The following is a 57,671-nucleotide window of genomic DNA, read 5'->3' as shown; positions in this document are numbered from 1 at the left end:
TTCTAAATTCCCCGAAACAGCGACTGCTCTTGGAGTTACATTAGATGACCAAGATAATATTGTATTAACCGCCCCTTGCGGAATAGAAGATGTTCTCACGTTACAGGTGAAGCCAACACCTCATTTCCTCGAAACGAAAGAGCGCACTAATATGTATAAAAAAAGATTACAAAAAAAGAACTGGCAAAGTAAATGGCCTAACATTACAATCTTCCATCCTGAAATTTAAACATGAAGAAAAAAGGTGCTTCTCATTTTTATGAAGCACCTTTTTCTAATTCACTTCAAAAAATCAATTACCGTTTCTGCAAATTGATTCGCTGCTTCATAATGCGGTGTATGACCACATTCTTCAAAGACTATGACTTTACCATTTTGAGTATCTCTTTGAAATACTTCAATGTGTTTTTCACAAGTTACTACATCGTGTTTTCCTATGATTAGCAACATTGGATTCTCGACATCCTTTAATTTTAATAATAAAGATTGATACATTTCCCCTTCCTCTTTCAATCTTATAAAATGAATTGCGGAACGCTTATAAAACTCTTCCCATTCTCCCTCACTATATAAACTATAATCCGTTTCATCCTCAACGTAATTATATATTTCCATTCTGTTTTCTTCTAATTCATCACTTAATTTCGAATAAGCTTCTAGCAATTCCTCTGGACTAGTATTACTCTCTGCGATAGCTATACATTCTTTTCCCTGCTGTTCTTTCCCATACTCCATTAACAAAGTTCCTGTCTTTTTTAATAACGCTCTACTAGTTAATGCAAAATCAAAAGTTGGCCCTTCAAAAATAATTTTTTGAATAGATTGTGGGTACATTTCTGCATATAACAATGCTAGAAACCCACCAAAGGAATGTCCAATAACAGACCATTTTTCAATTTGTAACATCTTCCTTAGCTCTTCGCAGTCTTCGATAAGATCTTGCAATCCAAATGGCTCTTTCTGTCCAATTTCCTCTGAACGTCCTACCCCACGTTGATCAATGGCAATGAGTCGAAAAGAATCTTGTAATCTATGTGCTTGATGATAGGAAAAATCAAAACACATCTCTCCAGGACCTCCATGAAGATACAATACAGGATGCTTCTCTAGTGATCCATGCATCTCCACATACAACTTTTTCCCGCGTACTTTCACCATTTTACCTTGTAATAGCACCTCTTTTTCTTGTTTCATCTCTTTCTCCTCCTATTTTTTATATTTCGACACCATATACAAATAGGAGGACCACGAATCCGTACATGTTATATATCCGTAACATAATAGTACATTTTCTCATCCTCCATTTCAAATTTTTTATAGAAAAGCTTCATCCAATGCTTTTTTTACAGCTTCTCCCCTTCCTGATACTTGAAGTTTCATATAAATTGAAGAAGCGTAATTTCTTACAGTTCCTTCCGATAAGAATAGCTTTGCTGCAATTTCTTTATAGCGAAGCCCTTCTTTGAGACAACCTAATACGTCCATTTCACGAGGAGTCAATTCATAAGGAGGCTTTTTCGGCATTGGACTATATTCTTTAAATAAGCGAGTCGCCACGTCCTGAGATAGCATTGTCCCACCTAAATGTACTAATCGAATAGCCGCTACTAACTCTTCTGGTTGAACAGATTTAAGTACATATCCCTCTGCTCCCGCTTCAATCGCTTCTGAAACACTAGAAGTTTCTTCAAAAGTTGTAACCATAATTATTTTAGTATCTGGCCACCTATTTTTGATTTTCTTCATTGTTGTAATCCCATTCATCTTAGGCATTTGTATATCCATAAGAACAACATTTGGCTGCCTTTCTTCACATTGCTTTAAGGCTTGTGCCCCACTATTCGCAACCGATACGCGAAAACCGTATTTATCCAATAAAAGTTCTAAGCTATCTGAAATGATAGGCTGATCATCTACTACTAATATATGAATCTTATCTTGGGCAAATGATTCTTCTTTATGTAAGGTCGGAATCAAACAAGTCACAATTGTTCCTGTATCCTTAGTGGAATCAATACTCAAATTTCCATGATATTCACTTAGGCGTTCTCTCATTCCCGATAAACCAAAACCCTCCTGCATAACTTCCATGCCTATACCGTCATCTTGTATTTGAAGCATCACATAATTTTTATGATATTGTAAAAGAACTTGTATCGTTTCTGCTCCCCCATGTCTTGTTGCGTTTGTCATTGCCTCTTGTAAACACCGACAGAAAGCTCTCTTCAGTTTTTTAGCCATTGGATAATATTCTCCAACCGTACGGAAAACAACATGAACATTTGTATTACTTTTAAACTCTTCTATTAAGTTCAATAAAGACACATCTAGATTTGATTCCTCTTGAGGATCCATTTCATGAACCTGTCTTCGAATATTATCTAATGCAGATCGTGATATATCTAATATTTCTTGTAATTTTTCCTCTCCCTCCTTGGTTGCTAGATGTGGTCGTAATGTTTCCATACTCAATATAACCGAAGTAAATTTATATCCTATCGTATCATGTAATTCTCTTGCCATTCTATCCCTTTCCTCAAGCAAAGTTATTCTTTCTACTTGGGACGAATATTGTTCTAAAATTGCATTCTTATCTTTAATCAATTTCAGTTTTTTCTTAATAGCATCCATAGAATAAACAACTCTTTGTAGTAAATGACCTACGCCATATATAAAGAGAACATCAAATATACTTAGAAGCAGCTTATTTCGATCAAACCCGAAATTCAAGAAAACTCCCAATACACAGATAATTATCATTGCAGGTAATGCATAGAAATTTACTTTTCCACGACAAAAAAATGCAAGCGTTAAAATTGCAGGAGATAAAAACTGAGCCAAATGATATGTATATGCAAAATAAAGCGAAAGTCCACCTACTAAGATAATTTCTGTTACTACATATAATTCACTTTGTAATTTATATAATATGACAGGTATGACATAAGACAGAAATGTACTTATAAAAACAATCTCAAGTGGAAAGTTTGGATTATCTTGATATGTCAAAGTAACAATTGCAACAATCCAAGTGATCCGAATAAGTATCATTACCCATTCCTGCCAAAGTAACTTATTTTTTATGTCATTCAACTTTCATATACCCCCTATCAAGATGAATATTATACATATCCCCTATTTTTCCATTTTCATCATAGCAAGGTTATGACACTTTGTCACTGCCTTATATTACATTCTTTTTGCTATGTTAGTAGCCGAAACATGTCACTAATATTAAGGGAGTGAACAAAATATGTGTATTTTAAAAGTACAGAACTTAACTAAGAAAATTGGAAGGCGCACACTCGTTAATCAATTATCATTTGATGCTCGAAAAGGAGAAATTCTTGGTCTTCTAGGCCCAAATGGTGCTGGAAAATCCACTACAATTAAAATGATTGTTGGCTTAATCTCCAAAACCAGTGGAACAGTCACAATTAACAAAAAAGACACAAGCAAAGACTTTAAAGAAGCTATGAAACATATTGGAGTGATTGTTGAGAATCCTGATTTATACAAATTTTTATCTGGCTATGATAACCTACTTCACTTCTCTAGAATGACACCTAATATTCCAAAAGAACGTTTAGATGTGGTTGTTTCTTTAGTTGGGTTGGAAAAAAGTATTCATAATAAAGTTTCCACTTATTCTTTAGGAATGAAACAGCGGCTTGCTCTTGCAATTGCTTTGGTACACAAACCTGCCCTTCTCATTTTAGATGAACCTACAAATGGATTAGACCCTCAAGGAATTAGAGATTTAAGGTTTCATTTAAAACAACTAGCTACAGACGAAAATGTAGCAATTGTTGTTTCAAGCCATCTAATGGCCGAAATGGAAATGATGTGTGATCGCATCGTTATTATAGACAAAGGAGATTTAATTGGTATACATGATATAAAAGATATTACGAAAGAACAGATACAAGCTGTACGATTTGAAGTAGACCGAACAGACTTAGCAATCCCACTCTTACAAAAATCAGTAATAGGTGAAGAAATCATAACAAATCAAAATGTCATTACGATCAAAATAAGTAAAGAACATATACCTGAAATTTGCGATACATTAGCCAAAAATGGAGTGAATGTTTATGGTGTTCAAACCATTAAAACAACTTTAGAAGACAAATTTATTGAAATGACTGGAGATGGAGTGCACAATGATTAATCTAATAAAAAATGAAAATATGAAAATTTTCAAACGAAAAAGAACTTGGATTATGATAGGTGTTATGGTTGTATTTATTTTCATTCAATTCCTAAACGTAAAGCTTTCCAGCCAAGTTAATTATGGGGATGACTGGAAGACATCTCTTATTGAAGAAAATGCATTACTTCAAGTTGAAAAAGAATCTCTAAAATTACCTATTGAAAAAATAGAAAATGAAAAAAAACTTTTACTAAATAATTATTACATTGACAGTAATATAAAACCAACAAACAATGCATGGTTCTTTACGATTGGACAAAGTACAAATTTTTTAATAGCTATCTCCATTCTTACACTCATAATAGCTGGTGAAATTGTTGCAAGTGAATTTCAATCCGGTACAATTAAATTTTTATTAACACGAACCGCTACTCGCACACAAATATATTTTTCTAAATATATTTCTACTTTATTATTTGGATTTTTCTTAATCGTAATGACGTTCCTTCTTTCCATTCTATTTAGTGGCATTCTTTTAGGCTTTGATGGAATAAATGGTGAATACTTATTTGTCAAAGATCATGCCGTTCAAAAAACAAGCTTCCTTCAGGCACTAATTGGTAGCTTATTATTTAAGATTCCTTACTTAATTATTGTTGCAACTTTAGCATTTATGATTTCAGCGGCGTTTAAAAGCACTACATTCTCTATCGTATTTTCTCTTTTAGTAGCAATTGCAGGTTTTGTCATGAGTATCTCATTAAAAGGTTTCAGCTGGACAAAATATTTCATCTTCTCTCATACGGATTTATCAAGTTTCGTATATGAGAATCCCCCTGTAGAGGGCATGACTTTCAGTTTTTCTATACTATTTATCTTAATTCATATATTCATCATGCATGGAATTGCATATCCCATATTCGTAAAAAAAGATGTCGCTTAAATTTTTTATTAAAGACTGGAGGAAAATACATTGAAAAAAAGATGGATTAAATTCTGTATATTAATAACTCTTATACTTACTGGTTGTTCAAATTCCGAAAGTAAAACAAAAGAACAACAACTGGAGCTATCCGCTACTGATGTTAAAACGTTAACATTAGATAACCGTAACGGCAATATTGATATATCAACAAATCCTAAATCAGATAAAATAGAGGCTTCTATTACTGCAAAGGCTAAAGGTATCAGCATGGATAAATTAAAACTAGGTCTTTCAGCCAAAAATGGAATTGCAACTTTAAACACTTCTTTTGATGGACAATTTTTTAGCAATAGCGGAACTTGGGTTGATGTCAAACTATCATTACCTAAAAACATAAAAGTTGAATTTAAAAAAACTCATAGAGACGGCGATATCAAAGTCTCTAACCTCGATTCAGATATAAATATACTTAATGTCAACGGTAATATTGACATTTCCAACGTTAATGGAACTGTAAGTGTAACAAATAGAGATGGAAATGTAGATATTGTGCATACAAAGTCTGACATTAATCTTGATAATAACAACGGAAAAGTTGTTATTAAGGATATAAAAGGATCTATAAGAGCCAAAATTGGTGATGGTTCAGCCGCTATCAATAATATTGAAAAGAATGTTACCATCTTAGGTGCTAAAAGCGATAAAATAAAAGTAAATAATGTTAAAGGGAAAATAACTTTTAATAAATAAAATTGATTTACTTATACAGGATAAAAACCAACCGCATTTTTTAATAATTCGGTTGGTTTTTTCCTTAAATACACCTTAATAATTTCTGAATATTCAATTATTTAATTTCAAATAATCCCAATCACATTCAAAAAGACAATGACAATCGCAATCGGAGCGACAAATCGAAGCAAGAATACCCAGCAAGTGAACAATGCTTTCCCGTAATTACCGCCAACAAAAAATTCTGCTTCTAATACCTTTTTCTCCATTTTAAATGAGACGAAAATAATAATAAACAAAGCTCCAAGTGGCATTAAAATATTACTAGATAAAAAGTCTACCGCATCAAAAATATTTTTACCAAAGATTGTAATATCATTCCATACACCAAATGAAAGTGCAGATGGGATACCAACTAAGAAAATTAAAAATCCAATGATCCATGACAATTTCTTTCTTCTTTCCTGCTGTCCATTCGCTAGTGCTGAAACAACCGTTTCAAATAGTGAAAACGCAGATGTTAACGTTGCAAATGTGAATAGTGCAAGAAATACTGTTAAGAAAAAGCTACCAAATGGAATTTGACTAAAAACTGAAGGTAACACAATAAATAGTAACCCTGGTCCTTCTGTCGGTTCCATTCCTAGTGAAAATACTGCTGGGAAAATAGCTAGACCAGCGAATAAAGAAACAAATAAGTTTAGTCCAACAATTGTTACCGCTGAGCGTGGCAAACTTTCTTTTTTATTTAAATAAGAACTATACGTGACCATGATGGATATCCCAATGCTAATAGCAAAGAATGATTGCCCCATTGCAAACAAAATACTTTCTGATGTGATTTTTGAGAAATCAGGCTGTAAGAAGAATTTGACTCCTTTCATCGCATCATCAAGTGTTAAGGAGCGTACAATAAGAGCAACAAACAGAACGAACAATGCTGGTAACATATATTTACTCGCTTTTTCGATTCCATTTTGTACCCCTTTTGATACAACCCAAATCGTAATAAACATAAAAGCAAAATGGCCAACAATTGCCCAAACCGGATCCCCAATTGTTTCTGTAAATAGTGAACTATAATTTTGCTGCGGTGTAATCAGTTGTCCAGTTATCCCTCTGAATAAATAGATTAATACCCAGCCACCAACAACACTATAAAATGATAACAAAATAAAACAAGTTCCAACGCCAAGACGTCCAATCCAATGCCAGCCTGTATTTGGTGCGATACTTTTAAATGCTCCGATTGCTTGTTTTTGTGTACTGCGCCCTATCATAAATTCAGCTACCAATAACGGAAGACCTATTAATACCGTAAACAATATAAAGATTAAAAAGAATGCTCCTCCCCCGCTCTTTCCAGCAATATAAGGAAACTTCCATATTGCTCCAAGCCCAATTGCAGATCCTGCTGCAGCCATTATAAATCCTAATTTCGAAGTCCACTGCTCCGTCTGTTTCATCCTATTTTCCTCCTAATTACATCTTTTTATATTAATAAATAAATATTATTAACCAATCCAAATAAACCCTCCATTTCTTCCTATATATAATAAAAAAATGGCCCAGCATCTCTTTATATAAAGAGACGCTAAGCCATTTACTTAACGCGGTACCACCCTTATTGATTCCATTATGAATCCACCTTAGCAGTAATCGTTTGATTACAAACCTGTTATCGAAGGTTAACCGTTAAGATTTACTAAGAATTAGACTTCTGTTCCACCTTACTGCTCCTAGGCGAGTTCAGGATGTCATTTGACTATGTCACACCAACCCATAGCTCTCTGTACAAACACATGACCTTACTACTCCTATTCAACGCACTCTAATATTCTGAATATAATTTCTTTTGAAATTACTACGAATTATATCGGTTATATTTATGACTGTCAAGTAAGTTATTTATTTTTTTATCGAAAGAAAGAAACTTAACTGTACAAATTTCTATCACTAAAAAAGAATCTTCGCAACAAGCGCGAAGATTCTTTTTCTTTATGGCACGAGACGCGTACAATCTCTCGGAAATGCACTCGCTTCTCTCACATTTGATAGTTCTAAAAACTTATATACAAGCCTTTCTAACCCAATCCCAAAACCACCATGAGGCGGACATCCATATCGGAATGTATTAATATAAGACTCGAAGTTTTCTGGCTGTAACCCTTTTTCTTTAAAAGAAGCAAGTAACATACGATACTCATGAATTCGCTGCGCACCTGATGTAATCTCTAATCCTTTATATAATAAGTCAAAAGAATCCGTAACAGCTTGATTTTCTTTATTCGGCATCGTGTACATCGGTCTCGCTTCTTTCGGATAATGTGTGATAAAGACAAAATCACTACCGTATGTTTCCTTCACATATTTTCCAACTAGTTTTTCCCCTTCTGTATCTAAGTCGCTTGCTGGTGATTCTTTTCGGTACTTTGTTTTTAAAATGCTCTGCGCCTCTGCAAGTGTAATCTTTGGAATTTCTGTAATTATAGGAACCGTAACTTGCAAGAGCACTAATTCTTTTTCACATTTCTGTCCTACTTGTTCAAACATATAACGTAAAACATCTGCCTCTAATGCCATCACTTCATAAAAGTCTTCAATAAAACCCATCTCTACATCTAATGATATATATTCATTCAAATGACGAGAAGAGTTATGATGCTCAGCTCGATAAACAGGAGCAATTTCAAAAACAAGTTCAAAACCACCTGCTACCATCATCTGTTTATAAAACTGAGGAGATTGAGCTAAATATGCCTCTTTCTGAAAATAAGGGAGTTTAAAAACATTCGCTCCCCCTTCTGCTCCTTGAGAAACGATTTTCGGCGTAAATATACGTGTGAAATCGTTCTCTATTAAAAATTCACTAAATGCCTGTACGAGCGTAGATTGAATCGTAAAAATGGCTTGTATCCGTTCATGCCGAAGCGATATGACGCGCTCATTCAACATTTGATCTAAACCAACTTGCAGCTTTCTTTTATTCACTTCAAAAGGAAGTGGCTCAGCAGTATTTAACACTTTTACTTCTTCTACAAGCAGTTCCACACCTAATTCTGTTTTTGTGGTTTCCACAAGTTCGCCAATAATTTGAACAACACTTTCTACGTCTACTTTATATCCCGCTAATTCTTTTTCTAACACGCATTGAATAACACCTGTTCGGTCACGTAATAATAAAAAACTGATATTCCCCAAATGCCGAATTTTTTTCACCCAACCTTGTAGTAAAACCACCTTTTTACTACATGTTTTACATTCACGAACGAGTGACCGCTTCATTGATTGATCCATTATTGTTTCCTCCTATATTTTCATATTTATTTACATTATTGTTATCATCATCATCATCCACGGCCACTCACCTCCTTTCAAAGAATACAAAAATCCGCCCCTATAAATAGGGACGGATTTTTCCGCGGTACCACCCAAATTGTCATACTGACCATCTTAAACCTGATAACGGTAGGTACCGTTTGCTTTTACTAACCTTCACGTTCAAAGCAACGCTCACAGGTGTCTTTCCATCATGCGGTATCGCAATCTTTTCAGCAGTTGATCGCTCTCTGGAGACCCTTACATCATGTACTTTTCCTGTTCATCACTTTTTATATTTACAGAGTATTCTATTCCTTTAAAAGAGAAAATGCAAGGTGTTTTTTCATTATTTTCTGATTTTAATTTCAAATCCATTCTGAAACAATTTCTTCTAATGTCATTCCTCGCGAATCTTTCACTAAAACAACATCAGTTTGATTTGCCACTTCTTCAAGTTCTTTTGCATCATGACTTTCCCTCCCACTCAGAAAGAAACTATTTCATTACATAACAATTTGTTTTCCTAGGCATATTATTAGTAAATTTCTTCTGGAGGTCTATACATGAGAAAAATTATAAGTTTCTTACTCTTACTATTATGCATGATAATGACAAATCAAGCATACGCCTATTCCCCACAATCATTACCCATCTCACAGAATTCAAAACAATGGAAAGTACATATTGACGAAGTAAAGAAAACAGACAAAAACATGTTACAACCTAAAAAAGATGTTTTTCACACGTATCACTTCTCAGTACAAAACATTGGAAAAGATGAAGTATATAACGTACAAGTGGAAGTATTCCGAAATGAACCAAACACGGAAACAAAATATGAACTCTTTTCTTTAAAAGAAGCTCGATTAGCAAGTGGGAAAACAGGGTTTGAACATGCAAATTTTCCTGTTTCCGTAAAAACAAACGAGGTAGATGTCATGATTACATGGCAAGAACATCCTTTCCGTGCAATGCGAAATGGTCAAAAAGTTGAGGGAAGAAAGTTTAAAGAGCATTTTGTTTTTAAGGAATCTCAAAAATAAAATTCTTCTACAAGATTAGAAAAGTTTTCTTGCAATAATCATATCTGTATCTTCAAACTTATAAAACAAATATATTAAATGTAAAATTGCGTTGGTCTTTCTAAAAAATATGAGGAAAGAATGACGCTTTTTTGTATCATTCTTTTTCCCTTTAAAAACTCTAACTACCTTTCAACTTCCTAGTGTGGCTCCATTAAATGACCTTAATGCAGAATATTCAATTTAGCAAGCAGGAAAAACCTCAGTCAATCACTAATAACCAGTGTGGAATGAAAAATACTGATTAAAATTCACCTGATAAATGGAGGTTGAAAATTATGACTCATACCAACTATGCACTAACAACAGGAAAAACAGAACGAGCAATTATCATTGGGGGTGGTATTGGAGGGTTACTAACTGCAAGAGTACTTTCTACCTACTATAAAGAAGTGCTTATAGTCGATAAAGATACTTTTCCAGAAAGACCTGACAACCGTCCTGGTACTCCACAAACCTTCCATCCACATCGTTTTACCCAGCGTGGTAAATTAATTACAGAACGACTCTTTCCAGGCTATGAAAATGATTTAGCAGCACAAGGTGCACCCTCAGTACTAAATAAAACCATCCATAACATGAATCAATATGGCACGATAGAAATGCAATATCCACGGAATGATGTCAAATTCAGTAGAGCTTTGCTTGAATGGACACTTCGTAAACAAGTACAAAAAATTTCTAATATTAGTTTTCTCACAAATCATAACGTAATTGGTTTATTAATGACGATTGATCAAACAACTGTTACAGGAGTCCAAGTCTCAGAACGCGGAAAATCTGAACAAGTACGAACACTAAATGCTGATTTGATAGTTGATGCTAGTGGTCGTTCCTCTAAACTCGTAAATTGGCTTCAAGATCAGGGTTATGATGTGCCAGATTCAGATCGCTTGAAAGTCTCCCTTGGATATAGTACTCGCCGCTATAAGGTTCCCTCCCACCTACTACATCTCACAGAAAAATGGGACACAATCAATATTGCAGGGCAGCCAACTAAAGAAACTTTTACAGGCGTCTTTTCCTTTATTGAAAATAATATAGCCGAAGTGCTAATCTATCGTCCTGGTGGACATTATCCTCCTACAAATGCCGAAGAGTTTGAGCAGGCTATTTCCCAGCTCCCAAGTCCGATAATTGGCGAAATTTTGCACGAGTTTGAACCAATATCCTCTCCTCGGAGTTATCGTGTTCCAGAACTGTTTCGTCATCACTTTGAACAAATGGATCGATGGCCCTCTGGATTGTTAGTCTTGGGAGACGCATTCTGTATTTACGATCCAATTTTCGGTCAAGGAATGACCGTTGCTGCAATTGAAGTAGAAGTACTCGAGTCTTGCTTGCAAGAACAACAACATAACCCTATCCCTCATTTCGAACAAAGAGTTCTCAAAAAAATGCAAGATGTAATCGAACCAGCTTGGTGGCTCAATTGTGCTACTGATTTGCAGTGGAAAGGTGTCGAATATGTGAGTTCACAGCAATTGAAAGGGATTTCTTTTGGCCAAAAATATATGGATTTATTTCTTAAATATGCCACAACCGAGCGTGATTTCAAATTATACGGAATGTATTGGGCAGTAAACTCATTAGCAATCTCACCACATACTATATTTGACCCACAGCTAGTAACTACCATTCTCACTTCATCTACTGAAGGACAGCGCTTCCTTGATGAACTCTTGCTAGCCCATGACCAATCATTAGATGTAGTATTAAATCAAATTGTACCTACTTTCTCTCAGACAGCCTTTGCGTCAGTAAATCAATAAATCTGGAAAACTCCTAGATGACTGGATAGGTAATTTTTGATAGTAAATACAAATAATAAAGAAACCCTGGCATAATCGGTGTTATGCCAGGGTTTCTTTATTATTCATTCATATTCTTAATTTGTACTAATTCCTCTTGCCGCCCAAATCTGATCAATTTCCGCCGCGTGTTGTCCACCATATAGAAGAGCATCTGCTTGTTTAATCGCTTTTGCCCCATCACGGAATTTAGCATTTGGCGTTAATGACCAGTGCGATTGTAAAATGATTTTTGTGGCTACATCACGCCCAAAGGATTGTGCCATTTCATACTCTCCTTGGGACCAAATTTCTCCGTCTGCATGTACTTCATTTTGCACATCTCTTGGGTACACCTTATTATTATCTAATCGACGCAAACATGTTGGATTTGAACTTGAATAAGAAGTCGCATCCCATTCTCCTACACATGCTTTTCCATATCCTGTAGTTGATGTAGCATCTTCATAAGTTGCACCTAAGAAATCTCCAAATCCCTCTCCCATCGCCCCACCTTCTGGAGAACTACCAAAGCCCGGAACTTGATTATCTTGAATCGAATGCCCATATTCATGTGCGATGATTCCTGCATCTTCAGCATCATCTACTCCACCAGTTCCAAATGTTAAATCTTTTGTTGACGGGGAATAGAAAGAATTATCATCTCTCGTTCCGTTCACATTTACTTTAATAGAGCGATTGTTAATGTTCTTAAATCCTATTTGCTGGATATAACGTTGTAAAGTATCGATATGATAATATGCCATTACATCTTCAAAACTATCATTTGAACGTGTGTAATTAAATTGAAGAGTTGAAGATTTTGTTTTTGCCTTTGAAGAAATTGTGACATAATCTCCAACTAAAAAGCCTGTTCCATTTAAGCCTTTTAAAGTAACTGTTTTTAATTGATTATTTAATGCTGCTGAATCTGCATCATTATTATCCTTTAATCCAGTTACACTACCACTTGTTACGACAGGATTCGGCAAAAACACTTTCCCTGTTCCCTCCGCTTTACGATTTATATCTACCTTTTTTAGTAGTTTTCCATTTTCAGCGTCAATGAATGTTTCCCATGCACCAAATGGTTGATTGGAGTGAACTACAACTCGGTATACAGGAATGGCAACTCCCTCTTCAATGATATACCCGAATTCTTTCATTGTTGGAGCCCATAAATTTTGTTCACTTTCTCCACCAACATATACCTTTGATTTTTGCTCTGCATCTTTTTCACTAATTTTTTGCTTTATTTCTTTCACATTTTGAACAGGCTGATAATCAGAAACAGCAAGCACCCCTTGTCCTTTTCCATTAAGAGTCACGGTTATTTGTTTTGAAAATACAGGGGAACCATTTACTACTTGTTGAAATCTAACATATGAAGCTACCTGTGTATCAGTAGTTGAAATATACTGTAAGTCTGATAAATCTGTCTTTAATGAATATTGCGCGGCATTCGCTTTTAAATATTCGGCTGCTTTTTCCTGAGGAGAATACCTGTCTATCTTTACTTGTTTCTCTTCTACCGCTGAAACAACCGATACTGTACCTAACACTAACGGTATTGCTGTAGCAATTGCTACCATCCTTTTTTTGAACATTAGAATCACTCTCCACTCTCTTAATAAATTTTGAATGTACGAGTAATTCTATAAGATCAATTATATTACCTTTATCTTTTTTATATTAATACAGAAAGTAATATTTTCTCAATATTTGTTTATCAAAATGATAAATACTTTCGAAAGATATTATTCGCTATGGATATTAAGCAGAAATGTTTGTTTTTAATTAGACATTTACCAGTCGTAACTCATATGGTGGCAATAAAAAAACGGGCTATTTTCAACCTAACGATAGGTTGAAAAGTGTTTTGATGCATGCTATTCTGAATTTGATCTTACATGTTAGGAGGCTCAATTATGAGTAAAAGTGAGGAAACCCTTTCTGCAATAATCGAGGCAAGCTATCGTTTATTCGCAGAGCACGGAATCGCTAAGACCACATACACAATGATTGCCGAGGAAGTCGGAATCGCAAAACCATCTATTTATTATTACTTCAAATCTAAAGATGCGTTAATCGAAGGCTTATTTGATGAGCTATGTCAGGCAGTTCAATTTTCAACCTTCTTTAAGACTGATGAATTTACAAAAAACAATTTTATTGAAAAATGTATTGAAATTGGTGTAAACATAATCGATGAACAAGATAAAGATCCTTATTTTAACCGTGTCCTACAAGAATACTTGTTACTTGCATCTAGAAATAACAATTATAATGAACGGCTCCTTTCCATACAAAGAGAATATTTAAAGGGATTTGAAGCACTTCTTACTAAAGCAAATTCATTGCAACTTATTGAGGATGATAACCTGACAGCCAAAGCTCATATGCTCGCATTGGTGCTTGATAATATCGGGAATTTCATGATGTTTGATACAAACATGGATTATAAACAAATATGGATTGAAGCTGTGCATAGCATATTTAAAGGACGTGTTTCCCATGGAAATTAAAAGAAGAATTATTGGATTAGATTTTGCTAGAGCATGGGCTATGTTTGGAATGCTAATTGTTAATTTCATGGTTATAACCGGGGCTGAAGGTAATGGCCCTCCATGGTTAATAGCCTTTATGTCACTATTTGAGGGTCGCGCTTCTGCTCTATTTGTCATACTTGCAGGTATAGGAATCTCCCTTATGACTAAATCATCCGTTTCTAGTAGTAATCCAATTAAAATTATGGCTAGTCGAAAAATGATTTGGAAGCGATCGTTGTTCTTATTTGTATTAGGCTTATTGTTATACACAATCGACTGGACAGGTGATATATTACACTACTACGGCGTGTATCTCTTTATTGCAGCCTTCTTCATTACAATAAATAAAAAGATATTGCTTTGGTTATCGATACTCATTTTACTCATTGCACAATACCTCCAATTAACCTTTAATGCCTTTGAAGGCTGGGGAGGCCCCATTCCTTTTATAAACTATATAGATTTCTGGTCAGTAAAAGGATTCCTCCGTAATTTATTCTTTAACGGCTACCACCCTATTTTCCCATGGTTCTCGTTCTTCTTAGTTGGTATGCTGATTGGACGAATGGATCTTCATAATAATAAAATTAGAAAAAAACTATTAATAATCAGCCTAATCATTTCAACAACTGCTGAATTGTTGTCAAAAGTATTGACTCATTTTTTCATCCCCTATATCGGAAAAGAATCCTCTACCTTTTTATTTAATACAGGACCTATTTTACCAAACATTTTATACATCTTATCTGCCACCGGATCTGCTTTAATAATCTTGATCCTTTGCTTATTTATTACTGAGAGGTATGAAAAAAATTGGTTTATTGGGGCCATCGTTAAAACCGGACAATTAACTTTAACTCATTATGTAAGTCACGTCATTTTAGGCATCGGAACATTGATCCTTTTACACAGACTTGAAAATCAATCTTTATCTTTCGTATTAATATTTGCCATTTGTTTCTTCATTTTTAGTATATTATTTAGTATTTTATGGAGAAATAAATTTTCTAGAGGACCTATAGAGTGGGTTATGAGAAAAATCACTGGATAAGTTATTAATTTATCACTCTATTTTTCCATATATAGGGGAATACTGTATAACATTATGTAATAAATTACTGATAACACATACTATTTTACATGGCATAATCCAAAGTTGAGGTAATGTATTGGAGACTTACACTTTTAACTCGATACGTTTGTCCGTTAATAAGACCGAATGAGCTTCTAATACCTCTTAACAGAGCTCTGTCCGCATGTGTTAAACTTGGATGAAAAGCTCCTTGTCCACTTTCTAACTTTGAAAGATCAAATAAATTGTTGTATTTCTTTTAAATAATAATAGTTAATTCATGCTTGATTTGAATAAGCATCTCAATAGTAATGAGATGCTTTGTTTTTGTCTGAGGAAATCATCAGTTTCTTTATTCATAACGTTCCTAAAATCGCTTCTGTATGATTGACTGACAGATGTTCCATGATGTTAATTAATATTGTTTAACGTCATTTGGTCGATTACAATCCATCTTTTTCTTCTCAGCTTCTTCTATATTCCATTCATCTCCCCAAAAAAGTGTAACTGTATCTTCAGCTTGCAAATTTTGATAAGCGTCTACTCTCTCTGTAACCCCATTATCAATTATATTTAACTCATCATTTAAGTTAATTATTGAAGGTTCAAATTCCTTTTCTGAATCATTTCGTTTATTAGTAGTCATACAACATCTCTCCTGTATAATGAAATACTTACCATACACAACGATAGTATTTCTATTTTATGTAAGCTTATACCTTTACGAACACTTGATTACGTATCTGTATGAATTATTTAAGGGCGCAACATATTTGTACCAGAGCCACTAATCGTATAGTATACATGTACTTTCAGATAGATAAGCAATGTTTATGCGCACATAAAAAAGGAAGAGAATTTTTATAATTCTCTTCCTTTTTAAGTAGGGAAACTTTCATGTTCTTTAGTTATTCAGTTCATCGAAAAATGCTGTAGAATTTACCCTTTCTATTATAACAATATAAAATATAAATAAATTTGAAATATTACATATTGAAATGTATTTATATTGTTATAAGTACTTTCTATAATAATGGTATAAACATTTATCACATCTTACAAGAAAGAGGAGGAAATAATATGGAAATCGCAATGGCAGTTTTGAAATTTGTAGATGGAGTACTTCCATTAGTTCAAGAACTTTTAAAAGCATTTTTGTAAGTTTATCATTCAGCCATTATTTATAAGGATTATCATACTTTTGTTTTATAAGGTAAAATAGCATTTTTGTTTAAATTTATACACAGTTTATATACAATTCAGACACATTTAACATGATGAGTTTCTGAAAATTGGTGGTAATATTAACTTGTTGAAAACGACATGTTTCGACAAATACAAATAACCCTCTTTACCCCTGAATCCCTGCCCGACATTCCGCAGGGATTCTTGTAATTTTTTACGCTCCATTCTCAAGTTACTTTTATAAAAAATTCGAACTTTCCATCTATATCCTATTTTTCATTTAGCTAGCTGGACTCAGTTTAATACGAACCTTTTTCTCACCTAAAGAAATTTCATCCTCTTCTTGTGACAATGCTTTAAACGTAAATTGTTTTACTAATAAATTTTCTTCTAATAAATCTTTATGCTTTGTTAGAGTGTTTTGTAATTCATCCTCTGTATCCAAAATAACATCTACTCGTAAATTAACTGGTAAATTCAATTGTTTTCGATACTCTTGAACAGCTCGAATAAATTCTCGCGCCACTCCTTCTTGTAATAGTTCATCTGTCACATTCGTATCTAACATTACCGTATATTGTCCATTTGTAGTATTAGAAAACCCTACTTTGGGTACTTGTTCTACTAATACATCTTCAAGCGTTACAACAACTTCTTCCCCAGATACAAGCTTACACAATGCTTTTTCAGTCGAAACAAAGTTTTGTACTTCTTCTTGCGATAATTGTTTTAGCCATTGATTTACAGCGTTAACGTTCTTCCCGAACTTCGGTCCTGCAGTCTTAAAATCGAGCTTTAATTGGTACGATGTATACTGTGTTTCATCTAATTCTACATGAAATGCTTTTACGTTCAGTTCATCCATAACAATATCACGATAGGATTCCCAGTCCACTTTCTGCTCATGGTGCTCAAGTAATACAAGCTCTGCTAATGGTTGCTTCACTTTTAATCCATGCTGATTTCGGTTGCTACGTCCCAGCTCAACAACTTGTAAAACGGCATTCATTTCTTGCTCTAACTTGGTTTGAATAAGCGTTTCATCCGCTGTTGGATAATCTGTTAAATGAACACTATTTCCTTCTAAGTTAAGATGAATATCTTCCGCGACAAATGGAGTAAACGGAGCAAGTAATTTACTAAGCGTAACAAGCACTTCATGAAGCGTTTCATATGCACCTGCCTTTTCAGGATTCATGCCAGACTCCCAAAAACGATTGCGCGAACGTCTTACATACCAGTTACTAACCTCATCTACAAGAACCGCAATTTCACGCGCTGCATTTGTAAATTGATACTCGTCTAATGCATTTCTTACTTGTTTCACTGTACTATGAAGACGTGATAATACCCACTCATCTAATTTCGTCCGCTTGACCTCATACTTTTCTTTTGGATTGTATTTATCTAAGTTTGTATATAAAACATAGAAGCTATATACATTCACAAGTGTATCTACTAGTTTTGACTTCGCCTCTTGCACAGTTCTTTCAGAAAAACGCTTTGCATTCCAAGGTGCACTATCAACAAGAAGTGCCCATCTTAATGCATCTGCACCAAATTTCTCGACTAATTCTACTGGATCTAATGCATTCCCTTTACTTTTAGACATTTTCTGTCCTTGTTCATCTAACACATGCCCAAGAGATAATACACGTTTATATGGTACTTTTCCGGTATATAAAGCCGCTACTGCTAATAAACTATAAAACCAACCACGCGTTTGATCGACACCTTCAGCGATTACATCAGCTGGAAATTGTTCCTCAAAAAGCTCTTTATTTTCAAACGGATAATGATACTGTGCAAATGGCATCGAACCGCTATCAAACCAAACGTCGATTACTTCTGGCGTACGAGTCATCGAACTACCACATTTTTCACAGCATACCTTCACTTCATCTACATACGGTTTATGCAGTTCTAAATTTTCTGCTGTATGCCCTACGCTATGTTTTCTTAATTCATCGATGCTCTTCGGTGCAAATTGATGATCACAGTTTTTGCATTCCCATACGTTTAACGGTGTTCCCCAGTATCGTTTTCGGCTAATATTCCAGTCCACCATATTCTCTAAAAACTTTCCAAATCGCCCATGTTTCATATGATCTGGATACCATGTGACTGCATCATTATTCTTTAAGAATGTCTCTTTGATCTCAGTTGTCCGAATGAACCAGCTTTCTCCAGCATAATACAAGAGTGGTGAATCACAGCGCCAGCAATGCGGATAACTATGTTCATATTTTTCTTTAGAGTATAACAATCCTTCCTGCGCTAAGTAACGAACAATATCAACATCACATTCTTTCACAAACTTCCCTTGTAAAAATGGAACAGCTTCCGTATACTTACCTTGTTCATCCACAACATGAAGGAATGATAATCCTTGATTCTGTACAACTTTATAATCATCTTCTCCATACGCTGGTGCGATATGAACAAGCCCCGTACCACTATCTCCCGTAACAAAGTCTGCCGAAATAACACGATAGCCATTCGTAACTTCATCCATAGGAAATGGTGCTGCATATGAAGTACCTACTAATTCTTCTCCTTTATGGGTAGACAATACTTGATAATCTTCTTTTAATACATTGCTTGCCAGCTCTTTTGCAACAATATAAACCGAATCAGCTTGCTGTGCTTTCACATACTCCATATCTGGATGTACAGCAAGTGCTACATTGGCTGGAAGAGTCCATGGCGTTGTTGTCCATCCAAGAAAGTATTCATTTTGACTATGCAATACTTTAAACTTTACCGTTGCACTTAAATCTTTTACTGTTTTATATCCTTGCGCTACTTCATGTGAACTAAGTGATGTTTGACAACTTGGACAGTATGGCGAAACTCGATGTCCTTTATATAGCAGCCCTTTTTCATGAATAGTCCCAAGAATATGCCATACACTCTCGATATAAGGATTTTCCAAAGTTACGTACGGGGCTTCCATATCGACCCAATATCCAATGCTCTCAGTAAATTCACGCCACTGCTTCTCATACGTAAATACACTTTCTTTACATTTTTGAATAAATGGTTCAATTCCGTACTCTTCAATCTCATGTTTACCAGAAATACCAAGCTGTTTTTCAACTCCCAATTCTACCGGTAATCCGTGTGTATCCCATCCAGCTTTTCGAAGTACTTTATATCCAGTCATTGTTTTATATCTCGCTACTAAATCTTTAATCGTCCGTCCGAGCGCATGCCCCACGTGTGGCAGTCCATTTGCAGTTGGTGGCCCCTCATAAAAAACGAAAGATTGTGCACCTTCACGATTTCGAATGGATTGTTCAAAGATATTCTGCTTATTCCACTGCTTGCGAATTCGTGTTTCTCTCCCTACAGCTGATTCTTTTACATTTACCTTCTCCATTTACAATCACTCCTTTGAAAATTTGTAAAAGCACACAAAAAACCCGTCCCTATAAATAGGGACGGGTTTACCCGCGTTACCACCCTAATTCTATTAGCATCTTAACTAATAGCACTTAGCAACGTACTAACATACGCGTTCTTTGTAACGGTAGACATCCGTCCGAGCTTACTTTATTCAGCCACGGCTCCTCGGAGATGATTTTCAAATAAAGTCTGTACACCGGCTTTCAGCAAGGCGCCGGCTCTCTGGGGAACAGTACAATATTTTACTCTTTCTCGTCTTCAGATTTGTATACTTTTATTAAAAGTTATTTTATTCCATGAAACAGACAATTGTCAATCAATTCAAAAATATATTTTCATTTTCGTCCTAGTTCTCGAATTTTATACATCATGAACAGTTGCTATTACTTTATTGTTTCCCACACTTCCTCTAACTCTTCATCTTCTTCTGCAAGCTCTGCAAAAAATCCAGTTTCATCCTCATGAAGAACAGTTTCAAGTTCTGCTTTCGCCTCAGCATTTCGATTTAAAACAGCTAAATAGTATGCTCTGTTGTATCGAACTAATAAATCTGAAGAATCAAAAGATAGTATATGAGTTGTTAGTTCTTCTGCCCTTTCTGTTTTTCCAATCTGATGATAAGACGCTGCTAAAGCGAGAAACATTGCATGATCTTGCGGATGGTGCAGTACTCCCTCTTCCAGCATTGCAATAGACTCTTCAAATCTTTCTTCACTTTGATATATTTCCGCTAGAGCAAGGAATGCACGGCTCACAAAAGGCATTCTTTCGATTAATTGTAAACAGATCTTTTCTGCCTGTTTTTCTTCCCCTAACATGAACAAAACATTTGAATGTAACAAGAGCATGTCATAATCATTTGGCTCTTCTTTACTCATCTGCTTTATTATTTCAAGAGCATCTCTTAACATCTCTTCATTTTCATCACCATGTTCGATGAGAAGATTTACAAGTTGCCGTGCCGCGCTAGTATTCCAAATGTTTTCTAAAGATGTTTGTAATACATCTATCGCTTCTGTAATCATATTCCCATTTTCATAAAATATCGCTAAACGCTGCGCTGCCATACTATTTTTAGCATTAAATTTTAAGGAAATTTCAAATAAATCAATAACAATTGTAATAAGGGAAATTTCTTTCGCACGGTTTTTCATTCGATAAAATGCTCTTGTAAGGATTGATTTCTTTGGCTCTTCATTTTGTTGTTGCTTACTCAGTCTCTCAGCAAGTGCAGATGCAGCGTACATAAATGCAGTACTTCTTTCTTTTTTCTTAATTGGCAGCAAATGAAGGGAATCTCGTATTTGAGATAATTTCCGCCTTTGTTCCATCGCTTGAACATACACTTCAAATACACGTTCATTTTCAATATCTTGCTTTATTAAATTTGTAACAAATGTAATTGCTTCCGGATTTCGCTTTTTAACAAGTACTTTTGCATAATGATATCGTACTTCCACATGTTCTTCATCCATTTGCAAAGCTTCTTCCATTAGTTCTTGTTCTTTATCTACATCTTTCATGGCGCCATATACATATGCAAGAGCGTCTAAACGCCACATTTCATTCACTCTGCCAGCCAATTTCTCTAACTCAGATAGAAGCTCTTTATGAAGAGAATTTTCTACTGAAAGCTCTGCCAAATACTCCATATTTACAATCATCGGTTCTTGGATCATTGCCTGAAGCATATGATGTTGTTCTTTTAAACGGTTTTCTTCTTTTTCGTATATTTCCGCTAACTTCAAATGTACTCCTATAAAGTTTGCATCTATTTCTAAGCAAGATTCATATGCTCTTTTTGCGTCTTCCAATTCCCCTAATACCATAAGGGATTCACCAATACGAAAATACGGAAGAGTACTCGGTCTATGCTTTATTGCTTGATGGTATCGTTTCATTGCTTGATCGTATTGTCCAAGAGATTCATATAAAATACCAGCATAACAGCCATACTCGGTAATATCCGCTCTTTCTTTTTCTAGTTTTCTTAAAAATGCTATCCCACGTTGTACAAATGGTGTCCCTTCAACTCTATTTACATATTCCCCCAAAACATTCGCTGTATTATTTTTCAAACATCGGATGCCATTTTCTAACTTTGACAACGCTATCTTTAATTGTTCTTCATTAGCCCCTAATTCCATTTCAGCATCCCACAATACCATTCCTGCATTCATTAGAAACTCATCATTTTGTTCAAATTTCTTTTCCATGCTGAAAATATAATGCTTTGCATCATTATACTGTTCTTTTGCCATATAAATTTGAACTAAACCAAAATGAGAATAAATGTCTCCATCATTTCCTTCTAAAGAACGTTTATATATTTTTTCAGCTTCTTCAAATTCATCATTTTGAAAATACAAATCCCCTAATCGAGTATATAATGATGATGATTCTTCGCAATTTTCGATACCCTGCGATAAAATTGCTTCTGCACTCTTCTTATTTTCTAGATCTGATTCATATATTTCTGAGAGTTTTACATATGGATATGGTACCGTTTTGTCTAATTGAATGGCGATGCGAAGTCCTTTGATTGCTAAATGCAATTTCTCCATTTGATGCGCACATTTGGCTCTTTCATACCATATATGTGCTTCATACTTATATTCTTTCAATAAATCATTAAACACTTCATATGCTTCCTCATAACGCTCTAAATCCATTAAAACTAAACCATGATTCACAAGAATAAACCTATCAGGATGACGTTGCAATGCAATTTGCGACATTTGCAAGCCCTGTTCAGACTGATCTATATACATATATGATAATGCCAGAAAACTCCATGCGATTGGCTGATCCGCATCTAATTGTAACGATGAGCGGAAGCTAGAAATTGCTTCCTCATACTCTTCTTTCTCTAAAGAATAACGGCCATGTATAAAATGATACAATGCTTGATTATTCTTTTTCTCAACACTTCGCAAGACATCACTAGCCCGCTCCAGATCTTGAATACGGATAAAGCATTGTGCACTATGTAGCTTAACAAAATCTGAATCCGGATATCTTTCCATTAACCTTTCAGCACAAAAAAGAATAAACTCTTGATTCACTTCAACATCCATATGTTTGATTGTGTATAACCACGTGTATGGATTTTCATTTGTCTCTTGTAAAAATGATACGAGTTTTTCAATCCCTTTTTTATCCTGCTCTTCTAAATGATCCGTCAGAGAGAATAGCTTTCGGAAGTATACATCTTCCTCTTCTACTAAAAATGACAATTGTTCCTTTTTCTCCTTAGGAACAAATACGATAGATAAACCATCGGTGTAGCGATATCTTTCCTGTAACTTCTCATATTCAACAAAAAGCGGTTCCAAGAAATTAGGATCTTGAACAAAAAAAGATTGTAACTGATCATCATATCCAGAAAGAACTTGAACATGGGATGCATGTTCAATATCTATACTTAATAAAACAGGAATATTTTGATCGAGTAATGCTTTATAGTTCTTTTCGTTCCCCTTGAAATAACGACAAACATAGCCCAATTCTTCTAAATAAGTAACCGTATCTGAAAATTTTGATCCTGTTACATCAAATATATGATTTGCGACTTCATCTTGTGTACGACTTTCTCCCAATAAGCGAAGCATCATCTCCAAGCTCGCTGGAACACAATAATTATCTTTTTGTACGATTGGTACTAATGGCAATCTTACTTTTTTCCCATTCGGGTATTTTTCTATATTATGATATAGTGACTCCTTCAAACATACTTCCGTTTTTAATAGAGCAAGTAACTCCTCGTTCTTATTCATTTTATACAACGCTTCTGCACGTAAATGTGTAAAATAAGCTTTATACGAATGGTACGGTAATATCTGATCGATCTTATCTATTACAGTTAACATTTCCTCATAACACTGTAAATCTAGTAAATGTTTCACCTTTTCGAAATAAAAATACGGTACTTGCGGAAACTGATCTATCGCATCATTAATCAATTGCAATGCTCGTTTCTGTTCACCTTTATATGCATATAGCTGTGATAATAAATAAACCGCTAGTTCTTCATTTTCCTTATGTTCCATCCCAGCTAAAAGTGAGTGCTCCGCTTTCTCCCATTCTCCTATTTGTATATAAAAATAGCCCCATTTATCAAAGACTGGACGTGTACTATAACTCTCAGCTTTTTTCATATATTGGAATGCTTCTTCATTTCGTTTCATTTCTAAAAGGCATCTTACTAATGTAAAGTAGGCTTTTGATAAAATATCAGAATCTATTTGTTCTGCCTTTATATCGTCCAAAGCGTCTTTTAATAACTTTTCAGCATCAAGTACTTTTCGGTCATCAATTAGCTCATCACAATATAAAGAGAGCGTTCTCATATTTGGAAATTTTTTATATGAATAGCGAATTAGGAAGGCACTATATTGATGCATAAGCCCTTCATCTGTAAGACGGATTAGCGTATCAAATTCCTCATGCCCTGAAATCAAAGAAAGCCATTCCTTCACATAGGAGAACGTATTGGTTTCTTTTATATGTGCAATTTCGTTATTTACATCCTGTAATCCATCTACAAATCGTTTCTCCTTCAAACACATCTCTAATCGCCTAAATTCTAACATGCATTCACCTCTAGTAATTATTTTTCTTGCGCATCAGTAAGCAGTATTCTTATCCGCTTGCTTAGATTCTACACAGCTTATATCATGTATTCAATTAAAATCTTATATAATCCTCGATAATAGAAAATATTATTTAAATTATAGTTTAAAAAGAATAAAAATAACTATTTTTTCATGTATTTTGTTTAATTTGGTGAAATAAAATTTATTTTATTAAGTTAATCACCACTTATAAATCAAAATTTTATACGGTGTTTGTACCCCATCTAAAATTCTTTACTTTCGCTGAATTTTGGGGTGGGTCTTATTTCCTGAAATAACGGGACATAACAATCCCCATCCTTTTATTGACAAAACAAATATTTCCACATATATTATAAATAAATACTAAACGTTTAGTATTCTATATTTTCTATTTGAACGGAGGATACATATGACACGTTTAATGGTGCTAGGTTTACTCATGCAATACGGTCCTATGTCTGGATACGAATTACAACAAGCTATGCAATCAGCACAAACAGACACTTGGGCAGGTGTTTTTCCCGCTTCGATTTATCATGCTTTAAAAAAAATGGATAAAGAAGGATTAGTAGAGCTTGATGCCGTTGAAAAAACGGGCAATCGTTCCAAAGCAATTTATAGTGTTACACCTGCTGGAAAAGATGAATTCTATACACTCATGCTTCAGTCATTCCAGCAATCTTCAGTCGTATTCCCAACAGAGTTATATACAGCACTTACTTTTTTCGATACAAATACTGTTTCTCTTGAACACATTTCATCCGCCTTACAAGATCAAAAAAAGAAAATTATAGAAATGTACGAGAATATGAAAGCTGGACAATCTATTAAAGAAAAAATGATAGACATTCCAGAGCATGTGAGCCTGATTTTTGAAAATATTTATGAACAATGTGAAATACAGCTACGTTTCATTGAAAAAATGGAAAAAATGTTATCTCGATTAGAAAATAAGAAGAACACGGAGGAAAAATGATGGAAGCTAGGTTAAAAATGTCTCGCGTGCAAAAAGCTTCGTTATGGGTTGTAGCAGTAGCTGTCTTTACGGATATGCTCATCTACGGAATGATTGTCCCAATCTTACCACGGTACGCAGAAACACTAGGTGCTTCCCAAACAGAGATTGGCTTTTTATTCGGTAGTTACGCTATTACTTTACTTCTTGCTACTCCCATTTTAGGAGTGGTTTCCGATAAGGTTGGAAGACGCCTCCCTATGATTCTAGGCTTATTTGGACTTGCAGCAGCGACTCTATTATTCGGACTTGCAAATAGTTTCTGGTTGCTCGTGCTCGCAAGAATGCTACAAGGTATATCTGCAGCAGCAACATGGACAGCTGGATTAGCACTTCTAGCAGATGTGTTCCCTCTGCAAGAACGCGGAAAGGCCATGGGTCTCGCTTTATCGGGACAAGCAGCTGGGATGCTCCTTGGTCCAACAATCGGCGGGGCACTTTATCAATGGGGAGGGTATCATCTTCCCTTTATTATCGCTGCCAGTATTGCACTCATTGATGGTATATTACGAATAACATTACTTCATAATGAACCAAAATCCAGCTCAAACCAACGAATTAGCTATCGATCTATCTTGAATATGCGTTCCCTATTTATTATGATCGGTATTATTATTCTAGGATCGGCCTTACCTAGCGCTTTAGAGCCAACTCTTCCACTCTACTTACAAGACACCTTACACCTTAGCCCTGGGACAATCGGACTCCTATTTGCCGTTCCAACTCTCGCATATGGATTTACTGCACCAATCATTGGCACACTTTCAACTAAAATTGGCAGAAAACAAACGATGGCAGTAGGCATAGCTTTGGCTGCTTTATGTTTCCCATTTACAGTGATTGTTTCTCATACCGCCCTGGAAATATTTGTACTTGCTATCCTTGGAATTAGTTTTAGCCTTTTACTAGCACCTGCTTTACCAGAACTTACATATCTCGCAGACAAAAACGGAGTTCATGCATATGGAATACTTTTTGCAATCTATAATACAGCCTACTCAATTGGTATGTTTTTCGGACCGATGCTTAGCGGAAGTTTATCAGATTTATTTGGATTTACAAATGCTTTCTACATATTTAGTGTTCTTCTTTTATGTTATCTGTGCTTGTTTTTGTGGAAAATGAAAAAATAACATTAGGTTATTACTATGAACAACATACGACCTCCAGCATATATCGTATGTTGGAAATCTTATCACGTTAATTTATTTTAATGGTTAATCACTTACTTATTACTAAAACACTTCATCTCTCATTCTCTAAATTATTTCCATCAACATAAAAAAATAAGAACCGGCACATCAAAAAACCCGTGAATTATTCACGGGTTTCCCCTTTCAAAAAGCTAATCGCAATTGTTCCAGCACCTGCATGAACAGCAAAAGATATAGGAAGTGGGTAAATTAAAAACTTCATTTCAGGAAATACTGCTCTGAAATCAGCAATCCATTCTTCTGCCCCTTCTTCATCATTCGCATGGAAAACATGGACTACTTTCGGCATTTCTTTTTCAAGTTCGCTTCGCATATATTCTTTACATTTTTGTATTTTACGAACTTTCTTCTCCAACACAAGTTCGCCATGTTTTACTTCTAGAATTAGGTTTACACTTAGTAGACTGCCTAGTATAAATTGTACACCTTTCACACGTCCACTTGCATATAGACCTTTCAAATCCTTTGGAAATACATAATAAGGACTACGTTCCACATGTTGTATTGTCTTTTGTATATCTTGTAAAGTCATACCCTTACGGTATAACGTTTGCGCTTTTGTTAAAATTTCATCCATTGGATAACTCGTTGTTTCACTATCTATTACAACTAGAGGAAATCCTGCCATTTCTGCTGCAAGTATCATATTTTGATAAGTGCCACTTACTTTCCCACTAATTGTGATTGCAAATCCCTCTTCATATTCTTCTTTACATTTAGAGAAGAGTGCAACCATATCTCCAAAATTAGGTTGTGACGTAGTTACAGTTATACCCTGTTTTAATGCATCGTAGACACGTTCACGAACACCTTCTTCACAGTCTTTGTAAGCCGTTCCATTAATAACAATTTCAATCGGTATAACAAAATTATCTGCACTTGTTGTAAAGTTTGCAGTTGTACTATCAGTAAACCAAGCAACACGCTTCATGTTGTTCCTCCCTTGTGCGCGTCCTTTTCTCGGACTTTTCTCACAATTCTATCTATTTTAGTTATAAAAAAGGACTATGCTTGTTATCATAACAAGACTATCTCTGTTTTTCCATAGGAAATGGGTGATTTAAGCGAGGTTTTCAAAATTAATATCGAATCTATTTTCATTCGTACACGATTTTGACATATTTTCTTTTAGAAAATACTATCAAACTAAAAAATAAGACTTCTAACATGTATACAGCGTTAGAAGTCCTAACTCATTTCTTTATTTACATTACTTGCTTTTCACTATGCCAAAAGTAATTTTCATACTTGGAGCATATACTAAAGAAGAATCTATAGTGAATGCTTTAGAAAATTGTAATTCTGCTTCGTACTGCACCATCGCTTCATTGTATATCAGCCCTCGATTTATTAAACGTTCAATGAATTCTTCTTTTTCAGCAGGAGTATTACCGATTCCCTCTTCCTTGAGTGATTGATACAATTGCTGTTTATCTCTTTGATCCTCATTAACATTAAGAAAATTAATCTTATCACTAACTCTACATTCAACATTTTCTACCCCTAGCTCACTTAGATATGTTGGTAATTTAATACCGATGTTTCCATCTTTACCATTTCGTTTTGCATCTTTTTCAAATAATTTTTGAAGAACACCAATCTGAACAATTTCTGATTGCTCTAGATTGTTAAGACTATACGAAGACATATTCGAAATCCAATGTGGTTCAAAGCATATGATATTACCTTCATCAACGACCGAGTCTATCATTTTTTGTAACATTGTCTTTGGATCGTTCATATGTAATAAAAAAGCATGACATACTGCTATATCATACTTACTTTCTAATTCAATTTCAGTAACATCTGCCTCAAGAAAGTCTGCTTCATATGGAAGAATGCGGAATAACTCTCTTGCTTTATTAATTAGTTTCTTCCCCTTATCAATTCCTGTATATCTAGACCCTATTGGTAACAGAGGTAATAGTTTCAGACCTAAATAACCATATCCACAACCATAGTCAACAATATGAACTGGTTTAGAGATTTTCCAAACTGAATTCACCAAAAAACTTAGATAATCATCGTTATAATATAGATCCCTTGTATTTCTCAAATACTCCAACTTATTATCCCAATCATACTCTTTCAATTGAGCTACCTCCTTCTGTTTATATTGAAATTGCTGATTTCGTTCCCTACTTTGAGCAAATGATAAAAATATTTTCTAGATATAAAAACACTTTTTCATGTCCATAAGTTCTTAATGTATCTAGACATCTGTTCAGCTCATTTAGACAAAATGTATTTGATAAATTGAAGCCAAATTAGATTTTTATAACATTTCCAATCAATTTAATATCTTCTCCATCAATAACTATCCCATCACCATCTTTACAAGCATAAATTGTCCTGTTTTTCAGCTTGGAATAATCCTTTAATAATTCTAAATATTTTTCACTTTGCTCCTCACTCCAATGAGGCATAAAATCAAAATCTACAAAACCTAAAGAGCTTCTATCCTCTAGTCCTATAATATCCTCGTCTACAAATTGAGCTGTATCAATACTTTTAGTAGATATTATACTACCTGCACTAACACCAATTAAAACCCCACCATTTTCCACATAAGATTTTAATGAATGTAATAAATTTCTTTTTCTTAGGGAATTTAAAAAGCGAAATGTATTTCCACCTGAAAGATGTATTGCATCATAATTAAATATGTTATTAACCTTTCTTTCATCGTATTCTTTATCTAAATCAAAATATTCTACTTTGCTAATTCCTAAATCTCTATAATATTTAACTACATTATTAAAATACTTTCCTGTTTCATCTGAAGATGATCGAAGATATGCTATTGAAGGGTTTTCTTTATTTAATAACCTTAAAAGCTCATAATCCAATTTTCTATCTTCTTGTATTTGATCGCTATATAATATCATTTTTCTCATTAAAATCCCCCATTTTCCATTTGGAAATTTCTTAATTTTCAGTTTCATGATCTTCTTTTTGACCTCTTTCACTTGTAAAGCTTAATACTAATTTTACAATATATCTCTATCTTTTTTGGATATATTGTAAATAATATAAAGTGAAGGCTAATAATCAGTGGAGGTTTCCTTCATTCCCTCCGATTATTAGCCTTCATCAATTTGGCTTTTACGGGTAGTTTATCTCCCACCTAACTTCTTATTTCTTCGGAGTTTTACTGTACGTAAATAGCTGTCCAGAGACAACTATCATCGTTACTATAAAAGCTTATATACTCCATAATAACGTACATAGTTCTTCCTTTTGAAACAATTATTATCGTTACTGAGATCCTATTCTAATGATTACATTTATTACTGTTACTCATATAGAATTTCTAATTCCACCTTGAGTATAAATGTACATCTATACATTTATACTCGTATTCATTTAAAGTTGTAACATTAAATATTTATCTTTTCTTCTCCACTTAAAAATTGTTAATTTAGATATACAGAAACAATATTTTAAAAATTCAACAGGTGTAAATGTAGCTTTGAAATAAACATTGATCAAAAACAACTCGAAAACCCTCATTTCACAATAAATAATAAGAAACCATTTTGAAGAAAGATGCTAGCTTTTTTATATAATTTTCGAAATCGGAAGTTGTTTATAAATGATCAGTTCTTATATTTTATAATAGTGCCGTTTGTATCTTTAAATTCTAAAACAGTCATAATGAGATCTAACGATTTTGGACCATCATCTAATTTATTAAGAAGGATCACGTACCATAAACTCCATCCTTTATCTTTGGTTCGTTTGGTAAGAATTTATCTAAATCTACAATATGTCCTGGGGTGGATTCATATGCTACCTTGCTAATAGATGGGTTCTTAAGATAACCAGAAATAACTTTTCCATTTGATATTCCCATAGTAGGTGATATACCAGAATCTTGTACTTCTAACTCACTTACATTTGTTCCTCCTGTCATCCCACTAACAGTCCATTTTCCATTTTTTATTTCTAAATCTGCTATTGAAATGTAATCACTAGGTGTAACAAAAAAGACTGTTTTTCCATCTATTTTTATAATACGCTCTAAAACAGAATATTTATTTGTTTCTGCATCACTTGTTGGTTTTAATCCGTGCTTTAATGCTTCTTGTGGTGTATCGTATCCTTTTGAAATCGAACAGCCACTAATGATAAGGGTTAAGGAACCTAATATAAGATATTTTCTAAGTTTTTTATGCAAAAATCATTCCTCCTATCACCTGTAAAAATATAGATTTATTACATTCTATCACTGTAGAGTTAGAATAAGTCGTACATTTTTTAATGAATATCGTATACATCTGAAGTTTACATAACACCACTTATCAGTAGTCAATAACGAAAATGAGAAAGCAGCAACGATATAGTTGCTGCTTTCTTCAATCAAAATATTAAGAATATATGCTTGTTAACTTATAAATTGATATTTAAATTCATATTATGCTTGGTATTTACTGGTTCGTTGCACGAAACCAACATCTCTAGCAAGATCTCGTAAGATATTTGGAGATAAAAAACTTTGAATCTCTTGAGCAAATAGTTGTAATTCATCAGATACAGAAATAGACATACAAAAACGCCATCCTTTCCAATGATTCTACAGAAAGAATAGCGTATTTTTTCATTTTAGGGGGTATTTTGTTTTATTGGCTTGATAGCGATGTGGTACAACCAACGTACTAACATAAAACCCACGTGTTGTTTTAGAATGAAGTTTGTTCAAATTAATGCAAATGACCTTGATAAAAGAACAAAAAGAAAGAGCGTGTTTTGAAAAAAGATTGATCAAAACTTGCTCTTAAAATATTCTAACAAATTATTTTTTTATAAATAAGTTTAATCATTTATTGTATTGCTTGTTCAACTATAATACCTGTTAATTGATTTACCTCTAGATAAACCAAGTAGTGACTTTATTTTATATTCACAATTGGTAATATTACACAACTAATCCTGTATCATTCAAACCTAAACATCTTCTTTAATAGTAGGAAAACCTTATGCTCTTATATCATATTCCCATTTATGAGTGCATTCTGTTAATATGTATCCTACTTTTCCTATTAAAAAGCCTAATTTCTCAATTTATTGTAGAGAAATTAGGCTTTTTTCATCACTCCATTAAAGCGCCCTATAGTTTAATGACTTGATTTACTGATTATATCTTCAATCACTCACTTTGAACTATATAGATATAGTTTTTGTTGCAACTGTTTGTTGAAATGCCTTATCATGCTCAACAATAACCATTGTGGGATTAAATTGTTGAATAAGCTCTTCAATCTGCATACGCGAATAAATATCAATAAAATTTAATGGTTCATCCCATATATATAAATGAGCTTTCTCACATAAACTTTTAGCGATAAGCAGCTTTTTCTTTTGTCCACCAGAATAATGAAATATATCTTTCTCAAATTGAATTCGGTCAAAATCCATCTTACGTAGGATGGATTTAAATAACGTCTCATCAATCTCGTGCTCTTCAATAAAGACCGATAACAATCCCTTCAAATGAGAAGTATCTTGTTGGACATAGGAAATGATGAGTCCTGAACCTAAATTAACTGAGCCTGTATGCTGTATTGGATGTCCTAGAATTAGTTTTAGGATACTACTTTTCCCGCTTCCATTCTTTCCATCAAGTACAATTCGATCCCCTTGTTCAACTATGAAGCTAATTGGTTCATTTACTATTTGGTCATCATACTTAACAGACACATCAGCCAAAACAACCAATTCATTTGACTGAAATTTCAATTGTTCTAATTTTAACGACTCAGTTTTCTCCACATTTTTTAGTAATTTTGACTTTTCTTCAATAGCTTTTTGTTGCCTTGATTCAAGGTTCTTCGCTCTCTTCATCATCTTGGCCGCTTTATGTCCTACAAAACCCTTATCTAACTTAGATCCTGAATTCCTTGTTCCATTTTTGGAAGCTTCCACTTGATGAGACCAACCTGCTGAACGCTTTGAAGACTGTTTTAATCTCCCTATGTCTTTTTGTAGACGCTCATTTGTAGCCTCTTCGTGTTCCTGCTGTCTATCAAAATTTAACTTCCAAGAAGAATAGTTACCACTTTGAACTTCAATATTTGCTCTATTTATAGATAAGATATGGTCAACGCATCCATCTAAAAAGATTCTGTCATGTGAAATCAAAATAAACCCTTTTTTCTTCCTTAGATAATCAGAGACCATCTTTCGTGCATCAGTGTCTAGATGATTTGTTGGCTCATCAATTAATAGAAATTGACCCTCATTCAAAAACAGTGCAGCAAGCAACACCTTTGTTTGTTCTCCATTTGATAATGTTTTAAATGGTCGATACATGGCCTCGGCATCAACATTTAAATAGGATATTTCACGCAGAAATTCCCAATCTTCTGCTTGGGGACAAATTTCTTCAAGGATTTCATGAGTGAATTTGTTCTTATCCGAAACTGGGTAAGGGAAATAATTAAATTCTACCGAAGAAGTGATCTTCCCACTATACTCATAATTACCTAATAATAAATTAAAGAATGTCGTTTTACCTCGTCCGTTTCTACCAATAAACCCTAGTTTCCAATCCGTATCTATTTGAAAGTTTACACCTTCAAAAATATTATCAAAGCTACCTGGGTATGAAAAAGTTAAGTCTTGAACTTTTATCATTGACATAATAATTCCTCCTTTATATATCAACACTTTTCATATAAAGTCGGAATATCCATCAATTTTTTAATTTCTCCATATAAGTTTGATGGATATTAACGACTTATATAGAGCATTACATGTGTAACAATAGTGTCTGAATTCCTCATTTTTCTCTCTCCTTTATTTGTTAGGTTACAGTTACGGATTAATAAATATCAACTTACCTATAAGAGAATAAAAAAATCCTCCCAATTTGTAATCGGAAGGATTAGTATCTCACTTATACTTAATAAGTTCTTATTAATCATTGGAATCATGACAAATAAAGTATGAACTGATTTATAAAAATGGATAGACTAACCCTATATTTTGTAGTTTGAAGTTATTAATTTCAAATTAAAATATAGATTAGTTAATCATTATTCATCCATCAGTCCTCTCATAATTCTATTTTTAGAGTAACATTCTTTTTTATGGAATGCAATATCACAATCATCTTTACCTCAAATTACTGCTAACTACTTCTTTAGAATCAACAATGTATATTCCTTCTTTCTTTATACTTTGTGGAGTGGAGTTAGTATAGTCATATGAACACAACTTAGTTAAGTCCTTACAATGGATTTCAAGGAGGAAGTGTCCGTATGGCAAACAAGAAATTTAATGAAGAATTTAAAAAGATGGTTGTTGAACTATATCATTCAGGCTGATCTGTGAAAGAACTAAGCAGCGAATATGGTGTATCAGAAGTACCGATTTATAAATGGATAAAAAAATATTCTCCTATCACAACGATTGATGAGGAAGAAATGACGCTAGAAGACCTGAAGCGAATGCAGAAAGAAATGCTTCGTCTGAAGGAGGAAAATGAGATTTTAAAAAAGGCTATGGCCATATTCGCGAAAAAATAAAAGATACAGACTTACATCAATTTATCGATTGTCTGTTTAGGGATAGTATTACCACTTCTAACATGATATCTTGCAATAGCACTATATATAAGTTCATCTTCATACATTGTAGGAAAAAAAGATACCATCTCCATCTCCTTCTTTCAAAGAATAATTTTAGTAAAGAAAAAACAAAATGAATAATTATTAAAAATAGTAAGAAAAATAAAAAATAACAAATCAGGTCAACGGTACGCCCGATTTGTCATTCTGCCAATATAGTAAGCTTTATTTTGTATTTATCATCTTCAGTAACACATTATTTGTAATTGACTACTACAGTAACGTTAATAATTGTCACTGCACAATAGCACGATAAAATTGTACTCATTTACATCTCTTCCGGAGCACCCATTCCAAGTAAACGCAATCCTTCTTTTAACACAATCGTTACTGCATAAACAAGTGCAAGTCTACTTTCCTTTTCTTTATCCTCTTCTAAAATACGAACATTTCCATAATATTTATTAAATGCTTGTGCTACATCTAACAAATACTTCGCAATATGTGACGGTTCATTTTTGAAGAAGGCTGTTTCAACGACTTGTGGAAATCTATTTAATAATTTTATCGTACTCCAACTATGATCATCGTTTAATTGAAACGCTTCTGTTTCAAATTCTGCATTTTCTTTTCGTAAAATGGAGCAAGCACGCGCATGTGTATATTGAACATATGGTCCTGTTTCCCCTTCGAACTTCAGCATTTTTTCTAAAGAGAATTCAATATTATGCATACGTTCATTTTTCAAATCATGGAAAATGACTGCCCCGACACCAACTTGCTTAGCAACTTCCTCTTTTTGCTTTAAGTCCGGATTTTTCTCTTCAATATTTTGCTCTGCAAGCGTAATCGCTTCTTCTAATACTTCCTCAAGTAATACGACTTTCCCCTTACGTGTGGACATTTTTTTACCATCTTTTAAAATGAGTCCAAATGGTACATGAGCCATACCATCTACCCAGTTATAACCAAGTTTCTTTAATACAGTGAAAAATTGTGTGAAGTGTAAGCTTTGTTCTGCGCCTACTACATACAACGCTTTATCAAATTCATATGTGTTTTGACGGTATAGTGCCGCTGTTAAATCGCGCGTTGCATAAAGTGTAGCTCCATCTGATTTTTTAATTAAACATGGCGGCATATCTTCTTTTTCTAAATTAACAACTTGTGCTCCATCCGATTCTTCTAATAACCCTTTTTCTTCTAAAATATCAACAAAATCGCCCATTTTATCATTATAGAAAGCCTCTCCTTGGAAGTTTGTAAATTCAACACCAAGAAGTTCATAAATACGAGAGAATTCTTTTAAAGATTCATGACGGAACCAATTCCATAAAAAAACTGCTTCTTCATCACCGTCTTCTAATTTCTTAAACCATGCACGACCTTCTTCTTCTAGCTCTGGATACTCTTTCACTTCTTCGTGGAAATGAACATATAATTTGAATAATTCGCGAATCGGATCTTCTTTTACAAGCTCTTCATTTCCCCATTTTTTATATGCGGTAATTAATTTTCCAAACTGCGTTCCCCAATCACCAATATAATTGATTCCTACAACCTCATATCCACACTTTTCAGCGATATGTTTTAAAGAATTCCCGATCATCGTTGAACGTAAATGTCCCATGGAGAACGGTTTCGCGATATTTGGTGAAGAGTAATCGATTACTACTGTTTTTTCTCGCCCAAAGTACCCCTGTCCATATTCTTCTTTTTCAACTAAAATCGCTTTTAATACATCATCACTTACTATGTGACGATTGAAAAATACGTTCACATATGGTCCAACTGCCTCCACTTTTGTAAAAAATGAATTGTTTAACTTCTCAGCAATTTCTTTCGCGATAATTGCGGGTGCTTTTTTATATTGCTTTGCAAGCATAAAACAAGGGAATGCCGCGTCTCCAAATTCATCTTGCTTCGGAGTTTCAATTAAACCTGTAATTTGTTCCAATGATAATTCTGATTTTAATATTTCAAATAAACTTTTTGCTAATTGAATTTTATATTCCATGTTACTCCCTCCTTATTTTTTTAAACACAAAAAACCCGTCTCTAAAAAAGAGACGGGTTATCACCCGTGGTACCACCCTTGTTGTTCCGAAGAACCACTTTCCCGTTTATAACGAGGACAGGGGGCCCCGGCTTACTCTACTATTCATTTCAAGCAGCGTCTCCGAAGTGCGCTTCATCCTCTTCTCCGTACTAGGCTCTCACCATCCCTAGCTCGCTTTCCTTCTGAAGAAGGACTACTCTCTTCATCTACGACATCATATATAATTGATTATTGCTTATTATACATCTTTTCAAATAATTAGCAAGGTTCAATTACACCAAAATGAAATTTCGCACTTTTTCGCTTATATACTAAGAAGTTATGTCGCTCAAATCGTGTACTACGGAAATGATCCTTTAAGACAACACGTTTTCTAGCAACACGCTTTGCTTCTGCAATTGTTTCATCTGTGACATCATTATACAAAGCAAAGTGTTTTAAGCCACGAATCCCATCTGATTCAATTACCGTTTCTTCAAACATTGGATCCAGATAAACAACATCATAACAGTTGTCTTCGCAGCGCTTTAAGAAATCAAAATGCTCAGTTTTCTTCACTCTAATTCTACGCATCGCTTCATCGATTTCTGAAATACCCGCACACCACTGCTTTAAACCTTTATTCATTATATAAGTCATGTAACGATTCCCCTCAAGCCCCGTTATAGCTCCTTCTTCTCCAACAACATAGCTTGCAACAATACTATCTGATGCCATACCGAGCGTACAATCTAACACCGTCATTCCTTTTTCTAATTTTGCAGCTTGTACAAATGGATCATGTTCTCCCCTCATTAATCTTTTCACACGAAACATTGCAGAATTAGGATGGAAAAAGAACGATTCTTCTGTACCTTTTGGATAAATTGCTAATCGTTTCTTTCCTACAACGAGTACATCTTGTTCAAACTGCTCATGTAGCTTATATACCGATATATCATTCCGTACTACAAAAGAGCATTGTAATTCTTCCGCTACCTCTTTTGCATATGCTGTCATTTCCTTATTCGTTCGTCCTGCTGTTGTTACAATCATCTTTTCACCTCAATATATAAAGAAAAAAGGGAGAATCACTCCCCCTTTTTAGCAATGCTTTTCAAAAGCTTGTTCTAAGTTATTAATAATCTCTTCCATTGTTGCTCCTTCAATTTCATGACGATGAATGAAGTGAACAACTTCGTTTCCTTTTAGTAACGCCATAGATGGTGAAGATGGAGGAATATCTCCGAAGTACTCACGCATTGTAGCTGTTGCGTCTTTATCTTGTCCTGCAAATACAGTTACAAGATGGTCAGGTTGTTTTTCAGAACGTACAACCGCTTGACCAGCTGATGGACGCGCTAAACCAGCTGCACATCCGCAAACAGAGTTTACGACAACTAATGTTGTACCTGTCGCATTTTCCATATATTCTTTTACAGTTTCTTCTGTAGTTAATTCTTCAAATCCAGCACGCACTAACTCTTGACGCATTGGAATTACCATTTGACGCATATATTCTTCGTATGCATTTGACATCTTGTAATCTCTCCTTCAACTTTCATTCCAAATTCATCATATCACGCTCTTATAATAGGTGCAAAAGAAAGATAGCGTTACCATCATTTTTTTGATGGAATTTCACAAACTCCTTCACGACAGTGACCAACTGGTACAAGTTTTCTTCTATTTGCAATATAATCATACACTTTATTTCCAAATCCAAGTAAAATAGATAACTTGATAAAAGGAACCAAAAACCAGTATGACGGCACAGCTTTTGCTAAAACATATACGCTACCAATCCCATCATACCATTTGTTATTTTTTAAAATGTAAAGTCTTTGCTCCATCTTCTCTTGTAACTCTGTAGAAAGTTGATACTCCTCTACAACATCTTTATCACGAAAAGAGGCAAACTTCATCGTATCTTTTTTATCAAGCTTCTTTGTACGCTCTGCGACTGCCGTGCACATCGGACACCTACTATCATAGAAAACGATCATATGATTATTCTCCTTTGCGAGACTCCGTCATTTGTTTCCAAACAGATCCTTTCGCTTCTTCTCCCCCTTCAATACGTTCTAATGCTAGACGAGCTTGCATTGCTACTTCGAACTCTGGATCATCTTGCGCTACGCGTAGTGCTGAAATTGCACTTTCATCACCAAGTTCAAATAAGAACATCGCCGCACGCCAACGCACCAATTTACTTGGATCTTTAAGTGCTTTAATCATAACAAACATCGCTGCTGGATCTCCTACATCTGATAAGCAATCACCCGCAGTGCGGCGTACACTTACAGAACGATCTAGTAAAGCTTTATACAGTAATGGTAATACTTCATCACCTTTTACCATACCTAAGTACGCTGTTGCTAAACGACGGATAGATACTTTCTCATCTTCTAGCGCTTTCTTCAATACAGGAATATCTTCTTCTGTTGGATCCATTTGCTCAAGCGCTGCATAACGGTTTTTCCAATCAGTATCCGCCATCATTTCTTCTGTTACTTTATATGGTTCACGCTTTGTAATCGTTACTTCTTTAGCACCCGCTTGATCTAATAATTCTTTTACAGTTTTTTCAACACGGTCTTCTGGATAAGCGGCGACAATTTCTTCCACAACTTCTTTTCCGATTTCTTCAAAATTCCCATAACGTGTACTTTGTTCTACCCATTTACGCTCTTTCACAACGTTAGGTGCAGACATTTGCACTTTCATAATTGCTTCTTTAAAACGGTCTGGTAAGCCCACTCGTTCTTCCGTTGTTCCATCTGTTAATTTCACCTGCATCGGAATCGTAAAGAACATTTGAATGAATACTTTCACTTCACCAAAATGTGAAAGTTGCTCTCTCTCATCTTCTTCAGTGACTTCTTCTCCAAACACAGCACGAACTTGTTGCAAAAGTACTTTCCAGTCATACTTCGCATTTCTCTCTACTGCTAGAAAGTCCGCAACATGATATACACCTTTAATACCTTCAATTTTTAAAATGTGTTGCACTTGCTCTGGTGCTTGTTCTGCATTTTCGTTTGTATAATTATTACGTGCTCCTGATGGTAACACTTCATTTAAGATAACTTTCATCGTATTTGGACTTGGCGTCGGTTCAATTGCTTTAATCTTCACGTAAATAAACTCTCCTTTATTGCTTGTTCTTAGCTGTATTGTAACATGTTCTATCGCTATACTCCTACTGAGACGCTTGCTTTTTCTAATCACAATTATAGTCTTAATAGAATTGGTGAATATCATGTAACAACTACCCCTATTGATATACCCCTTTTTAGTATCATGTTCCTTCTCTCTTCCGCTCAAAAAAGGTAGATTGATAATAACTTTAATCAGCCCCTACCTTCCTTGCTTTCGCTGAATCTTAGGATGAGGGTCTTACTGCCCGTTAATACGGGATAAATAAAAAAAGGTATTGCTTTGCAACACCTTTTTTCTACCACCATAAACTCATTTTATGATGCACTACAATTATTTTGTTAAAGATACTTCATCTTTTTCTTTCATGTCGCGCTCAAGTTTTGCAATTTTCATATCAAATGTATCACGTTCATGATCTTCATTCATGCGAAGCTCTAAATCACGAATGTGATCTTCAATTTCTTCAAATCGTAAGAACGGATTATTCTCATCCATTTTATGAAGAGCCGTATTCATACGACGGTTCACATGGGCCATATTTTCACGTGCCATCAATTCCATACGCTTTGCATTCATTTCTTTTAGCTTATTTTTCATTTCAGAAAGACGGCGTTCTAACTCATCAATTTGCTCCACTACACCTGCATACATCTCTTCTAAACGTGATACTTGCCCTTCATAGTATGCTACTTCTTCTACTGCACGTTCATGCAATTGCATTTCTCCTGCTTCTTGTGCAATGATCGCCTGCTTTGATCGCTTATTTACGAAATAACGAGCCTGCTCAAGTTCACGAGCAAAGTTAGATTTTAATGTTTTATGACGCTCGATTAATTTCTCAATTTTTGTTACTTCACGCTCGCTATCGCGTAAATATTGGTTTAACATAGCGATTGGATTTTTTCTTTCCTTCTCATCTAATACATTATGAAAATCTGCTAAAATTGCATCGCGTACACGTCCGAATAAAGATTGTTTCATTCTAATCTTCCTCTCTTCTACTTTATGATTTCAGTTATTTTATATTAGTTTTTCATTAACTTGTTCCACTCATCTTCAAAGTTGCTATATCGTTTAGAACTTTCTGAAGCAGAATCAACCACTACATCTTTTTCTTTTTTCCACTCACGGTATCCGTAGTATAGTACTACTACTGCTACAATACCGATCAATGCTGGGGAATGAGAAAGGGCGATTGACAAGCCGATTAAACCGAAAATACCCCAAGCTAACTTTCCAAAAAATGATTGTGCTCGCACAAATGATTTATAGCTCCAGTACGCAATCCCTGCTCCAATTGCGAATCCTACAATACCAGCAAGACTACCAAGAGCAATTAAAGCCAAAATACCGGCTGCGATAAACGTTAGAAATTGTTTCATCTTGTGCTTGCCTCCCTTCGATTTGATACTCTTATCTTAACTATTTTTTTAGTTTTCCATAACGAGCTTAAGAACCGTTTTCAAATCAGACTTAAGACCTATTCCAGATTAGACCCACATTACGATGTATATAAAACGAAGTGAAGAGCTAAAATTTTAATGCAATATTGTTTCTTCTTAGAATGCACTCTTTTTATATTTAATAAACCGTACCCTTCGACACCATATAAATAACAACAATACGGGCAGATGCCATTCGCCTCCTAACATCCTTTCCCCTTCTTTTAAAGTTTTTCCTAATTAGATTGAATATAAATCTTTAAAATTATTTGTTTAGATATCAAAATATAATTTCCGCTTACATACATTTATTTAATTCGCTAACATAACTGACGAACGTTCGTAAAATTTGAGGTGATTTTATTGAACAGTAATAAAATTAAGGGTGCAGCTCTAAAATATTTCACAATTCATGGTTATGAAGGAACACCCCTTTCTTTAATAGCTGAAAAAGCCGGCATGAAAAAGCAATCCATTTACACACATTTTAAAGGAAAAGATGACCTTTTTCTTCATGTGTTACGTGATACAAAAGAAACTGAACTAGCTTCAAAACTTCAATACTTAAGTAAAATTGATTCACAAAATCCTGAAAAAGATTTATACAGGCTACTACAATTGAAAGTCGATCTTTTTCAAAAAAATGAACAATTAAAGTTTTGGCTACGTATGTCATTTTTTCCGCCAGTACATCTTGCAAAAGCAATCGAAAAGTTATACTTTCTTTGAACAAAAACCCCTTGTCCATATTGGACAAGGGGTTTAGATTTTCTCTATTAGGAATCATCTCATATGCCCACTAATCTAAGATTTTGAAGCATCCCAAAAACGATATTTTTATCTCTCGACAGTTACTTATAGGAAGGGATTAGTGAAAAATAATAGTTATCTGGTAATTACACCAAGTTTTTGTTTATACCTCCTTTCTCTACCGTGAAGCTTCCTCTTTCTTCCGCTCCAAAAACGTAATTCTTTCAATCACAACTTCTGTTTTATACACTCTTTTCCCCTGTTCATTATCATAATTACTCGTATGAATACGACCTGTAATCCCAACAAGCGATCCCTTTTGACAATAATCTGATACATTCTCAGCCGATTTTCTCCAGACGACATATCTCCATAAATATGTACATAAACTTCATGTACATATTTATCCTTATCCAACACTCTAAAAACAAGTGGATTCTGAATTTTAGGAATTTACTGTTGTACAAAAAAAAGCGACAATATATTATAGATTTATACACATATCTTTCGACCAAATCCCTAAAGATAATGTACAAAATTATGTGATTGGGGGGACAGTAAAAAATGATTACTCTACAACTAAAAAATTATAAGTTTTTCTCTATTCCTGTTTGGCTAGAATGGAATACTTCAAGTAAAGGTGATATAACAAATAAGAAATTCTCAATTATTGGACTTAAAGAAACTTCAAATGACATACACATTGTACATCCATTAAGCGACTTTATACTAAGCAATTGGAAATATAATGCTTACAATACCCAAAGAAAACATTGTAATAATACGGTTTCTTTTCTAAATTACTTATTAACTAACAAGAAACAGTTAGGGATTAATAATCTAAAAGAATTAAAACTAGTACATGGAAATGATTTTCTTAATAATCTATCTCGTAATGAAAGAACAGTAGGTACTGTTAAAGATGTTGAAAGAACATTAACATTATTTTATATATGGCTTCAAAAAAAAGGATGCTTACCAATGGTAAATGAAACCCTTTTTATAAAAAAAGAGACTTATCAAGGAAAATATTATTTCCAATCCCCTTTTGAAGTCATCTATCCCACCAAAAAAGTCTCAAAGCAAGAACATATGTTACCAGCAAAATACATTCCTCTATTATTAGAAATTGCTACCCTAAAAACAAAGCCAATTGCATTAGGAGTCTATCTACAAATATTTGGTGGCTTAAGAAGAGGTGAGGTCGTCAATTTGAAACGTTCAAACTTAAAGAGAAAATTAAATACTGGAGATTTTCTACTCACTCTAAAAAATCAAAATTTCAGAAAGGATATTAAAGATCATTCTGGATCCAGTAGCGTAAAAAAGCCTAGAAATCAAGCCGTCCTACAAATATTTGATTGGGGAAAAGTTCTTTTGGCAGATCATATTAATTTATATAAAGATCATACTGACTCAGGTGCTCTTTTTATAAATAGGGATGGAAAAGCTATGTCAGGAAAAAGCTACAGTCAATATTTTAATAAACTAAAACATGATTTTATAAATTTCTTAAAAACATACGGTAACTCAGAAGAAAAAATTCTTGCGAATCATTTACTCCTTGCAGATTGGTCTACTCATATAGGACGGGGAACTTTCACTAATCTTATTGCCGAAAATACAGATAATCCTCTAGAAATAGCTTTTCATCGTGGTGATGATAATTTATTATCATCTTTAACATATATGGTTAAGACAGATAGAATGAGAAAAAAAATCGAAGATAAATTCGATAATATGCATGAAAATTATCTCCCCCGCCTTATTGATAGAAATAAATTTGATTAATACCATATTCCCTTCAAAAAAGAGGTGAACAAATGTCTACTGAAAATAATAGTGAACTCCAATACATAACTGTACTGGAATTTAGTAGGTCACTAGGAATTCACGAAACTACAGCTTATAAATATATTAAAAGAGGGCTTATTTCAAATATAAAAAACATTAAAGGACGTATACATATCCATATAGACGAGATAGAAAAAACAAAAGAAAAAGCTAACCTAAATCCTGTTGACGATAGAAACTCCTACCTAACAACGTATGAAGTATTTGAAGTTTTAAAAAAAGACGGTTTGTGTATACGAGGAACATCATGGATTCACAAAAAGGTTTCCACTGGATTAATAAAAAGATACATGAAATTCAAAAATAAACTTTATATTCATAAAGAAGAAATAAAAACACTAAAACTTTACTATTTCGAACATTATAATGCAAATATTCCGTCACAAAAAATTGAGGATTACTATACAATTAATGAACTTAGCCTAGAACTAGGAATATCCAAAAATCAAATTCACAAATACATATATGAAAATAAAATCAACACTTTTAAACTCCCTCATGCTAAAGGAAATATATTTTTTCTAAAGTCTCATCTGTCACTAATAAAAGAAAAGATTGGCTATATAGATAAATATAACCCTAAAGAATTTCTTTCCATCCAAGAACTAATAAGTCAACTTGAAAAACATAAAATTTATGTGACTGATAGATCAATCCGACAGCTAATATATACAAAGCGAATACTAAATTATGTAATGCATCTAAATAAATACTATTTTCATAAAAACGAACTCAGCCAGTTATTAAATTATTTTGCTGAAGAAGGATATTATGAACATATCCATACAGAAACACAGAAACAAGAAAAAAACAAACCTATGACAAATTTCTTAACTGTTAAACAAGCATCAGAAAAACTACAAGCTCCACCAATTTGGCTAAGAGGGCTGTTAAAAGACTACTTCCCTAATTCAAAAAAAGTGCCTGCATCTGGTGGATATCATTGGCTAATATCAAAAAATGATATAGAGAATTTCCAAAAAGAATACTACTATAATCATAATACAGGGAGGCTGCATTTAATAGACCACTACGATTTGGATACCTTACGCTCTATTTCAGGATTTACATTTGATAAACTACGTTTAGATATAAAAAAAGGACTACTGACAGGTGCTATACTAAAAAATAAAAAGTACTTTATCCCTATCCCAAATGCAAATAGGTATTTAGAAAGTCTACAATATGTATTAGATACTATTTATGATACACATACAGCTTTAGAAGACTTATTAGAACATTTTAATAACCATCCCCCTCCCAATGGTTTAATAAAAACATCGTCTTTTTATAAAAAATGGGTGGAAATCAAGATTAATTCCAGTAATGCAAGACCACCCTCCTTAAGAGGCAATATCTTAAAATTTATTAACTTATATGACAAAATGCTTTCTTATTTCCAAGGTGAAATATGGACTACTTCGAATGCTAAAATAGAGCTTTTTCTTTCCAATAGAACCTTATCTAATGAACTTAAAAAAATTTTCGTTCAGTTTTTGTCATATTGTGATACTCAAAATGGAATAAATAGAGAAAAAAAATACTTGTACTACTACACAAAAAAAGATGATACTTATTCAGAAAAAAATATGTACTCATTTGAAATTTATCACCAATATTATTCTCATGTTCAAAACATTGAAATACATATTACTAACGCTACTACATGTAGATACTACGCCAATATGTGGGCATACACAATAATTCTTCTCACCAATAATTGGAGAGGAATAGATATCGTTCATGAATTCCCTTCTATAGAACTGGATTTTATAAGAGCGGACAAGTTATCTTGGTTCAAAACCAATAAATTAACCATGGAAGAATCACAAAGTATTATTAATCAGCTTTATATTAAACTTCGAAATGCAGTAGCAAATAAAGTTTCTGTACTTTATAACTTCTATGTATCTCCAAACTTAATAGAGAGCTTAGCGCATTCACTTGTCATTTCTGAACTTCATAAAAGAAATATACAAAATTACACTGCCCTTCCAGAAAACTCTCGTATACTTGGTACTTTCTTTTTTGGCAAAAAAATTGTATCAGCCAAAGTATCTGGAAAGGATCAGCATTTAAACTTTTTTAATCCCTCTCCTCAATTAAAAGATTTTGACTGTTTGGTCATGAATAGAAGTACCATGACTTATCTTTTTTATTCAATCTTAGAAGATGATGGTGAAGATGCTGATTTAGCCCTAGAAATTACAAAAAACACCCGATCACACAAAAATTCAGATACAACTGCTATTTACATTCAAGCAAAAAATAAAGACGGCAGCATAAATAGAGTCTCGGTTAACTTGTTAAATCGTGGTATGTTTGGGTGGTTATACAACTATATTTTACTTAGATTAAAAGAAGATATACAAAATGGACAAACAATTGAAGAACGAACCGATACTATAAAAGAACTACGTAATTCTATTTCACCTATGGAACTAGAAAAATGGGCAATCCTTTTGCAAAATCTTTATACTAATAAAAACCGTGTTATAGATGAATTCAAGCATCTTCCAATTGAAGAACTGAAAACACTTGCAATAAAATTATTTACAAATCAAATGCCTTCAAAAGAAAAAACGGGCCAATGTCTTGTATACCCTAATTGTAAAAGAAAAAATCTAAAAACATGTTATTCTTGTGAGTATTTTATCCCTGAAAAAATGGTGTTAATTGAAGCAATTAGTGAACTTAAAAGATTAACAAGTTCATTAGAGAACACCAAATATGATGCTATTAGAAAAAGGGATTCGTTTTTTCTTCTCAATATTATTTTGTTAATTGACGAAGCAATTAAAGCTTTTGGTATTGATGTCGTCAATTCTTTTCTTCCTTTAAAAGAAAAAACAAAAATATTAGAGAAAGTTAAACAACGTTTACTTTTATAAAAAAAATACTATGTAAAGGATATATATAATGCAATTAAAAAAGATAATAAATATGGGAAACACGCCAATAGCCGTTACTGAATCTATAACTTATAACGATCTTAATGTATCCAAATTCGAAAATATATTTAACGATTTACTTATCAATGGATATATAATGGCAAAATCTTTTGATGATGATGAATGGCTTATTCCATGTAACATCCAAAATACACCTTTTAAGCTGCCGTTTCATAAATTGTTTTCACATAAAAAATTATGCACCATTATTAAATACTATCTTTTATTACGGCGTGCTTCAGGTATCTCACCTTCAACTATAGAAACCGAATTCAATATACTCAAGAAAATAATTTTAGCAACCGAGGGAGTAACCTCCACAGATCAATTCGAAAAATTACTTTCTAGTCTCAGCAAACCTTGGGCTTCAACATTAGCACTTGTATTTAAAGAATTCTTAGAATTTTCACGGTTGCCAGGACATGAAAAATACATAGAAATATGCGACTCATTCCCTTCACCTAAATGGAAAAATAGAGATCTACCCAATTTTTATCATGTCCTGCTTTTTGATGAAATCATTAATGATTTTAAATATAAGGTGGTCCTACCTAAATACCATAAATATTATCCTGTAATTTTATGGTGGACTATTACAAATATTATTCCCATGAGACCCAATGAATTTTTAAGAATGAAATATAATTGTCTACATGAAAAAAACGATGGTAAAACATGGATTATTATTCCGAGATCGAAACAAAAGTTCGATAGCCCCAAACAAGAAGAATATTTTCAACATATTCTTGTTACTGATGATATATCTAAGGCGATTAAAGATTTTCAATATGTGTTGGATACGTATAACATTCATACAGATAATCTATTTCCACAAGAATTTTATTGTCAGTTTTTTTCTAGAAGTATTAAGAAATCCACAAATAGAATTTTAAAACATCAATTTCAAACTTTACTAAATAACTTTTATACAGAAATTGTTGAACAGATGTATTCACAGCACTCTTTAGATAAGATTTCTCCAGGTGATACAAGGCATTTTGCAATCATTAATATGTTTTTACAAGGATTTAATGTTTTATCCATCGCCAGATTAGCTGGACAAACAACTATACAACATGCGTCAAACTATTATTCTCACGCCAAATTATTTGCTCAATCATATGTATACAGACTTACTCAAACTATAGTTGAGAAACAAGCTCAAAACAAAATGTCTGGTGGCTTTTTGGGAACTAAAAGAAAAATTTTTGATAATAGAATATTATATTCACCTAAAAACTCAGACCAGTACCAGAAAGTTGATTATGGCTACTGCACTGATAAAAATTTTCCTAATAATTGCGTTGAGGACTGTAGAATATGTGTTAATCATTACTTTTTCAATCCATCTATCGATGAATATGACAAGGCGATTAAGTGGTTAGAATCATACTCAAGGGATTTAGAAAATAGAATCAATAATCATCTTGAATATATTAAAGAATTTAGTTTATCGAAGTCACATGAACGAGTGAACTATCACGAGTCTCTTCTAACTAAACATTCTAGACAACTATTAAAGTATATGGACCACAAGGCTATTGTTGATGCAAAGTTTATAGAGGAGTGAAAGAACTGATGCTAAAAGGAAGACAAAAAAACTCAGGGCGACCTAGAATTTTTACTGATCAGGAATTAAAAGAACTTGCATTAGAAGTTAAAAACAGATTAGGGCACGTACATTTAACTTATTCCCTTCTTGAAAAAGAGACCGGCATTGGAAGAAACACCTGGAAGAGAAGATTAGAAAAAACTATAGCTGAATTAAATAAACCTATTTATCGAACAATTAGTGTAAACGATGATGATGAGGTATATTTTCCAAACATTGAACAAATTTTTGAAATTTATAAGGGGAATACCCCTAAAATTATTAATGCACTTCATGGATTTGAAACAATGTTTATTAAATTGTATGAAGAACTCCATACCTTAAAAAAAGATGAACAAAAAATTATCCATATAAAGCAAATTACTGCTGAAAAAGATTTACAAATTAAAAAGCTTAAAGTACAAGTTGAACATTATAAAAACCTTTACGATCAATTAACTATTTCTAGTTCCTTCCCTCACTTACAAGAAAAAACAGGACTCAAAGACAATCTTTTAGATTTCAACGCTAGCGTTGATAAAAACAGTAGTTTAACAAACTTTAAAACTCTATTCAAAACTTCTAAAGATTCAATAGAACCCTCAGAAAAAAGTGATTTAGAGGAACCTTTCAATAAACTACAAGAGATGTTTCCTGATTTTTTCAATGAAAAATAATAGAAAACATGTACCAAACAAAAAGAATCCATTTTTTAAAATGGATTCTTTTATAAAACACCAAAATAATTCTCTTGTGTGATAATCATCGTTTATATGACAAAACTCATGAAAGAAATTATTAAATAGCATAGTGATATTGTCTTTATTTTCATCCTTTAACTCTTCTGCAAGATACAATCCAAAAATAAATTCAGATCTAAAAAAGATAGAGGTTTCCTCTTCACCTAAATTATTCTTATAAAAGAGAACCATCGCTTGACCTTCACTTACTTCATTCTTAGTATGACCTGTCTCCAAGCCTTTTTCGGCCTGAAAGGCGTAGAGTTCTTTAACATATTCATTATTCACATCCGAGAATTTCTTTGCCACTTAGAACCATCGCCCCACGTAGGGACGGTAGATTTGAAATGCATCTTACTGGTACCCCCATGTCTTTCTCCTTTCTTAACTCGTGCTTTTTTTAGTTTAATGCAAGAACTTGTGTAAGTAAAATAGATAAAAATAATAAAATACTATTAAATATGGTAAAAACCAAAGCACTCTTTATCTTCATTTTTGTCCCATCTACTATCTCAACTCATCATCCAACGGTACAATAATTTCATCCAAGACTTTCCGCCAATCACGTTTCATTACCTGAGCATACTTGAATGGTTTTGCTTCTGGATGAACCGTCTTGTAGCCTTCATAGTCCTTGCTATCAATAATCCCACCAATATTCGGTATCGGATCTGTACCAATCATGTATTGAATGGCAGAAGAATGTAATTCATTTTCTGAGACAAACCATCCTTTGGCAAACTCCTTGATTGTCTTATCTCTTGCTTGCGTGAAGTAGTGTCTTTTGACCATAAAGATGTCTTCATTTTCATCCAATTCTTCGGCATCCATTGCATTTAAAATAGCATAATAGACTTCTTTTACACATTCGGTCTTATTCAATTTTTGTAAGGCTTTTTCAATTTCAGCCCGAATATCTTGGTTATTAGCAGAATACGTTCCCAACAAACGGTCAATATAAGTAGAATCGATATCATATAGTTTGATACTATTTTCCCCATAGAATTCAATACCTGAAAAGTCGGCCGTTGATTCTAAATCTTTCTCCTCTTTTTCTACTAGTGATCCTTTGATGGTATTGTACACACCCACTTGTTCTTCTAGAATATGTACTTGTTCTTGCAATGACTTCGAACTTTCCATATCGTCGTTGTAGTCATCATAGGTTACCAATGCTTCATAGGAATTATTTAGTTCTTGGAAAGCCTTCACGTAGTCAATTCTTGTTTCCATTGGGGTGTGTTCATCTAAGTCACCTGGTACAATCACAAACTCTTTGATTTTCTTGTAGGCTTTTTCGAATCGTTTCTTGGATTCTTCGTATGTTGGATATACTAAACCAGATTCTTCTTTGGCTTCTGAATATAGCTTAGTAGCATCTACAACATTCTTCTCCATCGTGTGTGGCTTACGGAAAGTAGCGATTAAACCTTTTGTTTTTTCTGGATAGGTACGATTGGTGCGAGAAAAAGCTTGAATCAAGTTCGCATAACTCAGGTTTCGATCCACAAATAGCGTTTGAATCGTTGGTGCATCAAATCCTGTCAATAAGCGATCCACAACAATGACCAGGTCAATTTGTTTCCCAAACTCTTTAAATTCTGCTTTCTTACGCGCTAATCGGTTGTTGATATCACCGTTATAGCGTTCGATGTCCGTTAAAGACCACGCCGTACCATAATAAGCATTGTATTCCTTTATAATTTCTTGCATTTCGGTTTGTTTATCTTTAGAATCCTCTGTATTTTCATCTAGTGAATAAGTGATTGCAATGCGTGGAAAATCCGGATCATCAATCGTTCTTCCAGCACGAATCGGATGATTGGTAAATTCTTTTTCTATCCAATTGCGATCTTTAGTCATTTCTTTAATCGCCTGATAATAGCGTTTTGCCATGTCAATGGAACTGGTTGTTAAGATTGCTGATTTTTGTGGTCGGCCATTTTTAAAATCAAACTTCATATAAGCATTATCTGGGCGGAAAATCTTACGCAATACTTTTTGAGTATGCTCATCACTTTCATAAACACTATTATCCAAGTATTCTTCTTTTTTCACACCATTCATTTCATCAATTAGTTGATTAATATGATCAGGATTATAAGTCGCGTACTTTTCTACTTGTCGTAATTGCTGATAGATTTGATTATTGAGTGACGTCGGTTCAATCGTATCTTCGTGTTCGACTTGGAAACCTAAGACCGATCCATCTTCTAAAGCATTTTTAATGGTATAGGTATGCAAGACTTCCCCATATTGATCGTGAGTCGTACGCGCCAATTGTCCTTTGGCTTGTTTTTTGTTTTCTTCGAAGATTGGTGTACCTGTAAAGCCAAACCACGTCGAGTTTGGAAAGAAGCCTTTGATTTCTTCCAGACCTTCTGCACTCAAAGCACGATGACATTCGTCAACGACAAAGACAATATGTTGACCTAAAAGTTTCTTGAAGCGATTAGTTCCTTTTTGTTCTTCTTGCTTTTTGGCATAGCGCAACGCGGCATCCAATTTTTGTCGTGTAGTGACAATCACTACATTTGAATTGGCATCTGCTAGTAATGTATTACTAAGTTCTTTGGCACTGCCTGTTCCTACAATCAAACTATTAGCTTTAGCATTTCCAGAAGAAAGACCGGTATTGAATTCTGAAGCAAACTTCGTAAATTCAGTTGTTGTCTGATTATCCAGATCTTTTCTATCTACTAGCATAATCGTACGATCTATTCCAGACTTTCGTGCTAATAGTTTGGTAGAGACAAAACTAGTTAAGGTCTTGCCAGAACCTGTTGCATGCCAGACATACCCTGATTGATGCTTGTTCGCAGCAGTAAATAGTGCTTCAATCGCATGGACTTGGTAAGGATGTAATACCATCAATGTCTTGTTATCTTGATCCTCACTGACAATTGTATAGTTGGCAATTAACCGATGAGCATCAGGTATATTCAAAACTTGTTTACAAAACTCATAGAGATTTTCAACTTTTCGATTGTCTTTGGTTCGCCAACTAAAGATAAATTTTCGATGCATGTCTTTTGGCATCGCATTGGCAAAGTAGCGAGTCGTCTGTTCGTTAGAAATAACAAATAACTGAAGAGTAGAAAAGATATTATTTCTAAACATCCCTTCTTCTGCATATTTCTTGACTTGATTATAGGCTTGGAATACGCCGTCTTTGGCACGAACCTGTTTCAATTCAATTTGAACAATCGGTAGCCCATTGATTAAAAGTGTCACGTCAAATCGACGATTACGACCATCTATGTTTGCTTTTTGTTTCGCAATCTGATTAACGACTTCGTATGTAGATATCCCACCACCAATGTCTTGGTTGGAATACAACACTAACGACATTGAACCTAGGGAAACATCTTCACGTTCAATCGTAATTCTAGAGATTCCATTTTCCCCTTTAAGCCATCTCGCAGCATCAAAAGGTGTCTGTGTTCTCAATAGTAATTCTGTTTTAATAGTGTCAAATTCTTTATCAGAAATTGGATGATCTCCAATTTCTGATAAGTTATTTTGCGTAATCTTTTGACGCAAGTTCTTCCACAAGTCTTCTTCAGATTTTAAATCTGGGCGATAACTCCACTGATTATGTCCTTCCCCTAGAACCTCAATCAGGCGACATTCCACTTCAGCTTCATCATTATGTGATATCTTTGTCATGTTTCTCCCTCTCTTCTTTTCACTTAGACAAACATCTTTTGCAGGAATGCTTTTTTCGTTTCTTTTAGGGCATCTAATTCACGCTGATGAAGTGTGATGAGGGTGTCCATATCATCAAAAAACACTCCAATAATAGATTGTTCATCGAAACTTGGAATAGATATCTTATAATTTGAGACATCTTTCTTAGTCAATTGTGGTTGGGCGCTTCCGAAGCTAATTAGATCAATCTGCTTTTTTCCTAGTGGAGATTTAAGAAATTGTGTTAAGAAACTTGGATTAACTTTTTCTTTTGAACGAAGTAGCAACATCCCAGAGTTAATTCGGGCATAAGGTATATGCTTCTGTACATCAGCATTATACCAAGCGATATGTCCCAATGAACCACGTGAAGTTACTACTATGTCATTCAGTTCTAACTTGCCATTCCCAAGTGAACTTGACTTTTCTTCTGTTATATATTGGTTAGATTCAAAAGAGAATCCATTCTTAGTTATGTTTGATGCACTAAGAAACAATGTGTGTCCTGCTTCTAATAGATCACCATTTGATGGGTAATTTTTACCTCGATCCCCATCCAACACGTTAACAGCTTCTGATAATTTACACTGTTCCCAATCACCAGTAAATCGTGGGAAACGAACTTCTGGTACGGACTCCCCTTCTTTTGGAAACATTTTTTGCAAGATGCCCTGTTTTGTTTGTTTGAGGGTGGTTAGTTCTTGCTGCTGAAGAACGATTGTATCGTCTAATTGTTTAAAAAAGTTTCCTATTTCCTTTTGTTCTTGATAAGAGGGTGATAGAAATTGATAATCTCTTATCTTACTTAATCCTAAGAACTTTTGAGTATTTCCTGCGTTCTCATTTCGTATATATTTTCCAAATATTGTTGACTTCAATAACTGTATTAGAAACTCATTTGTAACCTCACCACCATGTTTAATAAGGGCTACATTTTTAATTGCAAAATTTTCTCTATCAACTATAACTGGATTACCTATTGTACCAATCATCCCAAAAATAATGTCCCCAATATCAACTTTGGATCTTTTATTAATCGATTGATAATCTTCTTCAGAAATAAGTGAAACATTAGTCATGTCCAAACCATTTTCTGTTAAATTTTTTGAAGTAACTAATGGAAATCCTTCATTGTAATATTTTGGAGAATCATGTGTTCCATCACGAACATCTTTAATATCCGATAACTTACGCTTTTCCCAATCCCCAGTAAATCCTGCAAATCGAATTTCTGGTGTATGATTATTTTTCACGATTAAACACCTCTAATGCTCCTTTGATCCATTCAGCATCTTCTTCTCCAAATTGAAGTGAAGAAATCGTCTCAAATAGATTTTGTTCTAAGGCTGCTTTTTCTTTGCGAATCTCTTTGATTCCTGCACCAATTGAAGCCATATCCACTGGTTCCTCTTCTTCAAAGGTATCTACGTATCGAGGGATATTCAAATTGAAATCATTCTCTTTGATTTCATCAAAGGTAGCGACATGAGCATATTTCTCAACATCTTCTCGCTTCTTATATGTTTCAACAATCTTATCAATGTTTTCTTTAGAAAGTTTATTTTGATTCTTTTCTTTCGTAAACTCATTACTTGCATCAATAAATAACACATCTCGAATGGTACGATTCTTCTTCAAGATGATGACTGTTGTTGGAATTGATGTCCCAAAGAATAAGTTTGCTGGCATACCAATTACAGCATCAATACTGCCATCTTCTAGTAATTTCTTACGAATCACACCTTCTGCAGCTCCACGGAACAGTACCCCATGCGGTAAGGCGATTGCCATTGTTCCGGAATCTTTCAAATGATAGAACCCATGTAAAAGAAAAGCAAAGTCTGCTTTTGATTTTGGTGCTAACTTCCCGTAACGATTGAAACGAGAATCATCTAAGAACGTATCATCTGAAGACCATTTTGCAGAGTATGGTGGATTCATTAATACTGAATCAAACGTATAAGGTTCATTTGTTGGCCAATCCTTATTCAAGGTGTCCCCATTTCGCAATCGCATATCTCCTTTATCTACACCATGCAAGATCAAATTCATTTTTGCTAAGTTATAGGTTGTCGTATTCAACTCTTGTCCATGATATTTAACACTATCAGGATAGTTTAAGTAGTTTCTGACATTCAACATCAAAGAACCCGATCCCATGGTTGGATCAAACACGCTAAATAGTTTCTTGTCTTCTTGACCAATAGCAACAATTTGAGCCATCATGTCTGATACCATGTGAGGAGTATAGAATTCTCCAGCCTTTTTCCCAGCTTCTGAAGCGAATTGGCTAATAAGAAATTCGTAGGCATCGCCAATCACATCTCCATCATGACCGATTACATCTACATCATCCAACTTCTTCAAAACTTCGGTAATAGTTACATTACGTTGTTGATCATCGGCTCCTAATTTTTTCGATTGTAAATCGACATCATCAAACAACCCACTAAATTGATCATATTTTGTTGATAATTGAATAAAACCCTTATTCAAATCATTCAATTGAAATGTATTTTGTTTGGCTTGAATGGTTAGAATGTTGAAAAGATACTCTGGTTCAATATCGTATCCTAAGGTATCAATCAACGTTTCAATCAAATCTTTTTTTGTATCATCATCTGCTAATAGTTCCATGTACAACTCAGTTTGTTTATTTGGTGTGTTGTATTCTTCACATGACTCATCTGCTAATTCAACTACTTTTTCTAGTAACTTATCGGATAAGTATTTGTAGAAAATCAATCCTAGTAGATAGTTTTTGTATTCTGATGCGTCCATTTTGCTACGAAGATTGTCTGCAGCACTAAATAGTCGTTGGTTTAATTCTGCTCCCATTGTTAAGCTCCTTTATTTAATTAATTAATTAATCGTTCTTATTTTACCATTAAGTAATCGCAAAATATCTTAGAAAAACAAAAAAGTCGTATCTAATTTCTTAAGATACGACTTTTTTATTAAAAAACTGAATTTAAATAAAGTTTAAAATGAAAATGAATAAAAGCATACATAAAAGTATAAGATGTTGATATTGAGCTAAAGAGGCAGTTTATTTTTATAATAAATTTTTCCTAAAACACCTGAAAAAGAAGCATTTTGAAAAATTTTATCCAAAGTACTTCTTATTTTTTAATTGTTTTTTCACACTATATAATTGTAATATCGAAAATTGGTGAAATATAAAAAATTTTAATTAATAATTATTAAAACACAATAAAAGTAATTTAAGGAATATATGTATACATTCGTATACATATAAGATTAGGGGTAATTAAAATGGCCGAGACATTCCGACGTGGTAAAATTGAGGACTATATTTACAGGTTAAAATTAAGAAAAGATATTCTAATTAGGCAATTAACACAAAATGAATTAGCATGTGTAAGAGAAAATCTAATTGGACAAATACAATCAATAGACTTTATTTTAAATGAATTAATCAAAGAATTTAATATTAAAGTTTAATTGAATGGTATACAAATGTATACTTTTTAATTTTGCTAAAGAATTTTGGGCGAAATTAAAAAAAGCTCTAGTTCGCAATAAAATTTCATTTCGCCCAAAATAATGCTTGCCTATTTGAGCCACGATTATTGATTCACTATTATTTAGAGTTGATGATATAAATATTTATTGTGGATTAACGATATTACAATTAAACGATTTTACCAATGAATTTTTCAACAAGTATTACTCCATCATCAGGGGAACGAACCCTATATCTTTTTCCCTCTAATTCCGTAGTAACTTATCTAATTCCTACGATTTCAAAAGTATTAGAACAGATTCTGATAGAAGAACAAGTTTTGACGCCGGTTATGGGGGGACTTCTTCAACATTAGACATTTTTGATATTTTTATACAACCAGTATAACTTTATTTTAAATAGTACATCTTTATTATAAACGGTACGTTTTTATTTCAAATCTACATCAAAGCACTCTTGCTCCAATATCTATTTAAACTATTCTCAAGATGTTGATTCGAAATATGCGTATATTGTTGGGTGGTAGTAACGTATTCATGACCCGCAATAATTCTAACCACACTTATATCCATGCCATTCTCTATTAATTGTGTGATATAGGTATGTCTTAAATCATGGAAATTAAACTCGATGCCAACTTTCTTTTTCACCACATTAAAAACGGAATATATCCCTAAATACGTTAACGGTTTCCCTAAATTTTATTTTTGCTGTGATACAAATAAATTTCCATGTTCTGTATCAATTTTATTTCTATCTTCCATAATAAAATCATCTATTTCATCAAGTAATGACATCGGAATGTATAAATTTCTAGTCTTACCTTTTGACTTAATATTTTCTAACACTCCAAGTTCTTTAGATGAATCAGGATATGGAATGTCTTCTATTTACAGTTCTAAGACTTCTCCTATCCTTGCACCTGTTAGACACATGATTTTAAAGATTTGTTTATCTCTTCAAGTAGGTAAATGATCTAATATTATTTGCACATTTTCATTGGATACAAGATGAAAAGTAGTTTTGTTTTCCTTCACTTTAAAAATGGATTGCTTTGTTTTGTTATTGCTTTTCGTATGATGGAGTAAACTTTTAAACATATCAAATGGTCTATTAACATTCTTTTTTATAAAACCACAAATTACATTACTTTAAATATATTCACTTTATTATATATAGATTCATTTTATTATGTGCAATTATATATCATGATGGCATGTACTTTTTGTACATGTTATTAATTTTGTACAGCTACCTATTTCAGTTCAACGTTAATACTGCTAATAGATGGGATAAAAAATACAATTATGTACATTAGAGATCATGGAGATAT

42 protein-coding genes, 5 pseudogenes and 4 other annotated features (1 of these 51 running past the window's edge) are annotated in these 57,671 nt (G+C 33.7%); of the genes and pseudogenes, 18 read left to right on the top strand and 29 right to left on the bottom strand.

Annotated features, from left to right (window positions below; all coding sequences use genetic code 11):
- Nucleotides 1-229: the end of a nucleotidyltransferase family protein gene (locus tag C568_RS0116095; protein WP_018782126.1), read on the top strand. Its footprint begins 347 nt before the window's first position; 229 of the gene's 576 nt are visible here — the last part of the coding sequence; the start codon falls outside the window, past its left edge; the stop codon is at nt 227-229.
- Between the two features lie 50 nt (nt 230-279).
- Here C568_RS0116095 and C568_RS0116090 read toward each other — a convergent pair whose 3' ends face one another.
- Together C568_RS0116090 and C568_RS0116085 are read right to left on the bottom strand one after the other, a co-directional pair.
- Entirely contained in the window at nt 280-1,194 is a 915-nt protein-coding gene (locus C568_RS0116090) for an alpha/beta fold hydrolase (RefSeq protein ID WP_018782125.1), read from the bottom strand.
- A 120-nt stretch (nt 1,195-1,314) separates the two neighbouring features.
- Complete coding sequence (locus C568_RS0116085; protein WP_051091460.1) at nt 1,315-3,051, bottom strand: response regulator; 1,737 nt, start codon at nt 3,049-3,051, stop codon at nt 1,315-1,317.
- Between the two features lie 202 nt (nt 3,052-3,253).
- Between C568_RS0116085 and C568_RS0116080 the strand changes: the two genes are divergently transcribed.
- From C568_RS0116080 to C568_RS0116070, 3 genes are read left to right on the top strand one after another with little or no spacing between them, the layout of a single operon-like run.
- A complete protein-coding gene (locus C568_RS0116080; protein WP_018782123.1) occupies nt 3,254-4,171 on the top strand; it encodes an ABC transporter ATP-binding protein in 918 nt (305 codons plus the stop codon).
- Complete coding sequence (locus tag C568_RS0116075) at nt 4,164-5,096, top strand: ABC transporter permease (protein WP_018782122.1); 933 nt, start codon at nt 4,164-4,166, stop codon at nt 5,094-5,096. The genes C568_RS0116080 and C568_RS0116075 overlap by 8 nt, the downstream gene beginning before the upstream one ends.
- 30 nt (nt 5,097-5,126) lie before the next feature.
- Complete coding sequence (locus C568_RS0116070; RefSeq protein ID WP_018782121.1) at nt 5,127-5,828, top strand: hypothetical protein; 702 nt, start codon at nt 5,127-5,129, stop codon at nt 5,826-5,828.
- A gap of 107 nt (nt 5,829-5,935) precedes the next feature.
- On the opposite strand, the gene C568_RS0116065 is transcribed toward C568_RS0116070, so the two are convergent.
- Entirely contained in the window at nt 5,936-7,276 is a 1,341-nt protein-coding gene (locus tag C568_RS0116065; RefSeq protein WP_018782120.1) for a sodium-dependent transporter, read from the bottom strand.
- A 118-nt stretch (nt 7,277-7,394) separates the two neighbouring features.
- Nucleotides 7,395-7,644 (bottom strand) — a binding site (T-box leader).
- 164 nt (nt 7,645-7,808) lie between these two features.
- A complete protein-coding gene (gene aspS / locus C568_RS0116060; protein WP_018782119.1) occupies nt 7,809-9,107 on the bottom strand; it encodes an aspartate--tRNA(Asn) ligase in 1,299 nt (432 codons plus the stop codon).
- 105 nt (nt 9,108-9,212) lie between these two features.
- Nucleotides 9,213-9,424 (bottom strand) — a binding site (T-box leader).
- Between the two features lie 270 nt (nt 9,425-9,694).
- Here aspS and C568_RS0116045 point away from each other — a divergent pair.
- Together C568_RS0116045 and C568_RS0116040 are read left to right on the top strand one after the other, a co-directional pair.
- Nucleotides 9,695-10,174, top strand: coding sequence for a hypothetical protein (locus C568_RS0116045; protein WP_018782117.1), 480 nt, complete (start codon nt 9,695-9,697; stop codon nt 10,172-10,174).
- A 317-nt stretch (nt 10,175-10,491) separates the two neighbouring features.
- On the top strand, nt 10,492-11,985 hold the full coding sequence (locus tag C568_RS0116040; RefSeq protein ID WP_018782116.1) for an NAD(P)/FAD-dependent oxidoreductase: 1,494 nt from the start codon (nt 10,492-10,494) through the stop codon (nt 11,983-11,985).
- A gap of 116 nt (nt 11,986-12,101) precedes the next feature.
- On the opposite strand, the gene C568_RS0116035 is transcribed toward C568_RS0116040, so the two are convergent.
- On the bottom strand, nt 12,102-13,610 hold the full coding sequence (locus C568_RS0116035; protein ID WP_018782115.1) for a M36 family metallopeptidase: 1,509 nt from the start codon (nt 13,608-13,610) through the stop codon (nt 12,102-12,104).
- Between the two features lie 321 nt (nt 13,611-13,931).
- On the opposite strand from C568_RS0116035, the gene C568_RS0116030 reads away from it, so the two are divergent.
- Both C568_RS0116030 and C568_RS0116025 read left to right on the top strand, forming a co-directional pair.
- Nucleotides 13,932-14,528: a TetR/AcrR family transcriptional regulator gene (locus C568_RS0116030; protein WP_018782114.1), complete on the top strand. Its 597-nt coding sequence runs from the start codon at nt 13,932-13,934 to the stop codon at nt 14,526-14,528.
- Nucleotides 14,518-15,603, top strand: coding sequence for a DUF418 domain-containing protein (locus C568_RS0116025; protein WP_018782113.1), 1,086 nt, complete (start codon nt 14,518-14,520; stop codon nt 15,601-15,603). Before C568_RS0116030 ends, C568_RS0116025 begins: the two co-directional genes overlap by 11 nt.
- Before the next feature lie 15 nt (nt 15,604-15,618).
- On the opposite strand, the pseudogene C568_RS35490 reads toward C568_RS0116025, so the two are convergent.
- Together C568_RS35490 and C568_RS0116020 are read right to left on the bottom strand one after the other, a co-directional pair.
- Nucleotides 15,619-15,874 (bottom strand): annotated as a pseudogene (locus tag C568_RS35490) (sensor histidine kinase); the annotation flags it as partial.
- Between the two features lie 165 nt (nt 15,875-16,039).
- Entirely contained in the window at nt 16,040-16,270 is a 231-nt protein-coding gene (locus C568_RS0116020; RefSeq protein WP_006094706.1) for a hypothetical protein, read from the bottom strand.
- 332 nt (nt 16,271-16,602) lie between these two features.
- On the opposite strand from C568_RS0116020, the gene C568_RS36285 reads away from it, so the two are divergent.
- Complete coding sequence (locus tag C568_RS36285) at nt 16,603-16,785, top strand: hypothetical protein (RefSeq protein WP_033794520.1); 183 nt, start codon at nt 16,603-16,605, stop codon at nt 16,783-16,785.
- Nucleotides 16,786-17,089: 304 nt separating this feature from the next.
- Here the strand turns inward: C568_RS36285 and ileS are convergent, their stop codons facing one another.
- Nucleotides 17,090-20,191 carry an isoleucine--tRNA ligase gene (gene ileS, locus C568_RS0116010; RefSeq protein ID WP_018782111.1) on the bottom strand — a complete coding sequence of 1,034 codons (3,102 nt, stop codon included), beginning with the start codon at nt 20,189-20,191 and terminating at the stop codon, nt 17,090-17,092.
- Between the two features lie 54 nt (nt 20,192-20,245).
- Nucleotides 20,246-20,485 (bottom strand) — a binding site (T-box leader).
- 115 nt (nt 20,486-20,600) lie between these two features.
- Nucleotides 20,601-24,809, bottom strand: coding sequence for a bacteriocin-processing peptidase family protein (locus C568_RS0116005; protein ID WP_018782110.1), 4,209 nt, complete (start codon nt 24,807-24,809; stop codon nt 20,601-20,603).
- Between the two features lie 433 nt (nt 24,810-25,242).
- Between C568_RS0116005 and C568_RS0116000 the strand changes: the two genes are divergently transcribed.
- Nucleotides 25,243-25,809 carry a PadR family transcriptional regulator gene (locus tag C568_RS0116000; RefSeq protein ID WP_003197308.1) on the top strand — a complete coding sequence of 189 codons (567 nt, stop codon included), beginning with the start codon at nt 25,243-25,245 and terminating at the stop codon, nt 25,807-25,809.
- The gene (locus C568_RS0115995) at nt 25,809-26,981 is read left to right on the top strand and encodes an MFS transporter (RefSeq protein ID WP_003197306.1); all 1,173 of its coding nucleotides are present in this window, start codon (nt 25,809-25,811) and stop codon (nt 26,979-26,981) included. The genes C568_RS0116000 and C568_RS0115995 overlap by 1 nt, the downstream gene beginning before the upstream one ends.
- Nucleotides 26,982-27,165: 184 nt before the next feature.
- Here the strand turns inward: C568_RS0115995 and C568_RS0115990 are convergent, their stop codons facing one another.
- From C568_RS0115990 to C568_RS0115965, 6 genes and pseudogenes are all read right to left on the bottom strand, one after another.
- A complete protein-coding gene (locus C568_RS0115990; protein ID WP_006094703.1) occupies nt 27,166-27,993 on the bottom strand; it encodes a DegV family protein in 828 nt (275 codons plus the stop codon).
- Nucleotides 27,994-28,272: 279 nt separating this feature from the next.
- Nucleotides 28,273-29,154: a methyltransferase domain-containing protein gene (locus tag C568_RS0115985; RefSeq protein WP_018782109.1), complete on the bottom strand. Its 882-nt coding sequence runs from the start codon at nt 29,152-29,154 to the stop codon at nt 28,273-28,275.
- A 175-nt stretch (nt 29,155-29,329) separates the two neighbouring features.
- Complete coding sequence (locus C568_RS0115980) at nt 29,330-29,959, bottom strand: Type 1 glutamine amidotransferase-like domain-containing protein (RefSeq protein ID WP_029427370.1); 630 nt, start codon at nt 29,957-29,959, stop codon at nt 29,330-29,332.
- Between the two features lie 702 nt (nt 29,960-30,661).
- Nucleotides 30,662-31,242 (bottom strand): annotated as a pseudogene (locus C568_RS31960) (hypothetical protein).
- Between the two features lie 237 nt (nt 31,243-31,479).
- Nucleotides 31,480-31,611, bottom strand: a complete 132-nt coding sequence (locus tag C568_RS36125) for a hypothetical protein (RefSeq protein WP_003197296.1) — start codon at nt 31,609-31,611, stop codon at nt 31,480-31,482.
- 614 nt (nt 31,612-32,225) lie between these two features.
- Nucleotides 32,226-33,704, bottom strand: coding sequence for an Lsa family ABC-F type ribosomal protection protein (locus tag C568_RS0115965; protein WP_018782107.1), 1,479 nt, complete (start codon nt 33,702-33,704; stop codon nt 32,226-32,228).
- Between the two features lie 620 nt (nt 33,705-34,324).
- Between C568_RS0115965 and C568_RS33075 the strand changes: the two are divergent.
- Nucleotides 34,325-34,623 (top strand): annotated as a pseudogene (locus C568_RS33075) (transposase); the annotation flags it as partial.
- Between the two features lie 338 nt (nt 34,624-34,961).
- On the opposite strand, the gene argS reads toward C568_RS33075, so the two are convergent.
- The 7 genes from argS to C568_RS0115920 all read right to left on the bottom strand — a co-directional run bounded on the left by argS (nt 34,962) and on the right by C568_RS0115920 (nt 41,215).
- Entirely contained in the window at nt 34,962-36,650 is a 1,689-nt protein-coding gene (gene argS / locus C568_RS0115950) for an arginine--tRNA ligase (RefSeq protein WP_018782105.1), read from the bottom strand.
- Between the two features lie 45 nt (nt 36,651-36,695).
- Nucleotides 36,696-36,910 (bottom strand) — a binding site (T-box leader).
- A gap of 40 nt (nt 36,911-36,950) precedes the next feature.
- Nucleotides 36,951-37,727: a class I SAM-dependent methyltransferase gene (locus tag C568_RS0115945; protein ID WP_018782104.1), complete on the bottom strand. Its 777-nt coding sequence runs from the start codon at nt 37,725-37,727 to the stop codon at nt 36,951-36,953.
- 48 nt (nt 37,728-37,775) lie between these two features.
- Nucleotides 37,776-38,210 (bottom strand): BrxA/BrxB family bacilliredoxin, encoded by a 435-nt coding sequence (locus tag C568_RS0115940; RefSeq protein ID WP_003197283.1) that lies wholly within the window; start codon nt 38,208-38,210, stop codon nt 37,776-37,778.
- Between the two features lie 83 nt (nt 38,211-38,293).
- Nucleotides 38,294-38,677, bottom strand: a complete 384-nt coding sequence (locus C568_RS0115935; RefSeq protein ID WP_018782103.1) for a thiol-disulfide oxidoreductase DCC family protein — start codon at nt 38,675-38,677, stop codon at nt 38,294-38,296.
- 4 nt (nt 38,678-38,681) lie between these two features.
- On the bottom strand, nt 38,682-39,809 hold the full coding sequence (locus C568_RS0115930; RefSeq protein ID WP_018782102.1) for a conserved virulence factor C family protein: 1,128 nt from the start codon (nt 39,807-39,809) through the stop codon (nt 38,682-38,684).
- Nucleotides 39,810-40,163: 354 nt separating this feature from the next.
- Nucleotides 40,164-40,814 (bottom strand): PspA/IM30 family protein, encoded by a 651-nt coding sequence (locus C568_RS0115925; protein WP_003207081.1) that lies wholly within the window; start codon nt 40,812-40,814, stop codon nt 40,164-40,166.
- 44 nt (nt 40,815-40,858) lie between these two features.
- Nucleotides 40,859-41,215 (bottom strand): lmo0954 family membrane protein, encoded by a 357-nt coding sequence (locus C568_RS0115920; protein WP_003197275.1) that lies wholly within the window; start codon nt 41,213-41,215, stop codon nt 40,859-40,861.
- A gap of 423 nt (nt 41,216-41,638) precedes the next feature.
- On the opposite strand from C568_RS0115920, the gene C568_RS0115915 reads away from it, so the two are divergent.
- Nucleotides 41,639-42,004: a TetR/AcrR family transcriptional regulator gene (locus C568_RS0115915; RefSeq protein ID WP_018782101.1), complete on the top strand. Its 366-nt coding sequence runs from the start codon at nt 41,639-41,641 to the stop codon at nt 42,002-42,004.
- A 199-nt stretch (nt 42,005-42,203) separates the two neighbouring features.
- Here the strand turns inward: C568_RS0115915 and C568_RS33070 are convergent.
- Nucleotides 42,204-42,389 (bottom strand): annotated as a pseudogene (locus C568_RS33070) (single-stranded DNA-binding protein); the annotation flags it as partial.
- Between the two features lie 200 nt (nt 42,390-42,589).
- Between C568_RS33070 and C568_RS0115905 the strand changes: the two are divergent.
- The 4 genes from C568_RS0115905 to C568_RS0115890 are packed head-to-tail and all read left to right on the top strand — an operon-like array spanning nt 42,590 to nt 49,098.
- On the top strand, nt 42,590-43,816 hold the full coding sequence (locus C568_RS0115905) for a hypothetical protein (protein ID WP_018782100.1): 1,227 nt from the start codon (nt 42,590-42,592) through the stop codon (nt 43,814-43,816).
- 32 nt (nt 43,817-43,848) lie between these two features.
- Nucleotides 43,849-46,770, top strand: a complete 2,922-nt coding sequence (locus C568_RS0115900; protein ID WP_018782099.1) for a helix-turn-helix domain-containing protein — start codon at nt 43,849-43,851, stop codon at nt 46,768-46,770.
- A gap of 28 nt (nt 46,771-46,798) precedes the next feature.
- On the top strand, nt 46,799-48,400 hold the full coding sequence (locus tag C568_RS0115895) for a site-specific integrase (RefSeq protein WP_018782098.1): 1,602 nt from the start codon (nt 46,799-46,801) through the stop codon (nt 48,398-48,400).
- Between the two features lie 8 nt (nt 48,401-48,408).
- The gene (locus C568_RS0115890) at nt 48,409-49,098 is read left to right on the top strand and encodes a hypothetical protein (RefSeq protein WP_018782097.1); all 690 of its coding nucleotides are present in this window, start codon (nt 48,409-48,411) and stop codon (nt 49,096-49,098) included.
- On the opposite strand, the gene C568_RS0115885 is transcribed toward C568_RS0115890, so the two are convergent.
- The 4 genes from C568_RS0115885 to C568_RS0115870 all read right to left on the bottom strand — a co-directional run bounded on the left by C568_RS0115885 (nt 49,060) and on the right by C568_RS0115870 (nt 55,689).
- On the bottom strand, nt 49,060-49,470 hold the full coding sequence (locus tag C568_RS0115885; protein WP_018782096.1) for a hypothetical protein: 411 nt from the start codon (nt 49,468-49,470) through the stop codon (nt 49,060-49,062). The genes C568_RS0115890 and C568_RS0115885 overlap by 39 nt on opposite strands.
- Before the next feature lie 198 nt (nt 49,471-49,668).
- On the bottom strand, nt 49,669-52,830 hold the full coding sequence (locus C568_RS0115880) for a type I restriction endonuclease subunit R (protein WP_018782095.1): 3,162 nt from the start codon (nt 52,828-52,830) through the stop codon (nt 49,669-49,671).
- A gap of 23 nt (nt 52,831-52,853) precedes the next feature.
- Nucleotides 52,854-54,104 (bottom strand): restriction endonuclease subunit S, encoded by a 1,251-nt coding sequence (locus C568_RS0115875; RefSeq protein ID WP_018782094.1) that lies wholly within the window; start codon nt 54,102-54,104, stop codon nt 52,854-52,856.
- Nucleotides 54,094-55,689, bottom strand: a complete 1,596-nt coding sequence (locus tag C568_RS0115870) for a type I restriction-modification system subunit M (protein ID WP_018782093.1) — start codon at nt 55,687-55,689, stop codon at nt 54,094-54,096. The genes C568_RS0115875 and C568_RS0115870 overlap by 11 nt, the downstream gene beginning before the upstream one ends.
- Nucleotides 55,690-56,127: 438 nt before the next feature.
- Here C568_RS0115870 and C568_RS0115865 point away from each other — a divergent pair, with 438 nt between their 5' ends.
- Entirely contained in the window at nt 56,128-56,316 is a 189-nt protein-coding gene (locus tag C568_RS0115865; RefSeq protein WP_018782092.1) for a hypothetical protein, read from the top strand.
- Nucleotides 56,317-56,778: 462 nt separating this feature from the next.
- On the opposite strand, the pseudogene C568_RS36465 reads toward C568_RS0115865, so the two are convergent.
- Both C568_RS36465 and C568_RS35485 read right to left on the bottom strand, forming a co-directional pair.
- Nucleotides 56,779-57,021, bottom strand: a pseudogene (locus tag C568_RS36465) (tyrosine-type recombinase/integrase); the annotation flags it as partial.
- Nucleotides 57,022-57,039: 18 nt separating this feature from the next.
- Entirely contained in the window at nt 57,040-57,186 is a 147-nt protein-coding gene (locus C568_RS35485) for a hypothetical protein (RefSeq protein ID WP_018782091.1), read from the bottom strand.
- Nucleotides 57,187-57,671: the final 485 nt, after the last annotated feature.

It is taken from the genome of Bacillus sp. 95MFCvi2.1 (genome assembly GCF_000374965.1).
GTDB classification, from domain to species: domain Bacteria; phylum Bacillota; class Bacilli; order Bacillales; family Bacillaceae_G; genus Bacillus_A; species Bacillus_A pseudomycoides.
Note: the sequence above shows the minus strand (reverse complement) of the source record. Positions and strands in the feature narration are given on the sequence as shown.

What these genes read in the sequence shown, in the direction of transcription:
- C568_RS0115905 (WP_018782100.1), top strand. Translation starts at nt 42,590, where the DNA reads ATGATTACTCTACAACTAAAAAATTATAAGTTTTTCTCTATTCCTGTT.
- C568_RS0116075 (WP_018782122.1), top strand. Translation starts at nt 4,164, where the DNA reads ATGATTAATCTAATAAAAAATGAAAATATGAAAATTTTCAAACGAAAA.
- C568_RS0116020 (WP_006094706.1), bottom strand. Translation starts at nt 16,270, where the DNA reads ATGACTACTAATAAACGAAATGATTCAGAAAAGGAATTTGAACCTTCA.
- C568_RS0115935 (WP_018782103.1), bottom strand. Translation starts at nt 38,677, where the DNA reads ATGATCGTTTTCTATGATAGTAGGTGTCCGATGTGCACGGCAGTCGCA.
- C568_RS0116025 (WP_018782113.1), top strand. Translation starts at nt 14,518, where the DNA reads ATGGAAATTAAAAGAAGAATTATTGGATTAGATTTTGCTAGAGCATGG.
- aspS (WP_018782119.1), bottom strand. Translation starts at nt 9,107, where the DNA reads ATGGATCAATCAATGAAGCGGTCACTCGTTCGTGAATGTAAAACATGT.
- C568_RS0115925 (WP_003207081.1), bottom strand. Translation starts at nt 40,814, where the DNA reads ATGAAACAATCTTTATTCGGACGTGTACGCGATGCAATTTTAGCAGAT.
- C568_RS0115920 (WP_003197275.1), bottom strand. Translation starts at nt 41,215, where the DNA reads ATGAAACAATTTCTAACGTTTATCGCAGCCGGTATTTTGGCTTTAATT.
- C568_RS0115940 (WP_003197283.1), bottom strand. Translation starts at nt 38,210, where the DNA reads ATGTCAAATGCATACGAAGAATATATGCGTCAAATGGTAATTCCAATG.
- C568_RS0116000 (WP_003197308.1), top strand. Translation starts at nt 25,243, where the DNA reads ATGACACGTTTAATGGTGCTAGGTTTACTCATGCAATACGGTCCTATG.
- C568_RS36125 (WP_003197296.1), bottom strand. Translation starts at nt 31,611, where the DNA reads ATGTCTATTTCTGTATCTGATGAATTACAACTATTTGCTCAAGAGATT.
- C568_RS0116045 (WP_018782117.1), top strand. Translation starts at nt 9,695, where the DNA reads ATGAGAAAAATTATAAGTTTCTTACTCTTACTATTATGCATGATAATG.
- C568_RS0115870 (WP_018782093.1), bottom strand. Translation starts at nt 55,689, where the DNA reads ATGGGAGCAGAATTAAACCAACGACTATTTAGTGCTGCAGACAATCTT.
- C568_RS0115890 (WP_018782097.1), top strand. Translation starts at nt 48,409, where the DNA reads ATGCTAAAAGGAAGACAAAAAAACTCAGGGCGACCTAGAATTTTTACT.
- C568_RS0115990 (WP_006094703.1), bottom strand. Translation starts at nt 27,993, where the DNA reads ATGAAGCGTGTTGCTTGGTTTACTGATAGTACAACTGCAAACTTTACA.
- C568_RS0116005 (WP_018782110.1), bottom strand. Translation starts at nt 24,809, where the DNA reads ATGTTAGAATTTAGGCGATTAGAGATGTGTTTGAAGGAGAAACGATTT.
- C568_RS0116030 (WP_018782114.1), top strand. Translation starts at nt 13,932, where the DNA reads ATGAGTAAAAGTGAGGAAACCCTTTCTGCAATAATCGAGGCAAGCTAT.
- C568_RS0116035 (WP_018782115.1), bottom strand. Translation starts at nt 13,610, where the DNA reads ATGTTCAAAAAAAGGATGGTAGCAATTGCTACAGCAATACCGTTAGTG.
- C568_RS0115965 (WP_018782107.1), bottom strand. Translation starts at nt 33,704, where the DNA reads ATGTCAATGATAAAAGTTCAAGACTTAACTTTTTCATACCCAGGTAGC.
- C568_RS0115895 (WP_018782098.1), top strand. Translation starts at nt 46,799, where the DNA reads ATGCAATTAAAAAAGATAATAAATATGGGAAACACGCCAATAGCCGTT.
- C568_RS0116080 (WP_018782123.1), top strand. Translation starts at nt 3,254, where the DNA reads ATGTGTATTTTAAAAGTACAGAACTTAACTAAGAAAATTGGAAGGCGC.
- ileS (WP_018782111.1), bottom strand. Translation starts at nt 20,191, where the DNA reads ATGGAGAAGGTAAATGTAAAAGAATCAGCTGTAGGGAGAGAAACACGA.
- C568_RS0115945 (WP_018782104.1), bottom strand. Translation starts at nt 37,727, where the DNA reads ATGATTGTAACAACAGCAGGACGAACGAATAAGGAAATGACAGCATAT.
- C568_RS0116085 (WP_051091460.1), bottom strand. Translation starts at nt 3,051, where the DNA reads ATGATACTTATTCGGATCACTTGGATTGTTGCAATTGTTACTTTGACA.
- argS (WP_018782105.1), bottom strand. Translation starts at nt 36,650, where the DNA reads ATGGAATATAAAATTCAATTAGCAAAAAGTTTATTTGAAATATTAAAA.
- C568_RS0115995 (WP_003197306.1), top strand. Translation starts at nt 25,809, where the DNA reads ATGGAAGCTAGGTTAAAAATGTCTCGCGTGCAAAAAGCTTCGTTATGG.
- C568_RS0115900 (WP_018782099.1), top strand. Translation starts at nt 43,849, where the DNA reads ATGTCTACTGAAAATAATAGTGAACTCCAATACATAACTGTACTGGAA.
- C568_RS0115980 (WP_029427370.1), bottom strand. Translation starts at nt 29,959, where the DNA reads ATGAGAAAAATGATATTATATAGCGATCAAATACAAGAAGATAGAAAA.
- C568_RS0116065 (WP_018782120.1), bottom strand. Translation starts at nt 7,276, where the DNA reads ATGAAACAGACGGAGCAGTGGACTTCGAAATTAGGATTTATAATGGCT.
- C568_RS0116090 (WP_018782125.1), bottom strand. Translation starts at nt 1,194, where the DNA reads ATGAAACAAGAAAAAGAGGTGCTATTACAAGGTAAAATGGTGAAAGTA.
- C568_RS0115865 (WP_018782092.1), top strand. Translation starts at nt 56,128, where the DNA reads ATGGCCGAGACATTCCGACGTGGTAAAATTGAGGACTATATTTACAGG.
- C568_RS0116040 (WP_018782116.1), top strand. Translation starts at nt 10,492, where the DNA reads ATGACTCATACCAACTATGCACTAACAACAGGAAAAACAGAACGAGCA.
- C568_RS0115880 (WP_018782095.1), bottom strand. Translation starts at nt 52,830, where the DNA reads ATGACAAAGATATCACATAATGATGAAGCTGAAGTGGAATGTCGCCTG.